Genomic DNA, 43721 nt, shown 5'->3' on the forward strand with positions numbered 1-43721 from the left:
ATAAGGTGGGCGCGGGATATTTCCGAGTGCATAACGTGTTGTATATTGGGCAATTGCTTTTTCGAGGACAAAACGGTCTTCTAATGGCCGAGATTGTTTGGACGCCCATGCACCAATTCGGCTACTACGCGGCCGGGATTGAAAGTATGCATCTGCTTCTTGAACACTGACTTTTTCAACAATGCCGCGAACTCTGACTTGACGGCGCAGTGACTTCCAGTGAAAACTTAAAGATGCTTTCATTGATTTTAAAATTTCTTTTCCCTTTTGGCTTTCATAGTTTGTATAGAAAACAAATCCTTGGGAACTATAATCTTTGAGAAGTACCATACGAACATTAGGTAATCCGGTTTCATCAACCGTTGCTAATGCCATCGCATTAGGATCATTTACTTCGTTTACGGTTGCCTCTTCAAGCCACTTTGCAAAAAGTGCAAAAGGTTGTTGCATTTGTATAAAATCGTCGTTTGTTTGTACTTTATTGCTCATAATTTCTCCGAATATCCGTGAGTATGAGTGAGAACTCCTTAATTTACTTTATCATTAAAAAAATAAAGTGCTGTTTTTTCTTATTTCGAAAAGCCAATGCCGTCATGTACTATTATGATATTTTAATCGTTTTTTTCTTTAGTATAGAATACAGTGAGCTATATTAAATAAAATATCTCTTTTATATGGTATTTTGGTTTCTTTATAGACATATAAAGGCAGAGAGAAATTTTCTTGAGAAAAGACTGATGAAGCTATGAGGAATATTGAACAACCGATCAGGTGATATTTTGAACACGGAAAAATTGAAAAGAGGGCAATATGCGTGATCCCTACACAATTCTGGGTGTGGCACGTACCGCAAAACCGCAAGAAATTAAATCAGCATTTAGAAAATTAGCCAAGAAATATCATCCCGACCACAATATGAATGATGCAAAGGCTAAAGAAAAGTTTTCTGAAATTAATCAAGCTTATGAAATTATAGGTGATAAAGATAAAAGGGCACAATTTGACCGCGGTGAAATTGATATGGAGGGAAAACCACTTTATCAAACTTATGGTGCTGGTGAAAATTTTAGCAATAGTCATAATCCTTTTTCAAGAGGTGCAAAAGGTTTTGATTTTACTTCCTCAGGAGGGGCAGGTTTTGATGCGAGTGATATTTTTCGTGATCTGTTTGGCAGAAGAGAAGGCTTTTCAAATTCTGCACGATATAATCAACCGCAACAAGGGGCGCATGTTCGTGCCAATCTTTCTGTCACATTGGAGCAAATGGTTGGTGCGGAAAAGGTTGAAGCCGTTTTTCCTAATGGAAAAAGATTAAAAATTAAACTTCCAGACTATGTTGAAGATGGTCAAACCATTCGTTTAAAGGGGCAAGGAGAAGAGGTGACTTATGGGCAAGCAGGAGATGCGCTGATAACCATTCACATTCAAAAACATCCTCGTTTTCGTGTTGAAGGAAGGGCTCTCCATCTTGATTTACCAGTTTCCCTAAAACATGCTGTTCTGGGTGCAAAAGAAGAAGTTGAGACTTTAGAAGGGCGTGTGGTTTTAACGATTCCTGCGTGGTCGAGCTCTGATCGTATTTTACGGTTGAAAGGAAAAGGGCTTCGTTTAAAAAACGGTACAAGAGATGATCTTTATATACATGTTCGTATTATGTTGCCGGAAGGTGGAGATGCTGGATTAAAACAATTTTTGCAAATGCAAAAAAGTTAACATTTGAGCGATATAAAAGCGTAGTTTTTGTTTGCTTTTAAAGCAATTGCTTGAAGAAAAAGTTGACCTATGCCATAGGCAGATAAATAATATTGATTTTAAGTAACAATGGGGCAGTGCTAATGGCTAAGGGTAATGGTTTATTATGCGGCAAGCGTGGTTTAATTTTGGGATTGGCCAATAATCGCTCTATCGCTTGGGGGATAGCTAAAGCAGCAAGTAATGCAGGGGCAGAGCTTGCTTTTACCTATCAGGGAGAAGCGATGAAAAAGCGTGTTGAACCTTTGTCTGAGGAAGTAAAAGGGTTCGTTTGCGGTCATTGTGATGTTTCTGATAGCGCGTCTATTGATGCGGTTTTTAGAGAAATAGAGAAGAAATGGGGCAAGCTCGATTTTTTAGTTCATGCGATTGGTTTTTCTGATAAGGATGAATTAAGCGGTCGTTATATTGATATCAGCGAATCGAATTTTATGATGACTATGAATATTTCTGTTTATTCTTTAACGGCTCTGGCAAAGCGTGCAGAGAAATTAATGTCAGATGGTGGTTCAATTTTAACACTGAGCTATTATGGTGCAGAAAAGGTTGTTCCCAATTATAATGTGATGGGAATTGCAAAAGCAGCTCTTGAAACGAGCGTAAAATATCTAGCAGTAGATTTAGGCCCCCAAAATATTCGTGTTAATGCTATATCTGCTGGACCGATCAAAACCTTAGCGGCTTCTGGCATTGGTGATTTCCGTTATATTTTAAAATGGAATGAATATAATGCTCCTTTACGTCGTACGGTAACGATTGAAGAAGTAGGTGATTCTGCTCTTTACTTTCTTTCAGATTTGTCTCGTTCTGTTACGGGTGAAGTGCATCATGTGGATTCAGGTTATAATGTTATAGGTATGAAAGCTGTTGATGCACCAGATATTTCCGTCGTTAAAGAGTAAAGTTTGGTTTACAAAGTTATTCTTCGATAATGGTAGTGTGAAAAAATTAAAATGGCTCATGGTCTTTTGTAATAAAAAGCTGTTTGTGTACACCTCAACGTAGACTGTAGTTGCCTATATTTTGACAGAGAAACGGGTCATTTTTGTATGTCGCATAATACGTTTGGTCATTTGTTTCGTGTAACAACATGGGGTGAAAGCCATGGAGCTGCTCTTGGTTGTGTCATTGATGGTTGTCCTCCGGGAATTGTTTTTACCCTTTCAGATATTCAATCCTATCTTGATAAACGCAGACCAGGACAATCTCGATATACAACACAGCGTAAAGAGCTGGATAAAGTAGAGATACTTTCAGGGGTTATGACTCAAGACGATGGAACCACATTGATCTCAACGGGAACACCGATTTCTCTATTGATTCGAAATACAGACCAACGTTCTCAAGACTATGGTTCCATTGCTCATCAGTATCGTCCTAGTCATGCAGATTATACCTATGATATTAAATATGGCGTTCGTGATTTTCGTGGTGGTGGACGCGCGTCAGCGCGTGAAACAGCAGCACGTGTTGCAGCAGGTGCTATTGCTCGTAAAATTGTTCCTGATTTGCTTATACGAGGCGCTGTGATAGCAATTGGTCCCCATATGATTAATCGCGATCATTGGAATTGGTCAGAGGTTGATAACAATCCTTTCTTTACGCCTGACGCAAAGATGGTACAGGTTTTTAGTGATTATATTCATAAAGTACGCAAAAGTGGTTCATCTGTTGGTGCTGTTATTGAGATTGTTGCAGAAAATGTTCCGGCAGGTTTGGGAGCACCTATTTACGCAAAACTTGATCAGGATATCGCATCATTACTCATGTCGATTAATGCCGTGAAGGGTGTGGAAATCGGTGATGGTTTTGCAGCAGCTTGCCTGAGGGGAGAAGAAAATGCAGATGAAATGCGGATGGGAAGTGATGGGAAACCATTTTTTTTATCCAATCACGCAGGTGGTATTTTAGGTGGAATATCGAGTGGACAGCCAATTGTCGCCCGTTTTGCTGTGAAACCTACTCCTTCAATTTTAACTCCTCGTCGTTCGATTGATGTTGATGGTAATGAAATAAACGTTGTAACGAAGGGACGCCATGATCCCTGTGTTGGAATTCGTGCTGTTCCTGTTGGTGAAGCGATGGTCGCTTGTGCTATTGCTGATCATTATCTAAGACATCGCGGTCAGGTTGGGTTATTGGGAAGGTGAATGATGGCGTATGACGAAAAAAATATTGTTTCAGCACTTCAAGCTTTTGAGCGTGGTGAAATTGTCGTGGTTACCGATGATGATGACCGTGAAAATGAAGGTGATTTAACGCTTGCTGCTGCCCATTGTACAGAAGAAAAGATGGCGTTTATCATTCGCCATACAACAGGTATTGTTTGTGCACCTATGCCAAAAGAGGAAGCACAAAGGTTTAATCTTGTTCCTATGGTATCGGATAATGATTCGGCGCATCGTACCCAATTTACCGTTACTGTTGATTTTAAACATGGCATAACAACAGGAATTTCAGCACACGATCGTACATTAGCAGTGTGTAATCTTGCGAATGCAAATGCTAGCGCAGACGATTTTGTTCGTCCTGGGCATATTTTTCCTTTGATTGCGCATCAAGGGGGCGTTCTCATGCGTTCAGGCCACACAGAAGCAGCTGTTGATTTATGTAAATTAGTTGGTTTACCGCCCGTTGGTGTTATTGGTGAATTAGTCAATGATGATGGTAGCGTGAAACATGGAGATGAAATTACAAGATTTGCACAAGCCAATCAATTACATATCATAACAGTTGCAGATTTGATTGCTTATCGCCAACGTAAGGAAATGTTGATTCAGCATGTTGGAGAAATGTCTATTGAAACATCAGCAGGCCCGGCTGTCGTTCAAAGCTATAAACTTCCTTGGGAATCTGTTCAACATATTGCAATTATTTTTGGGGATATCCGTAACGGTGAGGATATTCCTGTTTATTTGCATCGTGAAAATATTTTGAAAGATGTTTTTGGTCAATCTTCAGATATTACAGTTATCATGCAGCGAATGATGCAAAAAGAAAAGTGTGGTGTATTTGTTTATTTGCGTGAAGGATCTGTTGGTGTACAATCAGCTGTTAGCAGTCAGGAACGAGCAATGAAGGGGTTGGAAAAGCATGTGCAAGCGATTGAACGCGAAGAAGAATGGCGCCGGATTGGTTTAGGATCACAAATTTTAAAACATTTAGGGATGAGTTCTGTTATTCTTTATGCTTCTAAAGAGCATCATTATGTAGGTTTGGAAGGTTTTGGAATTCGTATATCCAGAACAGATATCTTGTGAGGATTACATGAAACAAGAGATAAAAAAGGGGGATATTACAGCGTTAAGTTTTGAAGAAGCACTTAAGCAACTTGAAGTGATTGTCGAGAATTTAGAGCGTGGTGATGTTCCTTTAGAACAATCGATTGACATTTATGAGCGTGGTGAAGCTCTTAAAAAACATTGCGAGAAGCTCTTAAAAGTCGCTGAAGCTAAAGTTGAGAAAATTCAGCTTTCAGAGGGAGGTGTTCCAGAAGGTGTAGAACCCCTTGATCCTGAATAATATTGGGTAATTTAAAGATATTTATTGCAGGATAAGAGATGCAGTAATGAAATTTAAAAGAGTGTATTTTATCGGTTTTTTTATGAAAGAAGTGAATAAATAAGAAAAATCTCAATCATCACCAATAGAGCATGTTTTCTCGTAAAAATATGTAAAATTACGAATAGAAAAAGAGAAACGGTATACTCTTACCATTACGCTCTTTTTATGAGATAATATTAAGAGAATATTAAGGAGTTTTTTTTGTCTCGAGTATTGACGCCATTACTTGACCGTATTTGTTTACCACATGATTTGCGGGCGTTGGCTGAGTCTGATTTGGTAAGGTTAGCTGATGAGTTACGGAAGGAAACAATTGATGCGGTTTCTGTGACTGGTGGACATCTTGGTGCGGGACTTGGTGTTGTTGAACTTACTGTTGCATTACATTATGTTTTTAATACACCTGAGGACAGAATTATTTGGGATGTTGGTCATCAAGCCTACCCGCATAAAATTTTAACAGGGCGTAGAGAAAAAATTCGCACATTGCGTCAAGAAGGTGGATTATCAGGTTTTACCAAGCGTTCAGAAAGTGTGTATGATCCATTTGGAGCAGGGCATTCTTCTACTTCTATTTCGGCTGGCCTTGGTATGGCAGTAGCAAGTGCCTTGAAAGCAGAAGAAAGGCGGAATGTCATTGCTGTCATTGGTGATGGTGCTATGTCTGCTGGTATGGCTTATGAGGCGATGAATAATGCAGGTGCTTTAGATGCACGTTTGATTGTTATTTTGAATGATAATGATATGTCTATTGCACCGCCTACGGGCGCTATGAGTGCGCATCTTGCTAAGTTGGTTTCTCGTCCCTCTTACCGTAGTTTGCGCGAACGGATAAAAATACTAGGCGAAAAATTGCCTAAGTTCTTTTTAGATAAAGCACGTCTTTCAGAGGAGTTTGCACGTGGCTTTTTGGTTGGGGGAACCTTATTTGAAGAGCTTGGTTTTTACTATGTTGGACCAATAGATGGCCATAATTTAAAGCATTTATTGCCTGTTTTAAAAAATGTTCGCCAATATCCGCATGGACCTGTTTTGGTACATGTTGTGACACATAAGGGTAAGGGATATCCTCCTGCTGAAGCATCATCTGATAAATATCATGGTGTTAACCGTTTTGATATTATAACAGGCAAACAGGTTAAACCGCCAAGCAATGCTCTTTCCTATACGAAGGTATTTTCTAAGGCTTTAATAGAAGAGGCTACACATGATGATAAGATTGTGGGTATAACCGCAGCAATGCCAACGGGGACAGGTCTTGATACTTTTGCTGAAAAATTTCCTGAAAGAATGTTTGATGTTGGTATTGCTGAGCAGCATGCCGTAACTTTTGCTGCGGGCATTGCTTGTGAAGGATATAAACCTTTTGTTGCAATTTATTCTACTTTTTTACAGCGTGCTTATGATCAGATTATCCATGATGTATCGATTCAAAAATTACCGGTGCGTTTTGCCATTGATCGAGCAGGCTTTGTAGGGGCAGATGGTGCAACACACGCTGGCAGTTTTGATATTGTTTTTTTGGCCACTCTTCCTGAATTTGTTGTTATGGCGCCTTCTGATGAAGTGGAATTGATGCATATGGTACGTACTGCTGCCGCTTATGATCAGGGTCCTATTTCTTTTCGTTATCCGCGTGGTGAAGGTGTTGGTATGGATTTGCCACAGCGCGGTGCAATATTAGAGATCGGAAAAGGGCGTGTTCTGCGTGAAGGAAACAGGATAGCCTTTATTTGTTTTGGAACGCGGATGTCAGAAGTTTTGGTAGCTGCTGATATGTTGTCTGCGGAGGGATTATCTACAACGGTAGCAGATGCGCGGTTTGCAAAACCTTTGGATAAGGATTTGATACGCCGTTTAGCTTGTGAGCATGAAGTCTTAGTGACAATTGAAGAGGGTGCGATGGGCGGATTTGGAGCGCATTTATTACAATTTTTGGCGCAAGAAGGGCTCTTAGAACATGGTTTGAAAGTTCGTACATTAAAACTTCCTGATGAATATTTAAATCACGGTTCACCTGAGAAAGTTCTTTCGCGTATAGGACTTGATGCGGTTGGTATTGTCAACACGGTTTTTGCTGCTTTGGGACGTAAAATTCGGACAGTACAGAAAATTCGAGTATGAGATGACTGCCGGAAAAAGGCTTGATATTCTTTTAGTTGAAAAAAACTTTTTTAAAACGCGTTCAAGGGCACGTGATGCCATTATACGTCAAACTGTTAAGGTTAATGGTGAGATTATTTTCAAAGCTGGGCAAATCATTTCTGATGATGCAGAAATTATTGTTTGCGATCCAGCACAAAATTATGTTTCACGTGCAGCATTAAAATTGATCAGTGCACTTGATGCTTTTCCAATTGTCACAAATAAGATAACTGCTCTTGATATTGGTGCATCGACTGGTGGTTTTACACAAGTTCTTTTAGAACGTGGAGCCGCGCATGTAATTGCTGTTGATGTTGGTCATCATCAATTGGATGCACGTTTATCGAACAACAGTGCGATAACCTTATTAGAAGGCTTAAATGTGAGAGATTTAAAACAGGAGCACTTGAACGGACGAAAAATTGATCTCATTGTTTCAGATGTTAGCTTTATTTCTCTTACACTTGCATTACCTCCTGTTTTGTCTTTAGCCTCAAAAGGCGCACAAGCCGTTTTATTGGTAAAACCTCAATTTGAAGTGGGACGTGATTATCTTGGTAAGGGCGGGGTATTAAAAGATCCTTCAATGGCTCAAAAAACTGCGGAAAGAATTTTTGATTGGCTTAATACTCAAAAAGGCTGGAATGCAAAAGGTTTACTTCTCTCCCCTATTGCGGGCGGTGATGGCAATTTGGAATATTTGTTATTCGGAGAAAAACAACAGTGAATAACAATGTCATAATTGATCATATGGCAGCGAATGGTCATGGTGTCACAAAAACATTGAATGGCTTTGTTTATGTTCCTTTTACTTTACCAAGAGAGTCTGCTGAAATTGCTATTCATGGCAAATACGCGACACTCATAGCATTAAAAGAAAAATCACCAGAGCGTATTGACGCTCTTTGCCAGCATTTTGGAGAATGTGGAGGCTGTGCACTTCAACATTGGCACGCTGATGCTTATCATATATGGAAGCGACAACTGGTTGTGGATGCATTAAAAGAATATGGACTTGATGTTGTTATTTCGCCTTTAGTCGAATGTAAGCCTTATAGCCGACGGCGTATTACTCTAACAGCTTCTATAACATCACAAGGTTATAAGTTAGGTTTTAATCGTTATCTTTCTCATGAGATTATAGCTGTTGAGGAATGTCCAGTAAGCTGTTTAGAGATTATAACTAAACTAGGCGATATCAGGAAGCTTTGTGCTATTCTAAGCAGTGATGCTAAACGATTTCATATTACCATAACACACATTGCAAATGGTTTAGATGTTGCTTTGAGCGGTTGTATTATACGCCATGAGTCAGTTCGTCAGAAAATGGTTTATACAGCTCTATCATGTGGAATTACACGTTTATCCGTTGAAGGAGAAGTTTTGGTTGAACAAGAAAAACCATTGGTTTACTTTGGAAATGTCTGTGTTGAATTTCCTGCTGGTGGTTTTCTTCAAGCAACCTCTGAAGCAGAAAATATCATGGGCAATATTATTTTAAATCATTTTAAAAAAGCAAAGAATGCTCTTGATTTATTTTCAGGGATGGGAACATTTACCTTACCTATGGCCAAAAAGATGAATGTTCATGCGGTAGAAAATAATGAAACAGCATTAGCAAATTTAGCTTCGGCAGCACGTTTGGCGTCCGGCTTAAAAACAGTAACTTGTGAAAGGCGCGATCTTTTCCGCCGTCCACTTTCTGTAAAAGAACTTGAGTGTTTTGACGCTGTTGTTTTCGATCCTCCACGTGCTGGTGCATGGGAACAAGTAGGTGAATTAGCGAAGACAACAATCCCTCATGTTGTGGCTATTTCATGCAATCCTGTGACCTTTGCTCGTGATTTATCTCTCCTTGTTGCAGGGGGGTATACGGTAGAACAAGTCATACCAATTGATCAATTTTTATGGTCACCACATGTTGAAATTGTTGCTCTTTTAAGCAAGCGCAAAGCAAAGACTGGCTGGAAACTTTAACCTCAATGAAAAAGCTCTCTTAAATTTCGTTTAAGATTTTTAAAAACCAAATTGCTTTTGTTTTTTATAAAATAACTTATAAATTAGTTTACAATAATAGTGCGTTTCTTTTCAGATTGAATGAGAACACCGAATACAATAGAATTTTTTTTGTTTCATTTTGTGATGAAACAAAAAAAAGCATTTTTTGCCTTTCATAAGAGGAAGTAACGTACAAATAAAAACTGTTTGAGAAAAGATGAATATATCTCTTCTCTAAATCTCCCTAATCTAAAAGGAAGGGACAACACTTTGAAATGATAAAGATAATGCTGCTGCAAGCTCATTATTACGTTATAAGTGCTGTTCCACCAATTGTCATATTATTCATTCGCAAATGAGGTTGTCCGACACCAACAGGAACATTTTGTCCAGCTTTCCCACACATACCGATACCATTATCAAGTTTGCTATCATTACCAATCATTGTGATACGTTTCATAGCATCTGGCCCGTTTCCGATAAGGGTTGCACCTTTAATGGGGGCGACAATTTTGCCATTTTCTACTCTATAAGCTTCGGTACATTCAAAAACAAATTTTCCAGAAGTAATATCAACTTGTCCTCCGCCAAACGAAACAGCATAAATACCACTTTTGAGCGAGGAGAGAATCTCTTTGGGTGTTTTATCACCTCCTAGCATGATCGTATTGGTCATTCTAGGCATTGGTGCATGTGCATAGGACTCACGTCTCCCATTTCCCGTTGGCCTCACCCCCATAAGTCGGGCATTCAGCCTGTCTTGCATAAAACCAATGAGTCTTCCATCTTCAATAAGAACGTTATATCCTGATGGGGTTCCTTCATCATCAATGGTAAGTGAACCACGACATTGGGGAATTGTACCATCATCAACAACTGTAACACCTTTTGCTGCAACTTGTTGACCCAAAAGTTCAGAAAAAGCAGAGGTTTTTTTACGGTTAAAATCACCTTCCAAACCATGGCCTACGGCTTCATGAAGCATAACGCCGGGCCATCCATTAGCTAACACAACATCAAATGTCCCTGCTGGTGCTGCTTCTGCTTCTAAGTTGATGAGGGCCATACGTAAGGCTTCATCTGCAGCTTTTTTCCAATTTTCTTCACGAATAAATTGGCTAAATGCTTGTCGTCCACCACATCCATAGAAGCCATTTTCTCGCCGACTACCTTCAGCCGCAACCACAGATATAGAAAGACGTACAAGAGGACGCACATCACGAACCAGATATCCATCCGCCCGTAAAATTTCAACATGCTGTAGTGAACCAGAAAGAGAAACGGTCACTTGATGCAATTTATCATTTTTAGCTCGTAAATAGGCATCAATTTTTTGCAAAAGTGCACTTTTTTCTTCAAATGATGGGGCATCAAGGGGATTATGTGGTTGATAAAGTCTTTTATTGGTTTTTTGCGGTGCGACACTATAAGATCCTGCATGATTATGATAGGTGACAGCTTTTGCTGCTTCACGAGCACGTTTAAGTGCAGCAGCGGATAATTCACTAGAATGCGCATATCCAGTTGATTCTCCAGCAACCACACGCAGACCAAATCCCATATCTTGATGAAAGGAGCCATTTTTAAGCTGTCCATTATCAAATAAAAGAGTTTCGCTTTCTGTATATTCTAAGTAAAGCTCACCATCATCGGCATGATGAAGCGTTTCTTGTACAAGTGATTGCACTTGAGATGCAGCAATATCAAAATGATCGATAAGCGATTTCATAAGAATTATCCTATTTTCATGGGCACTGAGAAGGTTTCCATTTATTTTATTTAAAAAGCAGTGAAGTGTACTATAAAGCTTTATTCATTGAATGTGCGCCGATTCTCTTATGTTGGTAGAGTTGCATAGGCATCACTCAGACCATTGAGATCAACAAGCCCACCAATTGCTTGCTCAGGAGTTGTGAAAATAAAATAGGTTGCTGTTTTACCTTTTAAAAAGCGCTGTAGGATATCTTCTTTGAGAACAGCTTCAGCAACACAATTATCACCAAGACACCGACGATATTCTAATCTTCCCATATTTTTATCATCAATTTTAAGTCCAACACCAGGGCGCAACTCAACGCGACTTGGAACAAAAACACGCATCAGAGTTCCTTGATTTTTAGGGAGTTTGTAGAAGGTAATACGAAGTGTAATGTCTTGACGATTTTGTGTGTGTATATTTTGTACAACTTCACATTGCATATTAGGTGTGCCAGGTGGCAAAGAACAAACTTTTGTCCATGCACCATAGGTTTGTGGGGCAGGGACATTTTGTACATGAAATGTTTGTGCAGTAGCATGATTGAGAGACACATTATAAAGTGTGCAAATAACAGCACTAACAAAGAAATTTTTTTTTAGTAATTTTAAAAGTACCACAGAAAACCCTAACTCCCTCACCACTATAGCCTTATTGTACAGCTCTGTATAAAAATAAATTCTCAAACCGCAATCATAGCATTATAACACAAAACCATTATATACGAAAACATATTAATCTATATATACGAAATAAAGGCAAAAATAAAAAAAGCAGCATATCACAGAAGGGTGGGTGTTTAGCCTTGCTTTATGATATTTGGTATGGTGTACTTTTTATGATACATTTGTAGTGTAAAAATAATATATGTTGAAAAATGTATTTTTTGCAAATATTTCCATCTATTTTTAGAGGATGCAGGTAGGAGAAACATCCTAATATGTTCTCTAAAACGCTGTGGTATTAATGAGTCATTCCCATATGCCAGACGTATTTGTTTGTGGATGACAGAAATGAAAAAGGTCGTTGAGTGGAATGTCTGTTTCAAGAGAATTATCAGCTGTAGCTGGTAAATCAATGCTGCCAAAATCCAGTATTGGTGATTATATCACGTTATTAAAACCCCGGGTTATGTCGCTTGTTGTCTTTACAGCTTTGGTTGGACTGGTAGTGTCACCTGTTTCGATACATCCATTTTATAGTTTTTTAGCAATTTTTTGTATTGCTGTAGGTGGTGGTAGTGCAGGGGCACTGAATATGTGGTATGATGCTGACATTGATGCAGTGATGGAACGTACCAAAAATCGTCCCATTCCTATGGGTAAAATCACCCCCAAGAGAGCGTTTATTTTTGGCATGATTCTTTCTATGCTTTCTGTATTGATAATGGGAATCTTTATTAATTGGTTTGCAGCATTTTTTCTTGCTTTTACAATTTTCTTTTATGTTGTCATCTATACGATTTGGCTAAAGCGTATAACGCCACAAAATATTGTTATTGGTGGTGCCTCTGGAGCTTTTCCGCCAATGATTGGATGGGCTGCGACAACAGGGACTGTGAGTCTTAACAGTTTCTTGTTATTTTTAATCATTTTTATGTGGACACCGCCACACTTCTGGTCTCTTTCCCTCTTTTCATCTCTTGATTATGAGGCAGCCGGCATTCCTATGATGCCTAATGTACGAGGTGTGTATTCAACAAAAAAACAGATCTTATTTTATACTATTCTTATGGCAATATCTGCAGTCGGACCTTATATCACTGGTCTTGCGGGAATTTTTTATGGTATTTTTTCGACAGTTTTAAGTATTATCTTTATTTATTTTGCTTATCGTTTATGGAAATCTGATACGTATGACGCAACCATTGTAATGGCAAAAAAAGTGTTTTTCTTTTCGTTATTTTATTTGGCTGCTCTCTTTGGAATTCTTTTGATTGAATCTCTTGTATGGCGCTTTATTGCCTTTTAGTACAGCGGAATGAAAGGGCAAACTTAAAAGCTATTTATCTTAAAACAAATTCTATGAGAATAGGCTATAGGGTACACGTCATGATAGAGGAAGACAGTATTATCAATTTTCCTCTTTATATGGTTTGTATAGTATATAAAGGTGGTTTATTCGAACATAGAGTAAAAGTTAGAGATATTAAGGATAGTTTATGTCTATACTTCCTCCTTTAACAATGCGTCTTTGTACTCCCCGTGGTTTTTGTGCGGGAGTTGATCGTGCCATTCAGATTGTTCTGCTTGCATTAAAAAAATATGGTGCGCCAGTGTATGTTCGTCATGAAATTGTGCACAACCGCTATGTGGTTGAAGGATTGCAGCAACGTGGGGCGGTTTTTGTTGAAGAACTTGATGAGATTCCAGAACAATACCACAATCAACCTGTTGTATTTTCTGCTCATGGTGTGCCAAAATCTGTACTAGAAGAGGCACGTCGCTATAATTTGTTTTATCTTGATGCAACATGTCCATTGGTTTCTAAAGTTCACAAACAAGCCATACGGCATCAACGTCATGGTCGGCATGTTATATTGATTGGCCATTCTGGTCATCCTGAGGTGATTGGAACAATGGGACAGTTGGAAAAAGGAGCTGTGACATTAATTGAAACGGTTGAAGATGCTTTACATTATCAGCCCGACGAGCCCGATAAATTAGGATTTGTCACGCAAACAACGCTTTCTGTTGAAGATACAGCAGAGATTCTTGATGTACTACAGCGACGTTTTCCTACATTAGAAGCTCCAGCGGCGGAATCAATTTGCTATGCAACGACGAATCGACAAGAAGCTGTGAAAGCAGCAGCAATGGGAAGCGATTTATTTTTGATTGTTGGAGCACCAAATTCTTCTAATTCACGACGTTTAGTGGAGGTCGCTGAGAGATTTGGTGCGCGGCAATCTGTTTTAGTCCAGCGTGCGGATGAAATTGATTTTGATCGCCTTAGAGCTCTTTCTGTTGTGAGTCTCTCAGCTGGAGCTTCTGCTCCTGAAATTATTATTGATGAAATCATTTCTGCTTTTCGAGAGCGTTATAATGTTACAATAGAATTGGCAGAAACAGCAGTAGAAACAGAAACATTTTTGGTGAGTCGCAATTTACGTGATATCACTTTAACACCTCAAGATATGGCATTTGTTAATGGTCGAGTTGAAACACTAAAAAATGAAAATCAGGATACACCTATGCCTGTAACGAAAGTAAAATAATGGCGGTTCATACAGACGTTCAACAAGATGATTTGAAGTTTTTTTTGACGCACTATTCGATAGGTTCGCTTGTATCCTATCAAGGTATAGAGGAGGGAATCGAAAATTCTAATTTTATGCTTTATACAACAGAAGGCAGGTTCATCCTAACACTATATGAAAAACGTATTTCAAAGAATGATTTGCCTTTTTTTTGCAGTCTTATGCAGCATTTAAATCAGCATGGTATTCCTTGTCCTCAACCAGTTATGCAAAATGACGGGACAACAATTGGTGAATTAGCAGGACGCCCTGCTGCTATTATCACTTTTCTCGAAGGAATGTGGATTCGCCAACCTAATGTATTTCACTGCGGTGAAGTGGGAACTGGTTTAGCGCAATTGCATTTAGCAGGGCAGGATTTTACACTCACTCGTAAAAATACTCTTTCTATTATGAATTGGAGATTATTATGGGAACATTGCCAAACAAACCAAGATGCGTTGTTAAGAGAGTTTGGACAAAAAATTAATATGGAATTGTTTTTTTTACAAGAAAATTGGCCATCAAATTTACCAACCGGCATTATTCATGCTGATTTATTTAATGATAACGTATTTTTTTTGAACCATCGTCTTTCTGGTATTATAGATTTCTATTTTGCTTGTAATGATTTTTTTGCTTATGATCTAGCTATATGCTTAAATGCTTGGTGTTTTGAACAAAATTATTCCTATAATCTTACCAAAGCACGTAGGCTATTAGAAAATTATCAAAAAATAAGGCCATTACTCTCTTTAGAATTGAATGCAATGATTTTGTTGGCACGTGGTGCATCTTTACGTTTTTTACTCACGCGCCTTTATGATTGGTTTAATACACCGCCAGAGAGCCTTGTTATTAAGAAAGATCCACGGGAATATTGGCACAAGCTTTGTTTTTTTAGTAGTGTAGGTTCATTGAATGAATTAGGTTTTTGAATTCTATGTTAAATCAACAAAAAATCGTTGAAATTTATACAGATGGTGCTTGTTCCGGTAATCCTGGAGTTGGAGGATGGGGAGCAGTTTTGCGCTGGAATGGTCATGAACGTGAACTTTATGGTGGAGAAGCACACACCACCAACAATCAAATGGAACTGATGGCAGCGATTTATGCATTAAAAGCGCTTAAAGAGCCTTGTTCAGTCGATCTTTATACAGACTCGGTTTATTTACGCAATGGTATCTCTACATGGCTTGAAGGTTGGAAAAAAAATAATTGGCGTACGGCATCGAAAAGTCCTGTAAAAAATATGCAGTTATGGCAAGCTCTGGAAGATATCTGTTCTCATCATACTGTGAGATGGCATTGGGTAAAAGGGCATGCTGGTCATCCAGACAATGAGCGCGCGGACGCACTTGCTCGCAAAGCAATCACTGAATATCGTGAAAACGGATATTTTTCAAAATAGTTTTTTGCAAGCTGTTCTTTTTTATCATGAAGTAGAAAAAGTAAGTTCCTATAAGAAATATATCTCGATGTTTTCAGACGCATTTCACAATGTTACCCATGAAGACTATAACGTAAAAACCATGAGGTATCACTGTCTTTATATTATGGGCACCATCATACTCTTTTTTTTAGTTCAAAATGTTATGCCAGTCCTTGCATGAAGGCGCTTCATAAAAGATATTTTTACTCTTTTCTTGAATGGTTTTTAGCTACATGTTGTTTCTTTCTGTAACATGCAATGGAATAATTTTATGGATTCATCATGAGCAGGCTTAAAATGAGAAAAACGTACAATATGCGAGCTTTTCATGAAAGCTGTAGAAATGTTGACTATAAGAGTATAAATGTTCCACTGAAAGCATGATCTTTAAAAGAAATTGTATAAAAAATGGTGTGATTTCCGCTATCTGGTATGAAAGAGAGAGGGGCACTAAAGAGTGTGTATTCTGCGTTCTCACTGATTTTTTTTGCTGGTCCAATTTGCATTTCACCTCCATCTAAAAAGAGAGAAGAAGGTGAGATTTTATTGTTATTTTGTATTTTGATGAGGAGAGTATTTGTTTTTTTTTCAGCACTTATTTTAAATTCATGATGGGTAGTCAGAGGTAAGGCATTTTGAGCTTGTTTTAGCAGGGATAAAGGGAGGAGGATGTTTTTTTGAACAGATGGAGAAAAATCAAAGTCGACCGTAACCGGAAGACAGATTTTATGACATAATCCAAGCGTTAAAGTGCCATTTAAGTCTTTTTTTACACCAGAAATACTGAAAGGCAATACCACTTTATTTTTATAGCCTAATGACCAGTTATTTTCTGTTTCATAAAGCTGTGGTGTGGGGTAGAAAATTTCATAAGACACCTGTTGGTTAAAATAAAAAGAAGGTGCTATGCCTGAATTACCTGGATTACGCCAGTACGTTTTCCATCCTGGTTTCAGAACGATTTCGATAAAGCCCTCTCTTATTCCAGAATGAGAGGGTTTAGTCATAGCTAATCTGATACGACCACCTTCCGATTCATACCAAGATGTTGTAAAAAGAGATGTATTTTGTTCTATTTGAGCACTGATGGGTATGTTAAATAGTTCTAAAATTATGAATGTTAAGCTTAAAGTAACGGAAAGTTTTTTATAAAGGCGAATGATAATATTTTTTAAATTCGTAAATATTTGAATTTTTTTCATTGGAGCTTTATTTTCCTATTGTACTAACTAAAGTGAACCTTATCATGTGAACTATGGAGAATAACAGATTGATGAAGCAGTGTAATGGCTTTTTAGGTGGACAGTTGCTCATAGCAATGCCTGGGATGAATGACAAACGCTTTATTCGTTCTGTTATTTATGTTTGTGCACATTCTGATGCCGGTGCTATGGGAATTATTCTCAATCAATTGCACCATATTGATTTTCCAGAGCTTTTGCTTCACCTTGGAGTTATAAACAGCGGTCAAAAAAAATGTCTTTCTGATCCAATAAAAAAGTTTCCAGTACGTTATGGTGGACCAGTTGATCCTTCACGTGGTTTTGTCCTGCATTCTGATGATTATGCTTGTGAAGAAACTGTTTCTATTGCAGATAAAATTTGCTTCACTGCAACCATTGATATATTAAAAGCGATCAGTTGTGAAAAAGGCCCTCAACATGCACTCATAGCCTTAGGATATGCAGGATGGAAAGCCGGACAGCTTGAGGCAGAAATATCTACAAATGGTTGGCTGATAAGCCCCACATCACCTAGTTTTCTTTTTGAAAGCGATTTAAGCCGTAAATATGATGAAAGCTTGGTTCGCATGGGGATCAACCCTGCCTATCTCGCTTCTGAAATGGGGCATGCATAAAATTCCACTATTTCCTGACTTTTTGATTTGTACAATGTTCTATACATCATGTTTCATTGTATAAGGGAAATGATTTTGCACGAGAGTGATTAATTCTTCGATGGCAATTGGCTTAGTAATCAGTGTGCTTTGAACGTATTTACAACCTTCTTGGCGTAGGAAGAGTGCTTCTTTTTCATTTTCAACACCTTCTGCGATGATCTGCAAATTAAGATCAGTTGCCATATTAATAATAGATTTGAGAACAAGCTTCTTCTTAACAGAATCGATTGAGATCAGTGAACGATCTAATTTCACCATGTCGAATGGATAACGCACAAGATAAGCAAGTGATGAATAACCTGTTCCAAAATTGTCGAGTGCAAGATTCATTCCAAGAGCTTTAATTTGTTCAAGAAAATGAGCTGATTGTTCAGGATTTTTTCTTAAAACGAATTCGGATATTTCTATCATCAAAGCGCCTTTGTTCAGGGGGTGACGAAGCAGAGCAGAGCGCAATTGACTGATGACGCGAGGATGAACCATTTCCGTGCTTGGTAAATTGATGGAAATAAAGAAAGATTGTTGAGAAAATTTTTCTTGTACATTGGTAAGATCAATAACAACATTATCAATGATAAATTGTGCCAAATCCATAACGATTTGTTCATTTTCTACAATCTTGATAAAATCAGAGACATTGAGAGTTCCATAATTGGGATGATGCCATTCTACAATTGTTTCAAAACCAATAATGTGTCCATCTGATAAATTAAGGATAGGATGATAGAGGATTTTTATTTCATCACGTTTTATGGCATAATGAATACCTTTCGCCATTGTGTTATATTCAATGCCTAGTGTGCGAAAATTGGGACGAAAAGGTTCAATATGATTACCACCCATTTGTTTTGCATGAATCATTGCCAGTTCGCTATCATTTAAAATATCTTTAGCGGTTGATCGACTTTCACTCCATGTGACCAAACCAATTGATGTTGAAAGCGTTATTTGTTTTTCCGTAAGTGAAATAGGTGCTGAGATTGTTTTATGCAGATGATCCGCAAAGGCTGCAATTTTCTGTGGCTCAGTTTCACTGAGTAAAATGATTGCAAAACGGTCTGCAGAAAGACGTGATAAAGTATCTTGAAAATGAATAAGGCGGCTTAAACGACGTGCTATGATAAGCAGTACAGTGTCACCAACCGCTATGCCTAATTTGCGATTAATTTGGCGGAAATTATCAAAGTCAATCATAAAGACGGTTGGTCTAATTTTGATATTTGCTTTAGCCAAAGAGGTATAGTTTTGTAGTCTGTCGAAAAAAATTTGTTGGTTAGGCAGTCCCGTTAAGCTGTCATGAATAGCATCATGCAATAAGCGTTCTTCGGCTTTTTTGTGGTTGGTAATATTGACAATAGTCCCAATGACACGTGTAATTTTTCCATCTTTTTGCATAGCAGGGCGTGCGCGAAGGGAAAACCAATGGTAATAGCCACCACCAGAAGACAGTCTAAAAATTTGATCAATACGTCCTTTTTTATTTTTAAGAATAATATCCAAGACAGCTTGAAAGCGTTCACGATCATCGTGGTGCAAGGCTGATATCCAATTACGCATAGGACCATTGAGTTTATGGGTTTCAATTCCAAAAAGGTTTGTCATATTTGGGTGTACGACAATACGATCACGCTCAACATTCCAATCCCAAATAATATTTCCAGCTCCTTTTGCGGCAAGCACTTGTTGCTCAAGGTCGGAAAATATTCCTTCATGGAAAGCATCATTGGAAAAAGTTTGTTGCAAGACAGTAAAGCTGATAAGAAGTACAATGAGCACTAATCCTCCAGCAAGTGCTGGCTGAATAATATCGTTGTTTAAATATCCTGCGATGCAGGCATAAGCTCCTACACACCAAAAGCTAATGAGCAGCCATGTTGGGATAAGCATGATGGCGCGGTCATAGTTTCGTAGTGAAAAATAGCTGATTAAAATGATACCAAGCACAGCGGTGAGGCCACATGACAGGCGGGCGATACCCGCTGCTCTGGTTGGATCATAAATGGCAAATGCTCCAAGACCACAAAAAGCGATAGTCCATACAATCGCACCATAACTAAAGTGATAGTGCCAACGGTTAAGACATAGATAGGTAAAAAGAAAAATAAAGAGTGTAGCAGCAAGTGCTACTTCTGTAGCAGCACGCCAGATTGGTTGCGTTGTGAGCGTCACGGCAAAGAATTTATTTAAAAAGTTAAAGTCGATGCCAATATAAAAAAGTACTGCCCAAGCAACAGCCGCTGTTGCGGGAAAAAGTCCTGTTCCACGAACAACGAAAAGAACAGTTAACAAAAGAGCTAAAAGACCGGATATGCCAAGAAGAATACCATGATAAAGCGTATAAGAATTAATGGCATCCTTATAGGTTTCAGGTTGCCATAAATAGATTTGCGGTAGATTTACAGAGTTAAGTTCTGCAACAAATGTAACGACAGCACCCGGGTTAAGGGTAATACGAAAGATATCAGAGTTTGCACTAGACTGGCGGTCGAGAGAAAATCCTTCACTTGGAGTGATGGATTGAATTCGTGCTGATCCAAGGTCTGGCCAAATAAAGCCTGAATGAGCCATGCGATAATGGGGAGCGACGATAAGACGGTCGATTTGTTCATCCGTTGGGTTTGCAAGAGAAAATACCGCCCAGTTTCCAGAAAATTTTTCACTTTTTGCCTGCACTTCAATACGCCATACGATACCATCTGGTCCTGGTGCTGTACTGGTTTGAAAGATAGAACTATTTGTATGGTAGATTTCGATTGCTTTTGAAAGGTCAAGAGCAGCATCTTGAGGAGAAATTTTAACGGGCTCAATTGCTTGTGCTGACGTAAGGTGGACAAAAGAACTGATGACGATAATGAAAATGATGTCAATGATTTTATGCAAACTCTTCACAATGTCCCACTCTCAAATATTTTAGGATATTTCATTTTAAATTAGATTTTCGAGAAAAAACATCCACCTTTTATCATTTGTGTTACATAATAAGCGGTTATTATTTCTTTTGAAAAGTTGTACTATTTGATACAAAAACAAATTCCCACCTGTTTGCTTCAATGAAGTTTGAAGCCGATAGCAATTTACATTTTTGTAAGGCAAAATTAAGCTATGAGTTGTCAAATTTCATAGATATACTTCTGCTTATCAAATACTTTATCACATGAAGTGGGGATTGGGTAGTTTGGTACAGCTTTTTGATAAATATTTCCCAAACTTATTTAGCAAAAAGAATTTTTGTGAAATTTTTTTTAACATAAAATCTGTGTATTTTATTATACTGCTGCTTTTAAAAGTAATTTTCTATATATCTCATATGTGCGAACACGTTGAGAATATTTTAAATCTTACTTTATTTTGCAGGAAAGAATTGATGTTAAATCATCAAAATTCATGATGGGTCCAACGGGACCTACAGCGGCTAATGTTGGAGTGGAATTGATAAAAAGGCGATGTGCTAGATCAGTTAATCTTGCAGGAGTAATGAGATCTAAACGTTCAATTGTTTCGGATATAGGAATTGGTCGACCGTAAAGAAGCATTTGACGGGCAATAAGATGTGCTTGACTGGATGGATTTTCCTGCGACATGGTAAGGTTTGCACGATATTGCGCTTGTGCACGTTGGAGTTCATTGGCATGAATATTTTTTCCTGCCTGAGAGAGCTCATCAAGAATTACGGGAAGCAGTTCTTTAAGCCCTTTTTGTCCCGTGGCAGCATGAATGCCAAACAGTCCAGTATCGGAAAATCCCCAATGAAAAGCATAAATAGAATAGCATAATCCACGCTTTTCTCTTACTTCTTGGAAAAGGCGTGAGGACATGCCACCGCCAAGAATAATGGAAAGAATTTGGGTAGCATAAAAGTCGCGTGCATGATAAGCACGCCCTTCAAACCCTAGAACAATTTGTGTATCCATTAAATCGCGATATTCGCGAAAGTCACCGCCAACGTAATTGGCAAGGTTTGTAAGAGGGGCTGTTGAATGAGGGCGAAAAGTACTAAGGCGACTTTCAACTTCTCGCAAGAAATTTTCGTGCTGCACAGCTCCTGCTGCCACAATGATCATACGGTCTGCACTGTATTGTTTATTCATAAAATTATGAAGGTCAGCAGAGGTAAATGATTGAATTGTTCCTGGCGTTCCTAAAATCGAGCGCCCAACCGATTGGTGACGAAAGGCTGTTTCAGTAAAGTAGTCAAAAACAATATCATCAGGAACATCATGAGCGGCACCAATTTCTTGAAGGATAACTTGTTTTTCTCGTTCTAATTCCTCTTCGTCAAATTTTGAATGCATCAAAATATCGGCTAGAATATCAATAGCAAGTGGGATGTCGCCTTTGAGAACGCGGGCAAAATAGGCTGTTGTTTCGGTGCTGGTTGTGGCATTAATTTCGCCACCAACATCTTCAATATCGCTTGCAATTTGGAAAGCTGTACGATTTTCCGTTCCTTTGAAAGCCATATGTTCAAGAAGATGGGCGATACCGTGTTGTGTGAAGGACTCATTGCGTGAGCCAACTTTCACCCATATCCCGAGTGCTACACTCTCAATTTGTTGCATTGTATGTGTGGCGATAGTCAAACCATTACTAAGGCGACTGATATCTACACCCATGTGTTCACTACTCCATTAAACAGGACCAATACCGCATTTTAAGAGTATTGGAATATTGTTGATTTGAATTAATGCAGCTAAATTTAATAAGATGCACGCGATTTAAGAGAAATGTAATCTTTTATTATTTTTTCATCATTAGCAAGACCTATAAAATGTTCTTCGCGTTCCATTAAATCGTTGAGACAAGGAGGCTGAGGGGGATTGAATCCACAGGCATTTTTGATAGCATCAGGAAATTTAGCAGGATGTGCGGTAGCAAGAACGATCATTGGAATATGGGGTTGTTTATTTTCGCGTGCCACTTTAAGCGCAACAGCTGTATGTGGATCAATGAGATAACCACTCTCCTTATAAACACTATCAATTGTTTGTGCTGTTTCTGTTATATTACTTTTCCCAGCAGAAAAAAGAGAACGAATATTTTTAAGCTGCTTTTCGTTAAGATTAAAATATCCTGTTTTTTTCAAGTTTTCCATTGCATTGCGAATCCACAATGGATCACGTTCACCACTCTCAAACAGTAAACGTTCAAAATTAGAAGAGACTTGAATATCCATAGAAGGTGATGTTGTGTGGGTTATTGGTTGTATTTCATAAGTACCACTGGTTAATGTGCGCACAAGAATATCATTATCATTTGTTGCAATGATGAGTTTGGCAATGGGTAATCCCATACGTGCAGCAACATAACCTGCAAAAATATCACCGAAGTTTCCAGTAGGAACAGTAAAGGAGACAGCTCTATCGGGAGCACCTAAGGAAAGTGCAGATGAAAAATAATAAACAATTTGCGCTATAATACGCGCCCAATTTATGGAATTAACTCCTGAAAGTGCTTTTTTTTGTCGGAAATTATGGTCATTAAACATTGCTTTGACAAGTGCTTGGCAATCATCAAAATTTCCTTCAATGGCGATGGCATGAATATTGGTACTTTGATTCGTCGTCATTTGCCTTTGTTGAACGGGTGATACGCATCCTTTGGGAAATAAAATAAAAACATCTGAGTTTTCTCTTCCTGCAAAGGCTTGTATCGCAGCACCACCTGTATCACCTGATGTGGCAGCGATAATTGTTGCGTGTTTCTTTTTTTTAGTCAGAATGTTATCTATTAGTCGAGAAAGAAACTGCATTGCAACATCTTTAAATGCTAAAGTAGGACCGTGAAAAAGCTCAAGGATGAATTCATCTGTTCCAGTTTGTCGTAACGGACAGATGGCTGGATGACGAAAGACAGCATAAGATTCAGCAATCATCTTTTCAAAAGAGTTATATTCAATTTCGTTATTCACAAAAGGCCAAAGAATGGTTTTAGCAATTGTCGCATAGGATTGACCGCGAAGCGCTCGTAATGCATCAAATGATAATTGAGGAAATTTTTCTGGAAGATAAAGGCCTCCATCACTAGCCAGTCCAGTCATGATAGTTTCAGTAAAGCCTAAAGCAGGAGCCTCACCTCTCGTGCTGATATATTTCATAGGTTTTTTCCTTCGTTTAGTCCCAGAAATTTGGTAGATTTATTTATTTCATGTTTTTAATAATATTTAAATTATGAAATGAATAGAAGTTTGTTTTCTTATTTTTATAAAGAAATCAGTAGAATGGTCTCTATTGAATATTAAGACATAATACATTGAATATTCATAAAATTTTGTCATGGACGAGAAATATTTTTCTATTTTCCTTTGCTTGTTTTGTAGTTCATACTCACCATCACACTTATCAGCATAAGATCACTATTTAGGTAAGCGTTCATCGAGAACGTGTCTTGCCAAAACGGAATTGTTCTTAAGTATTGTTTATTCTTACTTTAATTAACAATTTATATGAAATTAATTTTTTAAAAGAGTATCTTATGATTTATCTTGGAAAATTTATGAGGTAATTTCATGGCATTCTATACATAAATTATGCCTCTAGAGGAATTCTTGTTTCATCTCAAGATCATTTTTCATCTTAGAAGTTATTATATTTACTCCACGAATATTATTCGTAAGAGGTTAGATTATACATAGAAAGCACAAAAACAGCCTGCCTATTTATATAAGACAGACTGCAATTTAATGCTACTTTGAAAGTAGAGAAAAGTAAGCAAATAACTTTTTCTTATTTAGCTTTAGTTATACCTACTGCCCATCCGATTATCCCAGTCAATACGGACATAAGAAGTCCGGTTACAAAACCCACACCAAGAGCTCCTGTTGTCGTTAAAAATCCCAACGTAATAGGCTCAAAAACCTTTTCTATTTTTCCTTCAAAAGCAACTTCATTTTTTGTTTCATGAAAGGCATTTGGTGCATAGAAGAGAGAGGCAATATTGACAGCTTTTTTCTTTCCTTGTTCCATGACAGCAACAGCAATATTTTCTCTCTGATGATCACTTTTGAAATGATTTGCATGAGTATTTACAACGTGTGAAAGAAAAAAAGCAGCTGCTATAAAAACACTTAGTAAGTTATTTTTAACTATTTTGATCATAACTTTACCTCAATTTATATTTTTATTAAATACAATAGAATACAATCGTAAGAAAAGTAATTTTAAAAATATATAAATGATTTTTAAATATTTTAATTTTTATTATAGATAATTAATTAATAGATAGATTATCTATTTCTTACGATTTATACTGAAATTTTGATTTTAACGAGATGATTTAAAAATCATTACTATTTTTTTTATTATCCATCCTAAGAGCAATCCCACTGTACCTGATGCATAACCAAGTGCAATTCCAATCCCAAAGGTTCCTATCGTAACGGGTTCAAGGACTTTTTCAATTTTTACCTCAACATTATCTTTATTTTTTATTTTATGATTTGAATCTAGAAAATCAAATGCAACGATACGGTTCGCTTTATTTTTTTCCATTACACAATGAGCACTCTCTTCTTTTTGAGAGATATTTTTAAGATAATTTGCATGAACATTTATAATTTGTGAAAGGAAAAAAACTGTTACGATAAAAATATTTAATATGTAATTTTTAAACATTTTTGTCATAATTTTACCTCAAATACATTCTATCCTCATATCTGACCGGGTGATCTATCAGCGTTATAGTGAAGACAGAGGATAGAATGTTTTTCGTAGTGTTTTGCTATTTAGAGTGAAAAAATACTCTATTATGTATTTTATAAAGTTCTATTAAAAACTAATAAATCTTTTTTCTGAAGCTTAATAATAGGAATTGTTATCTAAAGATTGACACTATATCCTTTATCCATCCTATTAGTGAACCTATTAGATTTATTGCAAATCCACCTATCATGACCGTTGCTGCGAGAGTCATGGGATCGGCTACCTTTTCAAATTTTCCTTCATTGGCGGCTTCAGTTGTTGTGCTGTAGCTTACTGCAGGAACATGGAGAGCAGCCATGCGAATTGCTGTAGATGTTGTATCGTTCACTTGTTCCATTGCATAATTTGCTACTTCCTCTTCATGAGGAGCATTTCTTAAATGACTTGCATTTACATTTACAGCTTGTGAAAGAAAAAAAGTAGCCGCAATAAGAATATTGAATACTTTTACCATATTTTTTACCTCAAATATTTTCTACTATCATAGATACGAATAGAGAAATGCATCTGAAGATGTCTGCTGCGTATAATATAATTAATACAAAGCGTAATCACAGATTGCACTATCTGCGGTTGTATACTTCATTATGAATTTATAGTCAATAAAAAATATAAGCATTTTGTATTTTTTATTATAAGAGCATAATAAATTTATAAGTTGAATTTTATTAAGAAAAGTTTTTTATAAACTTTACTAAATATATATTATGATTTAAGGCGATATAAATTATAAAAATTCATTTTTAACCATTTAGATATAATTTATAGGATATCTATTATGTTTTTTATCAGTTAAAATTTTAGAAATATTTTTTCACGTACACTAATTACATATAATTTGATATAATCAAAATACACTATGAAATATAAATTATATCGTATAATAATGGATCTTGATTATCATTTATAAAATTGATTTTGTAAGACATATTGCAAAATAGCTAACAGTAAACTTATATATTATTATTTATTATTCAATATCTATTAAAATGTATATATAAAAAATTTTGATATGATTTTTAAAAAATATATTATTTAAAATAAAATGCTATTTTTTGATGAAGTTTTATTCACTATGATGTTTTTTAAATGAAGTGTATTATAAAATCTGTGTTTATATTATCTAAATTTTATGTTTAGTTATACTATTATAAGGGAAGATTTCATTTTTAATTCTATCAATGATATTTTATTGTAGATATGTAGCAAAGTGTATATTTTTTATACACAATAAACAGAATGCATATTGAGTAGAGATAAGTTTTCATAAATTATGACAATGGATATATACGAGCTATTTAGAGACACACGAGCCATTTATCAGACTTAACCAATGGGGTTATATCTTAGCTTTTGTAGATATGCCTTAACAGAGGTAAAAACATATTGATAAAAAGGTTATATTGAGAGAGTTTATTCACTGAGGTATGTTTACGTGATGTTTTATGATAGATCTTGCCATACTGCCATTGCCTCTAAAACTTCTCCTAAATGAATATGTTGGGTGATAACTGTTTCAGCACCAGCTTCTGCGAGTGCATTAGAGTGGCCAAGATAACTGTGTGATCCTCCTGAAAAACCAATGATACGCATGCCTGCTGCTGATGCAGCATGGACGCCATGCAGTGAATCTTCTATAACAATAGTGTTTTCTGGCTTTGCATGTAATTGTTGTGCGGCAAAAAGAAAAACATCAGGGGCGGGTTTTGTTCTTTTTGTTCCAACTTCAGGGGCAGAAAATATTTTATCATGAAAAAGATCGTAGAGATCAACGGCAGTGAGCATCTCTTTTATATCTTTACTTTTTGCATTAGAGCAGATGCAGTAGGGATAGCGAGTTTTAATGATTTCTACTGCTTCTCTTACGCCATCGATAGCACGGAGTTCAGTTTTTATTTGTGCTCGAAAAAGATTTGACATTTGATCTATGAGTTGAACAGAAATTGGTTTTTCTGTTTTCTGTTCAATTTGTTGAAGAATATCGCGAAAGATAAGTCCAGCATAACGCTTACTCAATTCTTCAGGCGATATTTCATATCCTGTTTGTTTCAGTAACTGAGATCCAATTTTTGCTGCAAGATATTCAGAGTCTACGAGAACTCCATCACAATCAAAAATAATGAGATCTATCTGAGGCATGAGAGCTTCCTTTACATCCAATTGATAGCTTGAGAATTTTTATGAAAATACCATTGAGAAGACTTTATTTCATAAAAACATACTTTGAAAGTGATTCTTATTCCTTTCATGTAGAAAAAATATGGGAGTCGTGCATTGAAGGGAAGAAAAGAGGGACTTGTCAATGAGAAATTTCTTTACTGTTCTTCAAAAAACAAAAATGCGTATCAATTTTTTAGAAGTTTAACGATACGTTTACTCTATTTTGTAAATATACACTGATAATGCGGGCCTATAAACCATTTTGATTGATTATAGGGTAAATTCAGTTCATTTTGTTGGGTTTTTCATGACAGTTATTCATCTTCAAAAAGATTTCATTCGTACACCCTCACAGATGCCATGGCGCAATAAAATTTTCAAAGGAGATTGTGTTGCAGTACTAGAAAAACTTCCAAAACACTCAGTTGATATGATTTTTGCGGATCCTCCCTATAATTTGCAATTGGATGGTGTGCTCTATCGTCCGGATCATTCACTCGTTGATGCAGTTGATGATGCATGGGATCAGTTTGAAAGTTTTGCTGCTTATGATGCTTTTACGCGTGCATGGTTGCTTGCTTGTCGTCGTGTATTAAAACCCAATGGGACGCTTTGGGTTATAGGATCTTACCATAATATTTTTCGGGTTGGTACGGCATTACAGGATTTAGGTTTTTGGGTGCTTAATGATATCATTTGGCGCAAAAATAATCCCATGCCTAATTTTCGGGGACGTCGTTTTCAAAATGCTCATGAGACGCTGATTTGGGCTGTTCGAGATCAAAAGGATAAAAAATACACATTTAATTATGATGCTTTAAAAGCCGCCAATGAAGATCTACAAATGCGTTCAGATTGGCTTTTCCCTCTCTGTACAGGAGCTGAACGTTTAAAAGATCAGGCAGGGCGTAAATTGCATCCAACACAAAAACCACAAGCGTTATTAGCCCGTATTATTATGGCTTCTAGTAAGCCTGGTGATGTCATTCTTGACCCGTTTTTCGGTTCGGGGACAACAGGTGCTGTAGCCAAACTTTTGGGACGTGATTTTGTGGGTATTGAACGTGAGCAGGACTATATTGATGCGGCGTGTGAAAGGATTGCAGCGATCACACCTTTAGACAAACCAGAATTGGCAATTTTGGACAGAAAAAAAGCAGAACCGCGTGTAGCATTTAACAGTTTGCTTGAAGCAGGTTTACTCTATCCTGGAGAAGTGCTTTATGATCGCAAGAAGCAAGTATCTGCTATTGTAAGAGCTGATGGCACGATCATGCATGGTGGTGAAGCTGGTTCTATTCATGCAATGGGCAGAAAGGCTCAAGATTCGCAAAGCTGTAACGGTTGGACATTTTGGTATTATGAGGAAAACGGACGGTTGAAACCTATCGATAATTTAAGAATGATCATACGTTCACAGATGTTGAAAACAGGTGTTTTATAAACCGAGCAGGCAATTTTTATTATATTGATTAAGCTCTAAAATGTTACGCTTTTATATTGAGATGATTTGTAAAGAGACGTATCGTTTTTGTTATGCATATATTCATCCTGTTTGTGATGTACAAGCAAGTGTTTTTTAAATTTTTCTAGTAGGCGGATGATATTATTCTTGACCCCGTTTGCAGTTCAAAAATAACAGGTGTTATTGCTAAACTTCTGAAACGTGACTCTGTAGATACTGAACGCGAGCAAGGCTACATGATAATTTGAAATGAGAAATGTTCACTATATTTGAGGTTCTCATTCAAGGAACAAAATGACAGATTATCATTATAAATCAATGATTTTTATAAAACAAAACACGACGTATTGAATTGAAAAGTTCGTTTTTACGCGTGATGGAATTATTTTAATCTAAAGGAATGGGGAATCGCTACGGAAATGGCTTTTTTCATAACAGTAGGAAGTGCTTCTTCGGCAAGATTTTGGATATCGCACCACCAGCCATTTTCACGGTTCATTTTGTGGACACTATGAGTATAATAAACATCGAGTTTCAGAGAAAAGTGGGTAAAGACATGTGTAATTTGTCCTTTAAATTGCCAGTTGGCGGTGAAGGGGGCATTTTGCAGACCATTTTCGTTGTTTTTTCCAATATTATTAGGAATTTGTGTCATTCCACCAAGGAGTTTTTTGCCTTGTCGTTTTTCCAGATATATTTGTCTATTTTCATTAAGAACAACAAAAGCAGCGCCAGTTTTTGAAGGGCGCTCTTTTTTAGGCTCTTTAACTGGAAAAGCTTCAGTTCTTTGCATTTTTGCTGCTTGGCAAAAAGTGTGAAGAGGGCAGAGGCAACAAGACGGTTTACGTGGTGTACAAATGGTTGCTCCCAGATCCATCATTGCTTGAGCAAAGTCACCAGGGCGCTTTAAAGCAGTAATTTCTTGTGTTTTTTCTTTGATTTCAGCTTTTGCTTTTGGCAATAGTGAAGCAATAGCAAAAAGGCGGGTTACCACGCGCTCGACATTACTATCAACCACTGCTACGGGATGATTAAAAGCAATTGCAGCAATGGCTGCGGCAGTATAGTCTCCAATACCTGATAGAGTACGCAATGCTTTTATAGATTGTGGAAATTGTCCTCCATAGTTTTCCACAAGCTGCTTAGCGCAATTGCTAAGATTTCGTGCGCGTGAGTAATATCCAAGTCCAGCCCATGCCTTCATGATATCATCTTGTGAGGCTTTCGCCAAAGAAGAAAGGTTAGGCCAAAGTTTCACAAATTTTTGAAAATAAGGTTTTACAGCTTCAACAGTTGTTTGTTGAAGCATAATTTCAGAAAGCCAAACGCGATAAGGATCAGGGCGAATACCTTGAGTTTGTTGCGTAGGGGTAATACGCCATGGCAAATGCCGGTGCTTTTTATCGTACCAAGAGAGAAGGTGCAAAGAAATCTCATGCATGATTGTTTTCAACCACAGGGAGATATAAAATGCAAAAGAAAAAAGCATGTTTTTTGCAATTCATATTCCATTTTGCTTCTTTAGTTGTAGAAATTTTGGTTAGGTGAGAATTGGAATTTTTAAATATTGGATGAAATGTTTTGGGAAATAGTTTTGAGATAAAAGAATTTTTTGTAATTGAGTACATTGCTGAATATGTAATCTAGGGAAATGAGCAAACAATTTAAAAAACGCCATTTTTATTCTCTTTCTGAGACGGTATCCAAAATGCTTGATCCGGTTTTACGTAAACGGACAGGGTTGAATGTTGCGCTGATAGAGCATTGGCCACAGATTGTAGGTTATGATATGAGTGAACATACAATGCCGCTTAAAATTATTTGGAAATGTCATGCGGTTCAAGATGAAGTTTTTCAACCAGCAACACTTATTATAGCATGTGAAGGATTTGCAGCATTAAAATTAATGCACGAAACAAATGAATTGCTCCATAGAATTAATGTTTTTTTTGGCTATATTGCTATTGATCATATCAAGATTGAGCAAAGATCTGTATCTGTTCTAGCAAATCATTTAACTTTGAAATCAAATCTGAATGAAAAGGACAAAAAACATATAGCCAAAATGCTTGAGAAAGTTGAAAATGAGAGTTTACGTCAATCGCTTTATAAACTTGGCTGTTGCATTTTCGCAGAAAAAAAATAAATAATAAGACATTTTATATATTTTCTTTTAATATACGAGAGAGTATTGGATTCTTATTCGTTTAATAACAACAGAAAAGTATTATTTATGATAGCCTATCGTTCTTTTTTGTCTTTCTGGATAATTTTTTTCTTAACGATAACTGTACAAACCAGTGCAACGATCACGTTAGCGAGTGGTGCTAAACTCGTTTCAACTGTTGATATGGCTGAAGTCCTTCAATCGAGAAAAGTGAAGGATCGGTTTGAGGGAGAGGGAGATGCCCCAGTAACAATTGTTGAATATGCCTCGTTGACTTGTGTTCATTGTGCACATTTTTATAATGATGTACTTCCAGAAATTCGTAAAAAATATATAAAAACAGGAAAAGTAAAACTTATTTTTCGAGAATATGCTTTTGATCCCCGAGCAACAGCAGGCTTTATGTTGGCGCGATGTGTACCAGAAGATCGCTATTTTCCTTTGATAGAAGTTTTATTTCAAAAACAAGAGGAGTGGGTTTGGGTAAAAGATGCTCTAACACCATTAAAGGCCATTAGCCTCATGGCAGGTTTTACAGATGAGAGTTTTACTTCTTGTCTAAAAAATCAGACTATTTTAGATGAAGTGAATGCATCTTATGAGCGTGGTAAAGAGCTTGGTGTTACAGCAACCCCTACTTTTTTTATCAATGGGAATAAGTATGAAGGTATCATGTCGGTAGAAGAGTTTTCTTCGATAATTGATAGTTTTCTTAAAAACTAAATTTTCTCCACGTGAAGAAGGGTATGAGTAGTTATTGTCATTGCCCTTTTGAAAGAATTAGTTTTGTGCATTGATAAAGCGATATTTGCTTTGGTTGGGCTCATGATGAATCGAATCATTGCTTTTAATGGTGAATTTGGGGCACATGGTGTTTTTATGCTGATATAAGAGGGACTCGTGGGATGGCAAAATGGGTTTATAGTTTTGGGGATGGCAGTGCAGAAGGAAATGCGAGCGAACGCAATCTTCTTGGTGGCAAAGGGGCTAATTTGGCAGAAATGAGTAATCTTGGTTTGCCTGTACCTCCTGGATTTACTCTTACAACGGAAGTTTGTAATTTTTATTATGCAAATAACAAATCATATCCGGAAGAATTGCAGCAAGTGGTGCAGCAAGCATTAAGACGTGTTGGTGAACTAACAGAACGTGAATTTGGTAATGAAAAAAAGCCTCTTTTACTCTCTGTGCGCTCAGGGGCTAGGGCTTCAATGCCAGGAATGATGGATACAGTGCTAAACCTTGGCATGAATGATGCGACTGTAAAAGCAATTGCTTTACAAACGAAGAACGAACGTTTTGCTTATGATAGTTATCGTCGTTTTATTCAAATGTATTCTAATGTTGTTTTAGGGTTAGAGCATTCGTATTTTGAAGAGATACTTGATGAGTCAAAAGCGTGTAATGGTTATACTGTTGATACAGAAATGACAGCGGATGATTGGAAGGATGTTATTCTTTCTTATAAGGCATATGTGGAAGAACAGTTAGGGAAACCTTTTCCGCAAGATCCTGAACAACAGTTGTGGGGGGCGATTGGAGCAGTTTTTTCAAGTTGGATGACAACACGTGCAGTGACTTACCGCCGTTTACATAATATTCCTGAAAGTTGGGGCACGGCAGTTAATGTGCAAGCGATGGTTTTTGGTAATATGGGGGAAGATTCCGCAACAGGTGTTGCTTTTACACGCAATCCATCAACAGGGCAAAAAGAACTTTATGGTGAATTTCTTGTAGATGCACAGGGTGAAGATGTGGTAGCGGGTATTCGGACTCCCCAAAATATCACAGAAAATGCGCGTATTGTTGCTGGTTCAAATAAGCTATCTTTGGAAAAGATTATGCCAGAGGCTTTTTTGAAGCTATGTCAGATTGCACAAAAGCTGGAGCAGCATTATCAGGACATGCAAGACCTCGAATTTACCATTGAAAAAGGTAAATTATGGATGTTGCAGACGCGTTCAGGAAAACGAACAGCTCGTGCGGCTTTAAAGATGGCGATTGAAATGGTTGAAGAGGGGTTGATAAGCCGTGAAGAGGCGGTAAGGCGCATTGAAGCAAAATCGCTTGATCAACTTCTCCATCCAACACTTGATCCTAAGGCAGAACGTTTTATCATCGCACGTGGTTTACCTGCTTCTCCAGGAGCGGCAACGGGTGAAATTGTTTTTACTTCAGAAGAGGCAGAAAATCTGTCTGCAGAAGGCCGCAAAGTTATTTTGGTACGTGTAGAAACAAGTCCAGAAGATATTCATGGTATGCATGCAGCAGAAGGGATTTTAACGACGCGCGGCGGTATGACAAGCCATGCTGCTGTTGTTGCGCGTGGTATGGGAAAGCCGTGTATTGCTGGTGCTGGTAGTGTGCGAATTGATTATAATACAAACACAATGTTTGCTTCAGGACAAAGTTTTAAAAAGGGTGATATCATTACCATTGATGGTGGAAGTGGAGAAATTTTTAAAGGCAAGGTTGCAATGCTGCAACCTGAGCTTTGTGGAGATTTTGCAAAATTGATGGAGTGGGCTGATGGAATGCGACGTATAAGGGTTCGTGCCAATGCTGAAACACCGTCTGATGCGCGTATGGCGCGTTCTTTTGGAGCTGAAGGTATTGGACTTTGCCGTACAGAACATATGTTTTTTTCTGGTGAACGTATTGTTGCCATGCGTGAAATGATTTTAAGTAATGATGAAAGCGGACGTCGTAAAGCATTAGATAAACTTTTACCTATGCAGCGTTCAGACTTTAGTGAATTGTTTGAAATTATGTCTGGGTTGCCTGTTACTATTCGCTTGCTGGATCCACCATTGCATGAATTCTTACCAAAAACCGATGCAGAAATTCTTGAAGTTGCCACGGCTATGGGTGTTTCTGCTGACGTACTTTCTGAACGTGCACAGCAGTTGCATGAATTTAATCCTATGCTTGGATTACGAGGATGCCGTTTAGCTATTACTTATCCAGAAATTGCACAAATGCAGGCACGAGCTATTTTTGAAGCAGCAGCAGAAGCTGCTCAAAAGTCTGGATCTCCTGTTATACTTGAAATTATGGTGCCGCTTGTTGCGCTTAAAGCTGAGCTTGATTTTGTAAAAGCGCGTATTGATCAGGTAGCTGATGAAGTGATGAAGGAAAAGGGAAGCAATATTCAATATATGGTTGGAACGATGATTGAGCTTCCAAGGGCTGCTCTTCGAGCAGGTGAAATTGCAGAAACTGCGGAGTTTTTTTCATTTGGAACAAATGATTTGACACAAACTACTTTTGGAATTTCACGTGATGATGCTGCTCCTTTTTTGGCAACGTATTTTCAAAAAGGACTTTTAGAACAAGATCCTTTTGTATCCATTGATCGTGATGGAGTAGGGGAGCTTATTGCTACTGCTGTACAGCGTGGTCGTTTACAGCGTGCAAAAATAAAATTGGGAATTTGCGGTGAACACGGAGGTGATCCTGCTTCCATTGCTTTATGCGAAGAGAATGCTCTGGATTATGTATCATGTTCTCCTTTCCGAGTACCAATTGCGCGTTTAGCAGCAGCGCAAGCGGCGATTGCAAAAAAGATGTAAAAATTTTGAGTTATTTCATTATGTGATAGTTCTTCTTGCATTTGCATGATTCATAAGAGGATATTTACTGCTTTCCTCAATATTTTTATGGATAGGTTCATCCCTCTTGTAACCTGCAAGCAGGTGCTTTTTGCTATTTATAATAAAAAGGGATGGTCAGAGAATTCTACTGTATGAGGCATGCTCGTGCAGATTTAAAACGATTATTTATCTTTATAAATCAATACGTTAACTTATACATGGAGAATAAATTGTACCTACTCTGCATTCTCTTATCTAAGAAGGGGAAAACTCTAAGATACATTACGAGTTTTAGTATGAGAGAAAGAAAAACATGCCTTTGATAGAATTATGAGAGCAGGTATAGGGTAAAATAATACAGTATCCCATATTTTTAGTATTTGCTTTACAAGATAGTGTTTACCTTCAATGCAACAAACCAACTTCGCGCATTTTTATCAAAACAACTTGATCAATTTTCCCTGTTATAGGAAGATCAAACATTTTTTGAAATTGTTTTAAGGCTTCTCTCGTTTTTTGATCTTCTATACCTGTGGCAACAACTTCTCTGTTACCGAAAATACGTAAAGCTTTTTGCACTTGTATAATATCTTCCACAAGAGGCTCTAAAACAGTTTTTTTTGAGTGCAGCATATTTTTTGTTTCATTGGCCATTTCCATTTCGCTTTGTTGAATTAATATCGCAATTTCATCTGTGGTAGAGTTGGATAAAAGATTACTTGGCAGTTTCTGAGCCGATTGTTGTTGCCATAATGCTATGGCACGACGTGTTTTAGGACCTTCTAGTCCATCTAAAGGACCATCATAAAGTCCTAGTTTGACTAACTTATTTTGTATTTTTAGTATGTTTTCTGACGTAGAATACGAAGATGAATTTTGGCGGAGATAGTTTGGAGACATTATAGAAGGAACATGAGAACCTGCATGAAATTTTGTTTCTTTTTCAGACAAAGTAGAGTTTTTCTCTATCTGTTGAGCATGGGTGAATTTCATTTTAGTGAAGATATCCTGATGCATTGCCATTTGCAAAAATAAAGCATTAAGTGAAACAAAGCCAAAACTAATGGTAAAAAGACAAGCTCCAATGAAGAACAAAGTATTTTTTCGTGTATAAAAATAAAATGTTTTTGCTATCCAAAAAAGAAAACGACCGCTCATAAGAAAAAGGGTTATAACAATACTACTATAGTGTTTACGCTTTTTCACATTTTTTGTTCTGTGCGTCTTTCGTTTTTTTGTCATTATTTTTATTTTTATTCCAATTGTGATTGTTTCCTACAGAGAAACAAATGTAAGTTATTCTCATGTTATGAGAGGAGATTACATTTCTATCGTTGTTTCTTCCTTACAAATTATTAAAAATGAGTAAAATTATCCTTTAAATGTACAAGCTGACAAATTAACTGTAGCCCTCATCCAATTTTCTTAAAGTTTATATTCTCTAGCATTTTTAGTACGCATAAAAAGGACTGCTACTTAAGCGATGCTACTTTTTATACTCATAAATCATATCATTACATCGTGTATCAAACGAAAAGTTGCTCCGTCATTTCCGCATTTTTCTTGTGCAATATTATTGATATGGGGCAACATTGAAATCGAATAAAAACACATTTTCTTATCACCCTATAGAGCTCATAGCAGTGTGTATCCTTTCCAAATATTTCATATGTACAGGAAGGGTATATTTGAGTGGTGTTATGCACATAATTTCCCAACTTTATATATGTTTGAGTCTAAATTCTCTCTATAAACATTTCATAAATTTTATAGATTTTAACGAAAGTAATTTTAAAAATATCTGTAAGAGAATAAGCTAGCATCTTAATCTTTATAATTTGATAACGGCACTTTCTTATAAAACAAAAAATGGCAACATATTTTGTACAGTATCGTATCTCTCATCTATTATCTGGTTATCACAACATAGTTTTTCTGCTGCATTTGTCTTCATTATATATCATGGAAGTGTAAAATCTCTATTTTCAACGCTTTTTTTGATTGTGCAATTTTGACGTTAATTTTTACATAAAAAGAGAATGCTTCTTAATTTTTGTACATCCGCATCATGAAGCATGTAAATTTTCTCAACAAATGTTCGGTTTCGTAAAATGCTTATTTTATAAATTTTTTATAAAGAAGAAGAATATAGACTGCTATTTCATTTACAGTTACGGTACATTGGTTGCCTATGATACGTTTTTTGATAAAATTGTTATTATTTTTGTTTGTTGTTTTTGTCATCATTTCATTTTTTGTAGCAAAGCCGAGCAATAATCATTCCTCTACGCAAAAAAATAGTGAGACAACAACAAGTGATGTAGTTATTGCTTTTAAGGAAGCTTTTAAGGATTTAAGAAAATTCTGTGATCGTAATATAGAAGCTTGCAAAGTTGGAAAGTCGTTTTTAAGTTCACTTGGTGAACGCGCCTATTATGGTGCGAGAGCAACTTACGAATATTTAGGGGGGATACTGGATAACAAGAATAAAATAGCTCCCTCAGATGTTACTCCTAAGACAGAAAGATGGTCGCCCCCGCAAAAACAAAACCTCCAAGTACTCCCTTGAAATACAAATTTTCAATCTTTACCCTTGCTGTTATGCTAAGAAGAATAAGTACTTTTGAGCATATCTATCAAGCAATTGCATTCAATATGATCATCAAGACAAAATAGGACTGAGATTATGACAGACACGATCGATGATATTATAGAAAACTTTTCTCTCTTGGATAATTGGGAAGATCGTTATCGTTATGTGATTGAACTTGGCCACGAATTACCGCCTTTTCCGGAAAGTGCCCGAAACGATGCGCATAAAGTGCCTGGTTGTGTAAGCCAAGTATGGCTTTTATCTTCACGTAATAATTTAGAAAATCCAATAATAACGTTTCAAGGTGATTCTGATGCTCATATTGTACGCGGACTTATCTATATTCTTCTTACCTTCTATTCAGGGAAAAAAGCCTCGGAAATTCGCGAGGCTGATGCTGAAGGACTCTTTGCAACACTTGGTTTAAATGAAAATCTTACACCACAACGGTCAAATGGACTTAAATCGATGATTGAACGAATTCGTAATGAAAGTTATATATAAAAAGGCATCTCGTAGCAAAACCACGCAAAAATTTTCACAAGAAAACATCTGATAAAAACACTTTTCTATACCAGAGGCATCCACTTCTTTGTAAAGTACCCTCACTTGTTTTTTTTCCGTTTACTTTTGCGCCCAAGTCCCATTTCTTTTGCTAAAGCTGAGCGTGCTTTTGCATAATTAGGTGCCACCATAGGATAAGAACTGTCCAACTGCCACTTTTCACGATATTCTTCTGGTAACATCCCATAATGTGTCATGAGGTGACGCTTTAAAGATTTAAACTTTTTCCCATCCTCAAGACAGATGAGATAATCTGGAAAAATCGAACGTTTTGGGTTAACTGCAGGTCTTTGCTTTTCAACTTCAGCTTCTATGAGATCTGCATTCCCCGCTTTACGAAAAGCGGCATGAACATCAGCAATCAAACTTGGCACTTCAGTCGGTCGAATAGAATTATTACTTACGTAGGCAGCAACAATATCAGCAACCAATGTAATAACTAAATTGCTTTCAGTCTCTAAGACTGGACGATGTTCCATTCTTGTTTCCTTTAATTTATCGAGTAATTAAAAACCGAGATACAGCACATATACTCATGATATAGAGATCTCATGCACACAGGCTTCATATTGTACAAAAATCTTTTTTGTCAATTCAATTATTCTATAAAATTGCTAAAACACAAAAAAATCAAATAAACACCTCTTTTTAGTCATAATCTTCAATGAGAAGAGACCATAATTCACCTGTTATAATATAGACTTATTCTATAAAATTTTACGTATAAAATAGAATATATCATAAAAATATAAATAATATAACACAAAGTTATGTATTTCATAGAGAGAAAATAAATAAAAATACTAAAATATAACTTTACTTTAGTATTTTTAAATTATAACTATGTAAATTATTATTTATTTTATAGAATTATAATTATTTTTCATAAGCATTCTTATTTGAATATAAAAAGTAACTTAAACAATTTTTGAAATTTAAAAATACGATAAGGACAATAAGGAATCACATGTTAGCATAATATAGAAAGATCTTTTTCTTTTTAGGTTATAATACTAATATTTTATATATCTTAAAGCCAGTTTCATTATTTAAAGAAAAATTCAATTCTGCTACTAAATAGCCTTATTTTCTTTAGTTTTTAAATTTCTGTAAAAGTGTCATGCTCTTCATAGAAGGGATCTTGGTGACATATAATAACGGAATATATTATGTAATGGTAGAAATTGTTGCAGCTATAAGCGGAAGTTATGCAAGTACACACTTGCATAAATAATATGATTCTAACATATAGATGAAATCCTCAATATCTTTTAACATAGGATTATATATGACTGGCTCTTTTGTATTTCCTCCCAAGGCATCCAAAATTATTTATAAAGAAATGCATCACGGTATTTGTCGTGATGATCCCTATCATTGGTTACGTGCATCTAATTGGCAAGATGTTTTTAAAAACCCTAACTGTCTTGATGCAAATATTCGACTTCATCTTGAAAAGGAAAACACTTATCAGACTGCTCAAATGTCTGATACGAAGCCATTACAAGATTTACTTTTTACTGAAATGAAAAATCGTATTCAAGAGAATGATAGTTCAGTTCCTATAAAAAATGGGCCTTTTGCTTATGGATTCTCTTATGTTACTGGAGGACAACAACCACATTATTTTCGTATACCAAGGAATGGCGGAGAAAAAAATATTTATCTCAATGGCGATAGTTTGGCTGAAGGTAAAGAATATTTTCACTTTGGTTCCGTTCAAGAATCTCCTGATCATAGACATGTTGTATGGACTTATGATGACAAAGGATCAGAATTCTACACAGCTAAAATTCGTCATTTTGAAACATTATCTGACCATATGGATATAATTACTGATACATCCGGACAGATTGTATGGGATGCTAAATCTGAAGGTTTTTTCTACACGAAGATGGATGAAAACCATCGACCTTCGGAGCTCTATTATCACCGATTAAACACCGACCAATCGCAAGATAAACTCATTTTCCGTGAAGATAATCCAGGATTTTTTTTACACGTAAATGGTTCTAAGCTTAATGATGTTATTTATATTAATATTCATGATCATGAAACGTCAGAGGTTTGGTTGATCCCCGCTGCCGCACCTCTTACTGCTCCTCAATGTGTAAGGAAACGACAAAAAGGTGTAGAATATTCACTGACAGAAGGTGGTGATGTGTTTTATATTTTGACCAACCAAGATGACGCAAAAGATTTCAAAATTATGGTAGCACCAACTACATCTCCACAATCAGAAAATTGGTCTGAGCTTGTTCCACACCAGCTTGGGTGTCTCATATTATCCCATGACGCTTATCAGGATTTTCTTATCTGGCTCGAACGTTTTGAAGGACTCCCTCGTATAAAAGTAATGGAGCGTACCACGAAACAAATCCATTCCATTGCTTTTACTGAAGAAGCTTATTCTTTAGGTCTACAAGGTGCTGCAGAATATAACAGTCAAACCATTCGCTTTTCTTATTCGTCCATGACAACACCTGATCAAGTATTTGATTATGAGATGAAAAGTCGCAAACAAGTGCTTTTAAAAACACAAATAATTCCCTCTGGGCATAATAAAGATGAGTATGTAACACGACGTATTACAGCAATAGCAGATGATGGCGAGAAAATCCCTATTTCTCTTTTATATCACAAAACCACTGTTCTTAATGGTAGTGCACCCTGTCTACTTTACGGTTATGGTGCCTATGGAATTTCTATTCCAGCCAGTTTTAATAGCAATATACTTTCCTTGGTTAACAGAGGTTTTATTTATGCTATTGCCCATATTCGTGGGGGAAAAGAAAAGGGAGTTGAATGGTATGAGAAAGGAAAACATTCCTTTAAATACAACACATTTACAGATTTTATTGCTTGTGGACGTTATCTTGTAAATAATAAATTCACTTCTCACGACCGCCTCATTGCTCATGGTGGTTCAGCAGGAGGGATGTTGATGGGGGCTATTGCCAATATAGCTCCACAGGATTTTGCTGGAATTGTAGCGAGTGTACCCTTTGTTGATGTTTTAACAACCATGTTAGATGCTTCATTGCCACTAACGCCTCCCGAATGGCCCGAATGGGGCAATCCTCTTGAATCAGAAGAGGATTATAACCTTATTGCTTCTTATTCCCCTTACGATAATGTTAAAGCTCAAAAATACCCTCCTATACTCGCAATCGCGGGATTAACAGATCCTCGTGTAACCTATTGGGAGCCTGCGAAATGGGTGGCAAAATTACGAGATTTAAAAACAGACGATAACGCGATTTTATTACGCATTAATATGGATTCAGGTCATGCAGGAGCAGCTGGGCGTTTTTCAAAGCTAGAAGAAATTGCATATATCTATGCATATATCTTAAAAATAGTGGAAAAAATGACGGTTAATTGAAACACTTTGATCTTTTTAAAAAGCTCCATAATCCAAAAATTATGGAGCTTTTAATAAAAATGGAAGACTAGTTTTAAAATTCACAATCTTCATAAAGTTTTAAAACATAATCCCAATTAATGAGATTATCGACAAAAGCTTCAAGATATTTGGGGCGTGCATTGCGATAGTCAATGTAGTAGGAATGCTCCCACACATCGACACCTAGAATAGGTTGAGCATTATGAATTAAAGGATTTTCACCATTAGGTGTTTTCATAATTTCAAGTTTACCATTTTTAACAGCAACCCATGTCCACCCAGAACCAAATTGGGCAACGCCAGCAGCAATAAAATCAGTGCGGAATTTATTATAACCACCTAAATCAGCATCAATAGCTTTTGCTAATTTTTCAGGAATTTTTTGACCACCACCACCTTTTTTCATCCAAAGCCAAAAATGGTTATGATTGTAATATTGTGCTGCGTTATTAAATAATCCAATATTTTTTCCAAAACTTTTTTTGACGATATCTTCAAGGCTTTCATTTTCTAGGCCTAACTCTTTCACAAAATTATTGGTATTGGTAAGATAAGCAAGGTGATGCTTATCACGATGATATTCAAGCGTTTCGCGTGACATATAAGGCGAAAGGGCATCATAGTCATAAGGCAATGGGGCCAATTCAAAAGCCATTTAAAAGTCTCCTTGATTCTAATTGTTAAGCTCACTCCACAAACCTAATTTGCCATTTACACAATCTAAAAGCAAATATTGAATATCTATTTGTATTAAAATTTTGATGATTATTCCTTCATAAATGTGTTTCTGGGTGTATGTACTTGAGTAAGCAAAATAGCATTAATTTATATACGACTTTTGAAGGTTTTTTCCATCGGTGAATTCATAAAAAACCAATTATCATTTTTAATAGTGATATATCACTTCATTAAGGATCGTAAAGATGAATTGAGATAGTTATAAGACCTTATTTTGTTATCTAAAACCTTCCTCTCAGTACAATATAAAATGTCTTCAATATTTGTAATTTTTTTTTATTCTCTTTATTTTATTCTCTTTATAAAGTGTATGAGTATTTCTATCACAGTGAGTCTAATAGAAACGCTTGCGATTATTTTTTGCAGAGAGTTTGTGTTTTGATTCAGACTTTAGAAATTTTTATAAGTTGAATGATATTTTTCAGTTTGCAACTATTGATGCCTTAATAAGCTTGTCCATAATCAGCTCATTATATTTATCATGCATTATGAGTGTAATATTCAGTGAGCAGAAGGAAATTATTGTATATTGAAGGACCAAAAATCGAGAATGTGATTAAGAAGACAAAAAGCATCAACATACAAAACTATTCTGTTTTCCTCTCTTATTAAACAGTTTAGATTTGGGGGCATCGAGACAACATATCACTTCATGGTGATTCATAAATACCTCAGTGAAGTACAGAATTAGCATTACCTCAGCCATAAAAACTAAATAAAATAGCAAAATACGAGAAATGCAAAATAACTGATGGATTAAGAGCTATTCTTTGTGCTAAAATCAACAGTGAGTGTGGGGTTTGTTATAACTGTTGCATTAACAACAAATAAGATTTCAAAACTTTATGATAAAAAAGTAAAAGCTTTGATTTTCAGATATTGCACACTCTTACAGGAATCGCTATAAGGTGCAAAAATATTTGTAAGCGTATTTTTCTTTTGGGGTATAGCCAAGCGGTAAGGCACCGGTTTTTGGTACCGGCATTCCCTGGTTCGAATCCAGGTACCCCAGCCAATGTTTAATGAAATTAGTTTCAAAGTTTAGCTTGAGAGTGGATTCCCCCTTAACCATCTGTTGCTATTCATAGCAGATCTGGTAAGCTGAAAAATACCTATTTGTAGCGGGTTAGCTCTAAATATGGTAAGTTTTTCTTTTACTATAGCTATCGCTCAAAGAACTCTTTTAAAAGCTTCTTTTCTATAAGAGGGGGCATAAATGATTTATGCTCACTTGTTTTTATAATAACTATTTGGATGGACTTTGTTCTCTATAGCAACACCAGCGGGTGATTTTTCGTATCCCGCCATCTTCATTACGTCGTACAGCATACCAGTACTTCTGATCAGGAAATACATGTCGCTGCATATCGCGTACAATACGAGCTGCATGACTATGAGGTGCAACAAAATTGATGAACCACATATATTTCCCCGCTTCTACAAAGCCACCCAAAGTGTGGATACTTAAATCATCAATGCGTCCATCAACAGGTGCATAAAGTGATAAATGGTCAAGACGATATTGGCAGCTGTCAAGTTTGGCTTTTAATCCT

36 protein-coding genes and 1 tRNA gene (1 of these 37 only partly in view) are annotated in these 43721 nt (G+C 36.6%); 21 read left to right on the top strand and 16 right to left on the bottom strand.

Annotation, left to right across the window (positions count from 1 at the left end):
- Nucleotides 1–489: the 5' portion of a pyridoxamine 5'-phosphate oxidase gene (gene pdxH, locus PVV69_RS03890; protein ID WP_273720762.1), read on the bottom strand. The gene continues 135 nt to the left of window position 1, outside the view; the window shows 489 of its 624 coding nt (coding positions 1–489); its start codon is at nucleotides 487–489; its stop codon lies off the left edge, out of view.
- A 321-nt stretch (nucleotides 490–810) separates the two neighbouring features.
- Here pdxH and PVV69_RS03895 point away from each other — a divergent pair, with 321 nt between their 5' ends.
- From PVV69_RS03895 to PVV69_RS03930, 8 genes are all read left to right on the top strand, one after another.
- Nucleotides 811–1713, top strand: a complete 903-nt coding sequence (locus PVV69_RS03895; RefSeq protein WP_273756525.1) for a J domain-containing protein — start codon at nucleotides 811–813, stop codon at nucleotides 1711–1713.
- A gap of 122 nt (nucleotides 1714–1835) precedes the next feature.
- The gene (fabI, locus tag PVV69_RS03900) at nucleotides 1836–2654 is read left to right on the top strand and encodes an enoyl-ACP reductase FabI (RefSeq protein WP_273720760.1); all 819 of its coding nucleotides are present in this window, start codon (nucleotides 1836–1838) and stop codon (nucleotides 2652–2654) included.
- Between the two features lie 147 nt (nucleotides 2655–2801).
- Nucleotides 2802–3902, top strand: coding sequence for a chorismate synthase (gene aroC / locus PVV69_RS03905; RefSeq protein ID WP_273756526.1), 1101 nt, complete (start codon nucleotides 2802–2804; stop codon nucleotides 3900–3902).
- A gap of 3 nt (nucleotides 3903–3905) precedes the next feature.
- Nucleotides 3906–5012 carry a 3,4-dihydroxy-2-butanone-4-phosphate synthase gene (gene ribB / locus PVV69_RS03910; RefSeq protein WP_273756560.1) on the top strand — a complete coding sequence of 369 codons (1107 nt, stop codon included), beginning with the start codon at nucleotides 3906–3908 and terminating at the stop codon, nucleotides 5010–5012.
- A 7-nt stretch (nucleotides 5013–5019) separates the two neighbouring features.
- Complete coding sequence (locus PVV69_RS03915; protein WP_273720758.1) at nucleotides 5020–5274, top strand: exodeoxyribonuclease VII small subunit; 255 nt, start codon at nucleotides 5020–5022, stop codon at nucleotides 5272–5274.
- A gap of 243 nt (nucleotides 5275–5517) precedes the next feature.
- A complete protein-coding gene (dxs, locus tag PVV69_RS03920) occupies nucleotides 5518–7440 on the top strand; it encodes a 1-deoxy-D-xylulose-5-phosphate synthase (RefSeq protein WP_273756527.1) in 1923 nt (640 codons plus the stop codon).
- 1 nt (nucleotide 7441) lies between these two features.
- Complete coding sequence (locus PVV69_RS03925; protein WP_273756528.1) at nucleotides 7442–8188, top strand: TlyA family RNA methyltransferase; 747 nt, start codon at nucleotides 7442–7444, stop codon at nucleotides 8186–8188.
- On the top strand, nucleotides 8185–9438 hold the full coding sequence (locus PVV69_RS03930) for an RNA methyltransferase (protein ID WP_273756530.1): 1254 nt from the start codon (nucleotides 8185–8187) through the stop codon (nucleotides 9436–9438). Before PVV69_RS03925 ends, PVV69_RS03930 begins: the two co-directional genes overlap by 4 nt.
- Before the next feature lie 328 nt (nucleotides 9439–9766).
- Here the strand turns inward: PVV69_RS03930 and tldD are convergent, their stop codons facing one another.
- Both tldD and PVV69_RS03940 read right to left on the bottom strand, forming a co-directional pair.
- Complete coding sequence (tldD, locus tag PVV69_RS03935; RefSeq protein WP_273756531.1) at nucleotides 9767–11188, bottom strand: metalloprotease TldD; 1422 nt, start codon at nucleotides 11186–11188, stop codon at nucleotides 9767–9769.
- 107 nt (nucleotides 11189–11295) lie between these two features.
- Complete coding sequence (locus PVV69_RS03940) at nucleotides 11296–11835, bottom strand: invasion associated locus B family protein (protein WP_273756533.1); 540 nt, start codon at nucleotides 11833–11835, stop codon at nucleotides 11296–11298.
- A 415-nt stretch (nucleotides 11836–12250) separates the two neighbouring features.
- On the opposite strand from PVV69_RS03940, the gene cyoE reads away from it, so the two are divergent.
- From cyoE to rnhA, 4 genes are all read left to right on the top strand, one after another.
- Complete coding sequence (cyoE, locus tag PVV69_RS03945) at nucleotides 12251–13186, top strand: heme o synthase (RefSeq protein WP_273756534.1); 936 nt, start codon at nucleotides 12251–12253, stop codon at nucleotides 13184–13186.
- 190 nt (nucleotides 13187–13376) lie between these two features.
- Complete coding sequence (gene ispH / locus PVV69_RS03950) at nucleotides 13377–14432, top strand: 4-hydroxy-3-methylbut-2-enyl diphosphate reductase (RefSeq protein WP_273756535.1); 1056 nt, start codon at nucleotides 13377–13379, stop codon at nucleotides 14430–14432.
- Nucleotides 14432–15391: a homoserine kinase gene (locus tag PVV69_RS03955; RefSeq protein ID WP_273756536.1), complete on the top strand. Its 960-nt coding sequence runs from the start codon at nucleotides 14432–14434 to the stop codon at nucleotides 15389–15391. Before ispH ends, PVV69_RS03955 begins: the two co-directional genes overlap by 1 nt.
- 5 nt (nucleotides 15392–15396) lie before the next feature.
- Nucleotides 15397–15864 carry a ribonuclease HI gene (rnhA, locus tag PVV69_RS03960; RefSeq protein ID WP_273756537.1) on the top strand — a complete coding sequence of 156 codons (468 nt, stop codon included), beginning with the start codon at nucleotides 15397–15399 and terminating at the stop codon, nucleotides 15862–15864.
- A 371-nt stretch (nucleotides 15865–16235) separates the two neighbouring features.
- Here the strand turns inward: rnhA and PVV69_RS03965 are convergent, their stop codons facing one another.
- Complete coding sequence (locus tag PVV69_RS03965; RefSeq protein WP_273756538.1) at nucleotides 16236–17087, bottom strand: protein-disulfide reductase DsbD domain-containing protein; 852 nt, start codon at nucleotides 17085–17087, stop codon at nucleotides 16236–16238.
- A 71-nt stretch (nucleotides 17088–17158) separates the two neighbouring features.
- On the opposite strand from PVV69_RS03965, the gene PVV69_RS03970 reads away from it, so the two are divergent.
- Complete coding sequence (locus PVV69_RS03970) at nucleotides 17159–17743, top strand: YqgE/AlgH family protein (RefSeq protein ID WP_273720747.1); 585 nt, start codon at nucleotides 17159–17161, stop codon at nucleotides 17741–17743.
- Between the two features lie 39 nt (nucleotides 17744–17782).
- On the opposite strand, the gene PVV69_RS03975 is transcribed toward PVV69_RS03970, so the two are convergent.
- The 7 genes from PVV69_RS03975 to PVV69_RS04005 all read right to left on the bottom strand — a co-directional run bounded on the left by PVV69_RS03975 (nucleotide 17783) and on the right by PVV69_RS04005 (nucleotide 27621).
- Nucleotides 17783–20674: an EAL domain-containing protein gene (locus PVV69_RS03975; protein ID WP_273756539.1), complete on the bottom strand. Its 2892-nt coding sequence runs from the start codon at nucleotides 20672–20674 to the stop codon at nucleotides 17783–17785.
- Nucleotides 20675–21123: 449 nt separating this feature from the next.
- On the bottom strand, nucleotides 21124–22398 hold the full coding sequence (locus tag PVV69_RS03980) for a pitrilysin family protein (RefSeq protein WP_273756540.1): 1275 nt from the start codon (nucleotides 22396–22398) through the stop codon (nucleotides 21124–21126).
- Between the two features lie 83 nt (nucleotides 22399–22481).
- Nucleotides 22482–23879 carry a threonine synthase gene (gene thrC, locus PVV69_RS03985; RefSeq protein WP_273756541.1) on the bottom strand — a complete coding sequence of 466 codons (1398 nt, stop codon included), beginning with the start codon at nucleotides 23877–23879 and terminating at the stop codon, nucleotides 22482–22484.
- A gap of 628 nt (nucleotides 23880–24507) precedes the next feature.
- On the bottom strand, nucleotides 24508–24879 hold the full coding sequence (locus tag PVV69_RS03990; RefSeq protein WP_273756542.1) for a hypothetical protein: 372 nt from the start codon (nucleotides 24877–24879) through the stop codon (nucleotides 24508–24510).
- Between the two features lie 165 nt (nucleotides 24880–25044).
- Nucleotides 25045–25404, bottom strand: a complete 360-nt coding sequence (locus PVV69_RS03995; RefSeq protein ID WP_273756543.1) for a hypothetical protein — start codon at nucleotides 25402–25404, stop codon at nucleotides 25045–25047.
- 190 nt (nucleotides 25405–25594) lie between these two features.
- Entirely contained in the window at nucleotides 25595–25936 is a 342-nt protein-coding gene (locus tag PVV69_RS04000; protein ID WP_273756544.1) for a hypothetical protein, read from the bottom strand.
- A gap of 989 nt (nucleotides 25937–26925) precedes the next feature.
- Nucleotides 26926–27621, bottom strand: a complete 696-nt coding sequence (locus PVV69_RS04005; protein WP_273756545.1) for an HAD family phosphatase — start codon at nucleotides 27619–27621, stop codon at nucleotides 26926–26928.
- 376 nt (nucleotides 27622–27997) lie between these two features.
- On the opposite strand from PVV69_RS04005, the gene PVV69_RS04010 reads away from it, so the two are divergent.
- A complete protein-coding gene (locus PVV69_RS04010; protein ID WP_404978367.1) occupies nucleotides 27998–29086 on the top strand; it encodes a site-specific DNA-methyltransferase in 1089 nt (362 codons plus the stop codon).
- A 403-nt stretch (nucleotides 29087–29489) separates the two neighbouring features.
- Here the strand turns inward: PVV69_RS04010 and mutY are convergent, their stop codons facing one another.
- Nucleotides 29490–30596: an A/G-specific adenine glycosylase gene (gene mutY, locus PVV69_RS04015; protein ID WP_273756547.1), complete on the bottom strand. Its 1107-nt coding sequence runs from the start codon at nucleotides 30594–30596 to the stop codon at nucleotides 29490–29492.
- Nucleotides 30597–30758: 162 nt separating this feature from the next.
- On the opposite strand from mutY, the gene PVV69_RS04020 reads away from it, so the two are divergent.
- From PVV69_RS04020 to ppdK, 3 genes are all read left to right on the top strand, one after another.
- The gene (locus tag PVV69_RS04020; RefSeq protein WP_273756548.1) at nucleotides 30759–31253 is read left to right on the top strand and encodes a DUF721 domain-containing protein; all 495 of its coding nucleotides are present in this window, start codon (nucleotides 30759–30761) and stop codon (nucleotides 31251–31253) included.
- 87 nt (nucleotides 31254–31340) lie between these two features.
- A complete protein-coding gene (locus tag PVV69_RS04025) occupies nucleotides 31341–31997 on the top strand; it encodes a DsbA family protein (RefSeq protein ID WP_273756549.1) in 657 nt (218 codons plus the stop codon).
- A 182-nt stretch (nucleotides 31998–32179) separates the two neighbouring features.
- Nucleotides 32180–34846, top strand: coding sequence for a pyruvate, phosphate dikinase (ppdK, locus tag PVV69_RS04030; protein WP_273756550.1), 2667 nt, complete (start codon nucleotides 32180–32182; stop codon nucleotides 34844–34846).
- A gap of 426 nt (nucleotides 34847–35272) precedes the next feature.
- On the opposite strand, the gene PVV69_RS04035 is transcribed toward ppdK, so the two are convergent.
- Complete coding sequence (locus tag PVV69_RS04035; protein WP_273756551.1) at nucleotides 35273–36109, bottom strand: peptidoglycan-binding protein; 837 nt, start codon at nucleotides 36107–36109, stop codon at nucleotides 35273–35275.
- Between the two features lie 949 nt (nucleotides 36110–37058).
- On the opposite strand from PVV69_RS04035, the gene PVV69_RS04040 reads away from it, so the two are divergent.
- Both PVV69_RS04040 and PVV69_RS04045 read left to right on the top strand, forming a co-directional pair.
- A complete protein-coding gene (locus PVV69_RS04040) occupies nucleotides 37059–37436 on the top strand; it encodes a DUF5330 domain-containing protein (protein WP_273756552.1) in 378 nt (125 codons plus the stop codon).
- 117 nt (nucleotides 37437–37553) lie between these two features.
- Nucleotides 37554–37964, top strand: a complete 411-nt coding sequence (locus PVV69_RS04045; protein WP_273756553.1) for a SufE family protein — start codon at nucleotides 37554–37556, stop codon at nucleotides 37962–37964.
- A gap of 101 nt (nucleotides 37965–38065) precedes the next feature.
- On the opposite strand, the gene PVV69_RS04050 is transcribed toward PVV69_RS04045, so the two are convergent.
- Nucleotides 38066–38503: a MucR family transcriptional regulator gene (locus PVV69_RS04050; protein ID WP_273756554.1), complete on the bottom strand. Its 438-nt coding sequence runs from the start codon at nucleotides 38501–38503 to the stop codon at nucleotides 38066–38068.
- 809 nt (nucleotides 38504–39312) lie between these two features.
- Between PVV69_RS04050 and PVV69_RS04055 the strand changes: the two genes are divergently transcribed.
- Entirely contained in the window at nucleotides 39313–41409 is a 2097-nt protein-coding gene (locus PVV69_RS04055; RefSeq protein ID WP_273756555.1) for a S9 family peptidase, read from the top strand.
- Nucleotides 41410–41482: 73 nt separating this feature from the next.
- Here the strand turns inward: PVV69_RS04055 and PVV69_RS04060 are convergent, their stop codons facing one another.
- Entirely contained in the window at nucleotides 41483–42085 is a 603-nt protein-coding gene (locus PVV69_RS04060; RefSeq protein WP_273721807.1) for a superoxide dismutase, read from the bottom strand.
- A gap of 1023 nt (nucleotides 42086–43108) precedes the next feature.
- Between PVV69_RS04060 and PVV69_RS04065 the strand changes: the two genes are divergently transcribed.
- A tRNA-Gln gene (locus tag PVV69_RS04065) sits at nucleotides 43109–43183 on the top strand.
- A 231-nt stretch (nucleotides 43184–43414) separates the two neighbouring features.
- On the opposite strand, the gene PVV69_RS04070 is transcribed toward PVV69_RS04065, so the two are convergent.
- Nucleotides 43415–43721: toxin-activating lysine-acyltransferase (locus PVV69_RS04070; RefSeq protein ID WP_273756556.1), on the bottom strand; the 307-nt coding region annotated here is incomplete at its 5' end.

It is taken from the genome of Bartonella sp. MM73XJBT (assembly GCF_028618465.1).
GTDB lineage: Bacteria > Pseudomonadota > Alphaproteobacteria > Rhizobiales > Rhizobiaceae > Bartonella.

What these genes read in the sequence shown, in the direction of transcription:
- PVV69_RS03895 (WP_273756525.1), top strand. Translation starts at nt 811, where the DNA reads ATGCGTGATCCCTACACAATTCTGGGTGTGGCACGTACCGCAAAACCG.
- fabI (WP_273720760.1), top strand. Translation starts at nt 1,836, where the DNA reads ATGGCTAAGGGTAATGGTTTATTATGCGGCAAGCGTGGTTTAATTTTG.
- aroC (WP_273756526.1), top strand. Translation starts at nt 2,802, where the DNA reads ATGTCGCATAATACGTTTGGTCATTTGTTTCGTGTAACAACATGGGGT.
- ribB (WP_273756560.1), top strand. Translation starts at nt 3,906, where the DNA reads ATGGCGTATGACGAAAAAAATATTGTTTCAGCACTTCAAGCTTTTGAG.
- PVV69_RS03915 (WP_273720758.1), top strand. Translation starts at nt 5,020, where the DNA reads ATGAAACAAGAGATAAAAAAGGGGGATATTACAGCGTTAAGTTTTGAA.
- PVV69_RS03925 (WP_273756528.1), top strand. Translation starts at nt 7,442, where the DNA reads ATGACTGCCGGAAAAAGGCTTGATATTCTTTTAGTTGAAAAAAACTTT.
- tldD (WP_273756531.1), bottom strand. Translation starts at nt 11,188, where the DNA reads ATGAAATCGCTTATCGATCATTTTGATATTGCTGCATCTCAAGTGCAA.
- cyoE (WP_273756534.1), top strand. Translation starts at nt 12,251, where the DNA reads ATGTCTGTTTCAAGAGAATTATCAGCTGTAGCTGGTAAATCAATGCTG.
- ispH (WP_273756535.1), top strand. Translation starts at nt 13,377, where the DNA reads ATGTCTATACTTCCTCCTTTAACAATGCGTCTTTGTACTCCCCGTGGT.
- PVV69_RS03955 (WP_273756536.1), top strand. Translation starts at nt 14,432, where the DNA reads ATGGCGGTTCATACAGACGTTCAACAAGATGATTTGAAGTTTTTTTTG.
- rnhA (WP_273756537.1), top strand. Translation starts at nt 15,397, where the DNA reads ATGTTAAATCAACAAAAAATCGTTGAAATTTATACAGATGGTGCTTGT.
- PVV69_RS03965 (WP_273756538.1), bottom strand. Translation starts at nt 17,087, where the DNA reads ATGAAAAAAATTCAAATATTTACGAATTTAAAAAATATTATCATTCGC.
- PVV69_RS03970 (WP_273720747.1), top strand. Translation starts at nt 17,159, where the DNA reads ATGAAGCAGTGTAATGGCTTTTTAGGTGGACAGTTGCTCATAGCAATG.
- PVV69_RS03980 (WP_273756540.1), bottom strand. Translation starts at nt 22,398, where the DNA reads ATGGGTGTAGATATCAGTCGCCTTAGTAATGGTTTGACTATCGCCACA.
- thrC (WP_273756541.1), bottom strand. Translation starts at nt 23,879, where the DNA reads ATGAAATATATCAGCACGAGAGGTGAGGCTCCTGCTTTAGGCTTTACT.
- PVV69_RS03990 (WP_273756542.1), bottom strand. Translation starts at nt 24,879, where the DNA reads ATGATCAAAATAGTTAAAAATAACTTACTAAGTGTTTTTATAGCAGCT.
- PVV69_RS03995 (WP_273756543.1), bottom strand. Translation starts at nt 25,404, where the DNA reads ATGACAAAAATGTTTAAAAATTACATATTAAATATTTTTATCGTAACA.
- PVV69_RS04000 (WP_273756544.1), bottom strand. Translation starts at nt 25,936, where the DNA reads ATGGTAAAAGTATTCAATATTCTTATTGCGGCTACTTTTTTTCTTTCA.
- PVV69_RS04005 (WP_273756545.1), bottom strand. Translation starts at nt 27,621, where the DNA reads ATGCCTCAGATAGATCTCATTATTTTTGATTGTGATGGAGTTCTCGTA.
- PVV69_RS04010 (WP_404978367.1), top strand. Translation starts at nt 27,998, where the DNA reads ATGCCATGGCGCAATAAAATTTTCAAAGGAGATTGTGTTGCAGTACTA.
- mutY (WP_273756547.1), bottom strand. Translation starts at nt 30,596, where the DNA reads ATGCTTTTTTCTTTTGCATTTTATATCTCCCTGTGGTTGAAAACAATC.
- PVV69_RS04020 (WP_273756548.1), top strand. Translation starts at nt 30,759, where the DNA reads ATGAGCAAACAATTTAAAAAACGCCATTTTTATTCTCTTTCTGAGACG.
- PVV69_RS04025 (WP_273756549.1), top strand. Translation starts at nt 31,341, where the DNA reads ATGATAGCCTATCGTTCTTTTTTGTCTTTCTGGATAATTTTTTTCTTA.
- ppdK (WP_273756550.1), top strand. Translation starts at nt 32,180, where the DNA reads ATGGCAAAATGGGTTTATAGTTTTGGGGATGGCAGTGCAGAAGGAAAT.
- PVV69_RS04035 (WP_273756551.1), bottom strand. Translation starts at nt 36,109, where the DNA reads ATGACAAAAAAACGAAAGACGCACAGAACAAAAAATGTGAAAAAGCGT.
- PVV69_RS04040 (WP_273756552.1), top strand. Translation starts at nt 37,059, where the DNA reads ATGATACGTTTTTTGATAAAATTGTTATTATTTTTGTTTGTTGTTTTT.
- PVV69_RS04045 (WP_273756553.1), top strand. Translation starts at nt 37,554, where the DNA reads ATGACAGACACGATCGATGATATTATAGAAAACTTTTCTCTCTTGGAT.
- PVV69_RS04050 (WP_273756554.1), bottom strand. Translation starts at nt 38,503, where the DNA reads ATGGAACATCGTCCAGTCTTAGAGACTGAAAGCAATTTAGTTATTACA.
- PVV69_RS04055 (WP_273756555.1), top strand. Translation starts at nt 39,313, where the DNA reads ATGACTGGCTCTTTTGTATTTCCTCCCAAGGCATCCAAAATTATTTAT.
- PVV69_RS04060 (WP_273721807.1), bottom strand. Translation starts at nt 42,085, where the DNA reads ATGGCTTTTGAATTGGCCCCATTGCCTTATGACTATGATGCCCTTTCG.